General features: G+C 39.8%; 46 protein-coding genes and 1 pseudogene (2 of these 47 cut by a window edge). 28 read left to right on the top strand and 19 right to left on the bottom strand.

The features are described 5' to 3' along the window. Positions 1–530, bottom strand: partial view of a 16S rRNA (adenine(1518)-N(6)/adenine(1519)-N(6))-dimethyltransferase RsmA gene (rsmA, locus tag NFR61_RS03445; protein ID WP_251620639.1) — the 5' portion only. Its footprint begins 238 nt before the window's first position; the window shows 530 of its 768 coding nt (coding positions 1–530); the start codon lies at positions 528–530; its stop codon lies off the left edge, out of view. 99 nt (positions 531–629) lie between these two features. Here rsmA and NFR61_RS03440 point away from each other — a divergent pair, with 99 nt between their 5' ends. The 3 genes from NFR61_RS03440 (at position 630) to rho (ending at position 4,178) form a co-directional block, all read left to right on the top strand. Next, complete coding sequence (locus tag NFR61_RS03440; RefSeq protein WP_251620637.1) at positions 630–1,637, top strand: lysylphosphatidylglycerol synthase transmembrane domain-containing protein; 1,008 nt, start codon at positions 630–632, stop codon at positions 1,635–1,637. A 2-nt stretch (positions 1,638–1,639) separates the two neighbouring features. Further along, positions 1,640–2,260, top strand: coding sequence for a 16S rRNA (guanine(527)-N(7))-methyltransferase RsmG (rsmG, locus tag NFR61_RS03435; protein WP_251620663.1), 621 nt, complete (start codon positions 1,640–1,642; stop codon positions 2,258–2,260). A gap of 118 nt (positions 2,261–2,378) precedes the next feature. Further along, complete coding sequence (rho, locus tag NFR61_RS03430) at positions 2,379–4,178, top strand: transcription termination factor Rho (RefSeq protein WP_251620635.1); 1,800 nt, start codon at positions 2,379–2,381, stop codon at positions 4,176–4,178. A gap of 69 nt (positions 4,179–4,247) precedes the next feature. On the opposite strand, the gene NFR61_RS03425 is transcribed toward rho, so the two are convergent. Continuing rightward, positions 4,248–4,847, bottom strand: a complete 600-nt coding sequence (locus NFR61_RS03425; protein WP_251620633.1) for a DUF4251 domain-containing protein — start codon at positions 4,845–4,847, stop codon at positions 4,248–4,250. A 206-nt stretch (positions 4,848–5,053) separates the two neighbouring features. On the opposite strand from NFR61_RS03425, the gene mnmE reads away from it, so the two are divergent. The 3 genes from mnmE (at position 5,054) to NFR61_RS03410 (ending at position 8,792) form a co-directional block, all read left to right on the top strand. Beyond that, positions 5,054–6,448 (top strand): tRNA uridine-5-carboxymethylaminomethyl(34) synthesis GTPase MnmE, encoded by a 1,395-nt coding sequence (mnmE, locus tag NFR61_RS03420; RefSeq protein WP_251620631.1) that lies wholly within the window; start codon positions 5,054–5,056, stop codon positions 6,446–6,448. A 245-nt stretch (positions 6,449–6,693) separates the two neighbouring features. Next, complete coding sequence (locus NFR61_RS03415) at positions 6,694–7,593, top strand: helix-turn-helix domain-containing protein (RefSeq protein WP_251620629.1); 900 nt, start codon at positions 6,694–6,696, stop codon at positions 7,591–7,593. Between the two features lie 92 nt (positions 7,594–7,685). Continuing rightward, positions 7,686–8,792 (top strand): site-specific integrase, encoded by a 1,107-nt coding sequence (locus tag NFR61_RS03410; RefSeq protein ID WP_251620627.1) that lies wholly within the window; start codon positions 7,686–7,688, stop codon positions 8,790–8,792. Positions 8,793–8,968: 176 nt separating this feature from the next. On the opposite strand, the gene NFR61_RS03405 is transcribed toward NFR61_RS03410, so the two are convergent. Further along, positions 8,969–9,265: a hypothetical protein gene (locus tag NFR61_RS03405; protein WP_251620625.1), complete on the bottom strand. Its 297-nt coding sequence runs from the start codon at positions 9,263–9,265 to the stop codon at positions 8,969–8,971. Between the two features lie 524 nt (positions 9,266–9,789). Here NFR61_RS03405 and NFR61_RS03400 point away from each other — a divergent pair. The 10 genes from NFR61_RS03400 (at position 9,790) to NFR61_RS03355 (ending at position 26,717) form a co-directional block, all read left to right on the top strand. Next, positions 9,790–10,491 (top strand): mobilization protein, encoded by a 702-nt coding sequence (locus NFR61_RS03400; protein WP_251620661.1) that lies wholly within the window; start codon positions 9,790–9,792, stop codon positions 10,489–10,491. A gap of 208 nt (positions 10,492–10,699) precedes the next feature. Beyond that, positions 10,700–14,110: an SIR2 family NAD-dependent protein deacylase gene (locus NFR61_RS03395; RefSeq protein WP_251620623.1), complete on the top strand. Its 3,411-nt coding sequence runs from the start codon at positions 10,700–10,702 to the stop codon at positions 14,108–14,110. 152 nt (positions 14,111–14,262) lie between these two features. Next, entirely contained in the window at positions 14,263–19,140 is a 4,878-nt protein-coding gene (locus NFR61_RS03390) for a RecQ family ATP-dependent DNA helicase (RefSeq protein WP_251620622.1), read from the top strand. A 364-nt stretch (positions 19,141–19,504) separates the two neighbouring features. After that, positions 19,505–19,870, top strand: a complete 366-nt coding sequence (locus NFR61_RS03385; RefSeq protein ID WP_251620620.1) for a helix-turn-helix domain-containing protein — start codon at positions 19,505–19,507, stop codon at positions 19,868–19,870. Between the two features lie 174 nt (positions 19,871–20,044). Next, a complete protein-coding gene (locus NFR61_RS03380; RefSeq protein ID WP_251620618.1) occupies positions 20,045–20,353 on the top strand; it encodes a MobC family plasmid mobilization relaxosome protein in 309 nt (102 codons plus the stop codon). Beyond that, positions 20,343–21,284 (top strand): relaxase/mobilization nuclease domain-containing protein, encoded by a 942-nt coding sequence (locus NFR61_RS03375; RefSeq protein WP_251620616.1) that lies wholly within the window; start codon positions 20,343–20,345, stop codon positions 21,282–21,284. Before NFR61_RS03380 ends, NFR61_RS03375 begins: the two co-directional genes overlap by 11 nt. 30 nt (positions 21,285–21,314) lie before the next feature. Beyond that, entirely contained in the window at positions 21,315–21,713 is a 399-nt protein-coding gene (locus tag NFR61_RS03370) for a hypothetical protein (protein WP_251620614.1), read from the top strand. A gap of 314 nt (positions 21,714–22,027) precedes the next feature. After that, on the top strand, positions 22,028–24,082 hold the full coding sequence (locus tag NFR61_RS03365; RefSeq protein WP_251620612.1) for a DNA/RNA helicase domain-containing protein: 2,055 nt from the start codon (positions 22,028–22,030) through the stop codon (positions 24,080–24,082). Between the two features lie 447 nt (positions 24,083–24,529). Continuing rightward, positions 24,530–26,428, top strand: coding sequence for a DUF4435 domain-containing protein (locus NFR61_RS03360; RefSeq protein WP_251620610.1), 1,899 nt, complete (start codon positions 24,530–24,532; stop codon positions 26,426–26,428). 79 nt (positions 26,429–26,507) lie between these two features. Further along, entirely contained in the window at positions 26,508–26,717 is a 210-nt protein-coding gene (locus NFR61_RS03355) for a virulence RhuM family protein (protein WP_251620607.1), read from the top strand. An 84-nt stretch (positions 26,718–26,801) separates the two neighbouring features. Here NFR61_RS03355 and NFR61_RS03350 read toward each other — a convergent pair whose 3' ends face one another. From NFR61_RS03350 to NFR61_RS03305, 10 genes and pseudogenes are all read right to left on the bottom strand, one after another. After that, on the bottom strand, positions 26,802–27,422 hold the full coding sequence (locus NFR61_RS03350; protein WP_251620605.1) for a hypothetical protein: 621 nt from the start codon (positions 27,420–27,422) through the stop codon (positions 26,802–26,804). A gap of 21 nt (positions 27,423–27,443) precedes the next feature. Further along, positions 27,444–27,764, bottom strand: a pseudogene (locus tag NFR61_RS03345) (transcriptional regulator). A gap of 56 nt (positions 27,765–27,820) precedes the next feature. Beyond that, positions 27,821–28,777: a HipA domain-containing protein gene (locus NFR61_RS03340; protein ID WP_251620604.1), complete on the bottom strand. Its 957-nt coding sequence runs from the start codon at positions 28,775–28,777 to the stop codon at positions 27,821–27,823. Further along, positions 28,770–29,108 carry a HipA N-terminal domain-containing protein gene (locus NFR61_RS03335; protein ID WP_251620601.1) on the bottom strand — a complete coding sequence of 113 codons (339 nt, stop codon included), beginning with the start codon at positions 29,106–29,108 and terminating at the stop codon, positions 28,770–28,772. Before NFR61_RS03335 ends, NFR61_RS03340 begins: the two co-directional genes overlap by 8 nt. Then, a complete protein-coding gene (locus NFR61_RS03330; protein WP_251620599.1) occupies positions 29,105–29,311 on the bottom strand; it encodes a helix-turn-helix transcriptional regulator in 207 nt (68 codons plus the stop codon). Before NFR61_RS03330 ends, NFR61_RS03335 begins: the two co-directional genes overlap by 4 nt. 509 nt (positions 29,312–29,820) lie before the next feature. Beyond that, positions 29,821–31,686, bottom strand: a complete 1,866-nt coding sequence (locus NFR61_RS03325) for a GmrSD restriction endonuclease domain-containing protein (protein WP_251620597.1) — start codon at positions 31,684–31,686, stop codon at positions 29,821–29,823. Then, positions 31,683–33,263 (bottom strand): DUF262 domain-containing protein, encoded by a 1,581-nt coding sequence (locus NFR61_RS03320; protein ID WP_251620595.1) that lies wholly within the window; start codon positions 33,261–33,263, stop codon positions 31,683–31,685. The genes NFR61_RS03325 and NFR61_RS03320 overlap by 4 nt, the downstream gene beginning before the upstream one ends. Positions 33,264–33,564: 301 nt before the next feature. After that, entirely contained in the window at positions 33,565–36,807 is a 3,243-nt protein-coding gene (locus NFR61_RS03315; protein WP_251620593.1) for a P-loop NTPase fold protein, read from the bottom strand. A 756-nt stretch (positions 36,808–37,563) separates the two neighbouring features. Then, positions 37,564–37,914 (bottom strand): antitoxin VbhA family protein, encoded by a 351-nt coding sequence (locus NFR61_RS03310; protein WP_251620591.1) that lies wholly within the window; start codon positions 37,912–37,914, stop codon positions 37,564–37,566. Positions 37,915–37,954: 40 nt separating this feature from the next. Next, complete coding sequence (locus tag NFR61_RS03305) at positions 37,955–39,022, bottom strand: Fic family protein (protein ID WP_251620589.1); 1,068 nt, start codon at positions 39,020–39,022, stop codon at positions 37,955–37,957. 354 nt (positions 39,023–39,376) lie between these two features. Here NFR61_RS03305 and NFR61_RS03300 point away from each other — a divergent pair, with 354 nt between their 5' ends. Further along, complete coding sequence (locus NFR61_RS03300) at positions 39,377–39,526, top strand: hypothetical protein (protein ID WP_251620587.1); 150 nt, start codon at positions 39,377–39,379, stop codon at positions 39,524–39,526. A 205-nt stretch (positions 39,527–39,731) separates the two neighbouring features. Here NFR61_RS03300 and NFR61_RS03295 read toward each other — a convergent pair whose 3' ends face one another. From NFR61_RS03295 to NFR61_RS03280, 4 genes are all read right to left on the bottom strand, one after another. Continuing rightward, the gene (locus NFR61_RS03295) at positions 39,732–40,859 is read right to left on the bottom strand and encodes a type II toxin-antitoxin system HipA family toxin (protein ID WP_251620585.1); all 1,128 of its coding nucleotides are present in this window, start codon (positions 40,857–40,859) and stop codon (positions 39,732–39,734) included. After that, positions 40,856–41,215, bottom strand: coding sequence for a helix-turn-helix domain-containing protein (locus NFR61_RS03290; protein WP_251620583.1), 360 nt, complete (start codon positions 41,213–41,215; stop codon positions 40,856–40,858). The genes NFR61_RS03295 and NFR61_RS03290 overlap by 4 nt, the downstream gene beginning before the upstream one ends. A gap of 442 nt (positions 41,216–41,657) precedes the next feature. Next, the gene (locus tag NFR61_RS03285; protein ID WP_251620581.1) at positions 41,658–42,086 is read right to left on the bottom strand and encodes a hypothetical protein; all 429 of its coding nucleotides are present in this window, start codon (positions 42,084–42,086) and stop codon (positions 41,658–41,660) included. 11 nt (positions 42,087–42,097) lie between these two features. Continuing rightward, positions 42,098–43,492 carry an ATP-binding protein gene (locus NFR61_RS03280; protein ID WP_251620579.1) on the bottom strand — a complete coding sequence of 465 codons (1,395 nt, stop codon included), beginning with the start codon at positions 43,490–43,492 and terminating at the stop codon, positions 42,098–42,100. A 386-nt stretch (positions 43,493–43,878) separates the two neighbouring features. On the opposite strand from NFR61_RS03280, the gene NFR61_RS03275 reads away from it, so the two are divergent. Further along, complete coding sequence (locus NFR61_RS03275) at positions 43,879–44,226, top strand: helix-turn-helix domain-containing protein (protein WP_251620577.1); 348 nt, start codon at positions 43,879–43,881, stop codon at positions 44,224–44,226. Beyond that, positions 44,220–45,500, top strand: a complete 1,281-nt coding sequence (locus NFR61_RS03270; protein WP_251620576.1) for a type II toxin-antitoxin system HipA family toxin — start codon at positions 44,220–44,222, stop codon at positions 45,498–45,500. Before NFR61_RS03275 ends, NFR61_RS03270 begins: the two co-directional genes overlap by 7 nt. A gap of 234 nt (positions 45,501–45,734) precedes the next feature. Here the strand turns inward: NFR61_RS03270 and NFR61_RS03265 are convergent, their stop codons facing one another. Continuing rightward, the gene (locus tag NFR61_RS03265; protein WP_251620574.1) at positions 45,735–46,163 is read right to left on the bottom strand and encodes a DUF234 domain-containing protein; all 429 of its coding nucleotides are present in this window, start codon (positions 46,161–46,163) and stop codon (positions 45,735–45,737) included. Between the two features lie 334 nt (positions 46,164–46,497). Between NFR61_RS03265 and NFR61_RS03260 the strand changes: the two genes are divergently transcribed. The 6 genes from NFR61_RS03260 to NFR61_RS03235 all read left to right on the top strand — a co-directional run bounded on the left by NFR61_RS03260 (position 46,498) and on the right by NFR61_RS03235 (position 54,341). Next, positions 46,498–46,803, top strand: a complete 306-nt coding sequence (locus NFR61_RS03260; protein ID WP_251620572.1) for a helix-turn-helix domain-containing protein — start codon at positions 46,498–46,500, stop codon at positions 46,801–46,803. A gap of 73 nt (positions 46,804–46,876) precedes the next feature. Beyond that, positions 46,877–48,181 (top strand): type II toxin-antitoxin system HipA family toxin, encoded by a 1,305-nt coding sequence (locus tag NFR61_RS03255; RefSeq protein WP_251620570.1) that lies wholly within the window; start codon positions 46,877–46,879, stop codon positions 48,179–48,181. A gap of 729 nt (positions 48,182–48,910) precedes the next feature. Continuing rightward, the gene (locus NFR61_RS03250) at positions 48,911–49,723 is read left to right on the top strand and encodes a type IV toxin-antitoxin system AbiEi family antitoxin domain-containing protein (protein ID WP_251620568.1); all 813 of its coding nucleotides are present in this window, start codon (positions 48,911–48,913) and stop codon (positions 49,721–49,723) included. Beyond that, positions 49,720–50,520: a nucleotidyl transferase AbiEii/AbiGii toxin family protein gene (locus tag NFR61_RS03245; RefSeq protein WP_251620566.1), complete on the top strand. Its 801-nt coding sequence runs from the start codon at positions 49,720–49,722 to the stop codon at positions 50,518–50,520. Before NFR61_RS03250 ends, NFR61_RS03245 begins: the two co-directional genes overlap by 4 nt. Positions 50,521–51,272: 752 nt before the next feature. Further along, complete coding sequence (locus NFR61_RS03240; protein WP_251620564.1) at positions 51,273–53,756, top strand: TonB-dependent receptor; 2,484 nt, start codon at positions 51,273–51,275, stop codon at positions 53,754–53,756. After that, the gene (locus NFR61_RS03235; RefSeq protein ID WP_251620562.1) at positions 53,757–54,341 is read left to right on the top strand and encodes a uracil-DNA glycosylase family protein; all 585 of its coding nucleotides are present in this window, start codon (positions 53,757–53,759) and stop codon (positions 54,339–54,341) included. It begins immediately after the preceding gene. On the opposite strand, the gene NFR61_RS03230 is transcribed toward NFR61_RS03235, so the two are convergent. Next, positions 54,336–54,992: an HAD family hydrolase gene (locus tag NFR61_RS03230; RefSeq protein ID WP_251620560.1), complete on the bottom strand. Its 657-nt coding sequence runs from the start codon at positions 54,990–54,992 to the stop codon at positions 54,336–54,338. The two genes, NFR61_RS03235 and NFR61_RS03230, sit on opposite strands and share 6 nt — an antisense overlap. A gap of 116 nt (positions 54,993–55,108) precedes the next feature. Here NFR61_RS03230 and NFR61_RS03225 point away from each other — a divergent pair, with 116 nt between their 5' ends. The 3 genes from NFR61_RS03225 to NFR61_RS03215 form a co-directional block, all read left to right on the top strand. After that, positions 55,109–56,821, top strand: coding sequence for a tetratricopeptide repeat protein (locus tag NFR61_RS03225; RefSeq protein WP_251620558.1), 1,713 nt, complete (start codon positions 55,109–55,111; stop codon positions 56,819–56,821). Positions 56,822–57,023: 202 nt separating this feature from the next. Beyond that, positions 57,024–57,416, top strand: coding sequence for a DUF3244 domain-containing protein (locus tag NFR61_RS03220; protein WP_251620556.1), 393 nt, complete (start codon positions 57,024–57,026; stop codon positions 57,414–57,416). A 4-nt stretch (positions 57,417–57,420) separates the two neighbouring features. Then, on the top strand, positions 57,421–57,671 hold the 5' portion of the coding sequence (locus NFR61_RS03215; RefSeq protein WP_251620554.1) for a LytTR family transcriptional regulator DNA-binding domain-containing protein. Its footprint extends 73 nt past the window's final position; 251 of the gene's 324 nt are visible here — the first part of the coding sequence; its start codon is at positions 57,421–57,423; the stop codon falls past the right edge of the window.

Below are 57,671 nucleotides of genomic sequence, written 5' to 3'. Positions count from 1 at the left end.
TTTGGGGGCGGGTCGAATACTTTTTCGCTTACCGTAAAGAGATAGTCGATGTCATAAAATGCCTGCAGGAATACGCTTAGTATGCCGTAGGTTTTGTTGCCGTAGGAAGCGCTGATTCGTTCGGCTACTTCTTTCTGAATCATACATACAACCTGCGGGATATATTGACGATTTTCTATGATACGGAAAAAGATTTGCGAAGAAATGTTGTATGGTAAATTCCCTATGATGGAAAAAGGGGTATTGTAGAGTTCGGATAAATCTGTTTTTAAAAAATCACCGTAAAGAATTTGTTGCTGGTGGTCGGGAAATTTGTCATGTAAATATTCAATGGATTCCCAATCTACGTCAAGCGCTTTTACATAAAAATTTTTATTCTCGAACAGGTAGCCGGTAAGAACACCCATTCCCGGACCGATTTCCAAAATCTGTTCTGTGACAGCTAACAGACTGTCGGTAATCTTCTTGGCAATGTTTTGGTCTTTTAAAAAGTGTTGCCCGAGGTTTTTCTTCGCTCTAACAGTATTCATGGTGCAAAAGTATATAAATAGCTGGAAAGTTATATCTTGTAAATTCATTTATTTATTTACTTTTGCGCTTGTAGAAGCTAATTTGAAATTTAGGGAGGTATGTCTAATCGGTGTAAGCAGCTTTTGAAGTTTTTGTTTTTTTTGTGTATTTCCGTTTTGTTGTTTTGGCTAGTGTATCGGGATCAGGCTTGGGGGGATTTGATGAAAGTATTGCGGGAGGATGTGAATTACACGTGGGTGGCGGTTGTTTGTGTAGTGGGAATATTAAGTCATGTGATTCGGGCATTGCGTTGGCAATTGCTGACAGGGTCCATGGGGTATCCGATAACGCTGATGAATAGTTTTTTCGGTGTGATGATTGGGTATTTTGCGAATTTGGCCATGCCGAGGATGGGGGAGTTTACTCGTTGCGGGGTGGTCAGTAAATATGAACATGTTCCTTTCTCCAATTTGTTGGGTACAGTCGTGACCGAGCGGATTATCGATATGTTTTTTCTGTTGGGATACACGGTGATTGTCATTGTTTTTCAGTTTAATAAAGTGCTCTATTTTTTAGAAACGAATAGTGGTATAGGAGAGAGAATGCGGGGATTGGCAGGTTCGTGGAAGCTTTGGGTGTTGCTCGCTGGCATGTTGGTTTTGGTGGTAGGTATTTGGAGATTGCTTCGGGGTACTTGTTTTCAACAACGGATGAAAGGTTTTCTTACCGGATTGAAAGAGGGGGTGTTTGCGGTGCGTAAGGTGAAGCATAAATGGTTGTTTGTGTTGTATTCTTTTTTGATTTGGGGATGTTTTTTCCTGATGTTTTACTTGTGTTTTTTCTGTTTTGAATTTACCTCCCATTTGGGGATTATGGCGGGAATGACAGGCTTTGTATTCGGGAGTTTCGGTATGGTGGCACCCGTGCAGGGAGGTATCGGGGCCTGGCATTTTATGGTCATATCCGCATTGATGCTTTATATTCCGCATACACCGGAGTTGGAGAGTATGGCAAAAACATTTGCTTTATTGACGCATGGGACGATGACACTTGTGTATATTATAGTCGGAATGCTTTGTGTGATTGCTTTGCCTTTGTATAATACGTTGAGAAAAAAGAGCGTATGAGTGTGGAATTGATTACTTCGTATTTTCCGGATTTGAATGCGGACCAGAAGAGACGTTTTGCCTTGTTGGGAGAATTGTATAGGGATTGGAATGAGAAAATAAATGTAGTTTCCCGAAAGGATATTGATGCTTTATATGTGCATCATGTGTTGCATTCATTGGCGATAGCTAAGGTGATTGATTTCCTGCCGGGTACTCACGTTATGGATGTGGGGACAGGAGGGGGATTTCCGGGGATTCCGCTGGCTATTCTGTTTCCGGAAGTGAAGTTTTATTTAATAGATTCCATTGCCAAAAAAATAAAGGTGGTAAACGGTGTGGCTTCTTCTTTAGGCTTATCGAATGTGATTGCAGAACAAAAGCGGGTGGAGACGGTTCCGGAGAGTTTTGATTTTATTGTCAGCAGAGCCGTGACGGCGTTTCCGGATTTTTTAAAATTGATTAAAAATAAAATTCGCAGGGGAGGAGAGAATGAGTTGCCGAATGGTGTATTGTATTTGAAAGGCGGCGATTTTGAAGAAGAGATTAAACCTTATCGGAGTAGGGTGCGTATTTATTCTATCAGAGACTTTTTTGCGGAAGATTTTTTTGAGACGAAAAAAATAATTTATATGCAGGGGTAATTATTTTTAAACAATTTTGTCTTAAAGATTTTTATTTGTATTTTTGCATTAGATTCATTTCCGCCTGATTCTGTTCAGGTGATTTTTCTACAAAATAAATATCCATTAAAATCGTTATATGTACGACATTTTAGAATTAAATGACAAATTGCTGACGGAGTTACGGCAAATTGCAAAGGATTTAAATATTAAGCGGGTAGAGGCTTTTAAAAAACAGGAGTTGATTTATAAGATATTGGATCAGCAGGCGGTGGTTGCCACAGAGGTTGTTCATCCGATACTTGCGGAAAAGAAGAATGAAGAGTCTTTTGAAACGGAAGAAAAGAGGGAGCGTAAGCCTCGGGTAAGGGTTATGAGGTCAGGAGTGGAGAAAGTAGGAGACTCTAAGGGGGGAAGAATGCAGAAATTCATGAGAAAGGAAGAACCCAAGCGGGAAGAGAAACAGGTGACAGAGGTAAGAAACAATAATAATAACCGACAAGAGGAGCGTCCGGCACGGGGGGAGTTTAATCGTTATTCTTTTAAAGAGAATGCGGGTGAGGTAAGAACACATCCTATAAATCATCAGGATGTCATCGAGAAAGAGTTTGATTTTGGAGAGAATGATGATTACGATTATCAATCGGAAATTTCAGTTGAACAACCGGAACAGATAGTATTCGAGTCTGCTTCGGAGATGCCTGAAAGTCAAATGACTGTTTCTCAAGAGAGGGAGTTCGGAAATTTGATGGGTAATGGTAATGGAAATGAAGCATCCGGTAAATTGAAATTTGATAAAAGGGATAAGTATTATGAATTTGAGGGGATAATCAATAATTCGGGAGTTTTGGAGATTATGCCTGATGGTTACGGGTTTCTTCGCTCTTCTGATTATAATTATTTGAATTCTCCGGATGATATTTATGTCTCCCAAAGCCAGATTAAGTTGTTTGGTTTACAAACGGGGGATATTGTGGAGGGGACGGTACGTCCTCCGAAAGAAGGGGAGAAGTATTTTCCGTTGATAAAAGTAGAGAGAATTAATGGAAAGTCACCGGAAGCTGTACGTGACCGGATTCCTTTTGATCATTTGACACCATTGTTTCCGGATGAAAAATTCAATATTACAGGCAATGGTAAGGCAACAATTTCTACCCGAGTGGTAGATATGTTTGCTCCGATAGGAAAAGGACAACGCGGTTTGATTGTAGCACCGCCTAAAACTGGTAAGACGGTTTTATTGAAGGAGATTGCGAATGCGATTGCTGCCAATCATCCGGAGGTGTATTTGATTATTTTGTTGATTGACGAACGTCCGGAAGAGGTGACGGATATGGCGCGTAGTGTGAATGCTGAAGTGATTTCTTCGACATTTGACGAGCCGGCGGAACGGCATGTGAAAGTAGCCAATATTGTTTTGGAGAAGGCTAAACGTATGGTGGAATGCGGTCATGATGTTGTGATACTGCTGGATTCCATTACGCGGCTTGCACGTGCGTATAATACGGTATCACCGGCTTCGGGGAAAGTGCTTTCCGGTGGTGTAGATGCGAATGCTTTGCATAAGCCCAAACGCTTTTTTGGTGCTGCACGAAATATTGAGGATGGAGGTTCATTGACGATATTATCAACGGCTTTGACAGAGACTGGTTCTAAGATGGATGATGTGATTTTTGAGGAGTTTAAGGGAACGGGTAACATGGAGTTGCAGCTTGACCGTAAGTTGGCGAATAAACGTATTTATCCGGCTGTTGATATTACGGCATCCAGTACACGACGGGAAGATTTGTTGTTAGATGATAACATGTTGAATCGTATTTGGATTCTTCGAAATTATCTGACGGATATGAATTCTATTGAAGCCATGGAGTTTGTTAAGGATCGTTTGGAAAAAACACACTCAAATGAAGAGTTTTTGATTTCGATGAATGATCAATAATAATGGGTGAGATAGTAAGAAAAAAGGGAGCTTCCATTGAAAGCTCCCTTTTTCTTTTATAAGTAATAGTTAGTAGCTGATAAATCCGCTTCTGAAAATACCGGATTGGGAGGTTGGAACCAATGTACCGGAGAATGTAAGATTATTATTGTTCATCATCGGGTATACGGTTGCTTGTGCATAGTTATCTCCATTGTTCAGATTGATGATAATTTGAGCGGTTATAGCAGTTCCGTTCACATAAAACGAGTAAGTAAGGTTTCCGTATTTATCTGTTTGGGAACTGATATTGCTGGGGGTACCTTGTACCGTGATTCCTCCTAAACCATTGGGGCCTGCGATACCGTTGAATGCCAACTGTACATACACAGTATTGTCTTTAAATTGGATGAAATTGGTGTTGTCGGAAACTGGAATGGCTTGTCCTCTTGGGCCGTATAAAGTGGTGGCCATTAATACCCAATTGTTGTCTTTAAGAGCAGTCAAGGCAGCTTCGTGAGCAGCTTGATTCATGATTTGACGCGCATGTTTTCTTTGATCGCGCTTCATTTGTCTTAGTTGCTTCTTAGTTAATTGTTGTGTTTGCGTCTGAGTCTGCGTTTGTGCAAGAATTTCGGAGGCGGGAAAAGCGAATAATCCCAGCATAAGTAAAAAAAGTAGCTTTTTCATAGTAGGTCGTTTTATTTAGTTAATAAATACTCTGTTATTTTTGGGATATTAATTTTTATAATTGTGTACGCAAAAATAAAGCCGTAAGTTAGTGAGTATTATTTAAAAAAGTATAAAATTTAGACTGTTGTAAATAAGAGTTTTGAGGAGATTTATTTCTTATTTTGGGCTAAAGTCGTAATTTTGTCAAAAGGATGTTATGAGATATGGTAAAGGGAGATATTATTTGTGCGGTTTCTACGGCTCCGGGAATGGGGGCGATTGCTGTGATTAGGCTTTCCGGTGAGGGGTGTATCGCTTTGGCGAACCGAGTGTATGAATCGCCGTCGGGAAAGCAGTTGCAGGAGGCTGCTGCCAATACGGTGCATTACGGGCGGATTGTGGAGAAAGGGGAGATGGTGGATGAGGTGTTGGTGACCGTGTTTCGTGCGCCGCATTCTTTTACCGGTGAGGAGTCCGTGGAAATAGCCTGTCACGGTTCCGTTTACATCCAGCAGCAGTTGTTGAAGTTGCTGGTAGATGCCGGTGCGCGTCTGGCGATGCCGGGCGAGTTTACCCAGCGGGCTTTTCTGAACGGGAAAATGGATTTGTCGCAGGCGGAGGCTGTTGCCGATTTGATAGCCTCTTCTTCTTCTGCGGCTCACCGTATGGCAATCAATCAGATGAAAGGCGGTTTTTCTGCCGAGCTGATGAAACTGCGAACCGAGCTGTTGCGGATTACTTCGCTGTTGGAATTGGAACTGGATTTTTCGGAGGAGGATGTTGAGTTTGCTGACCGGACGGAATTGCGTAGGATTGCTGGATACATAGAAGATTTGCTGGAGCGTCTGTGCCGTTCTTTTTCCTTGGGCAATGTTATCAAAAACGGGGTACCCGTGGCGATTGTGGGAAATACCAATGTCGGGAAAAGTACCCTGTTGAACGCCTTGCTTCGTGAGGAGAAGGCGATTGTTTCGGATGTGGCGGGTACTACGCGAGATGTGATTGAAGACATGGTGCATTTGGAAGGAGTCCTGTTCCGTTTTATCGATACGGCAGGTATCCGGTATACCGAAGACCGGGTGGAAAGTATGGGGATTGAGCGTACTTTTGCCAAAATGGAACAAGCCAGCATCGTCTTGCTGCTGACGGATTTAAGTCGGGGAGAGGAGAGTTTTGAGGAATATTACCGACAGGTGAAGGAGCATATTTCACCGGAAGCCCGGTTGATTATCGTGCTGAATAAGACGGATCAGGTGGAAGATGTATTGACCCCTCAGGAAACAATACGCCTTTTTACCGCTGGAGAGAAAATTATTCCGATATCCGCGTATACTGGTACGAACCTGGATTTGCTGGTAAAGGAATTGTTGGATGCGGTGAATGGGGGAGAACTGAACTCTTCTGACGTGATTGTCAATAATATCCGGCATTATGAGGCCTTGAAGCATGCCCTTGCCGCTGTTCAGCGGGTAGGTTCCGGTCTTCAATCCGGTATCAGTGCAGAATTTATTTCCCAGGACATCCGTGAATGCTTGCATTACCTCGGTGAAATCACCGGTGAAATCACCACCGACGAGGTATTGGGGAATATCTTTAAAAACTTCTGCATCGGAAAATAAGTGGTGATTACCAACGATTAGCATAACCCATTATTGATTACTAAGGCGTTCATTTTGAACGCCTTTCTTTTTGGTCTTGTGAGCGATAATCATCGTTCGTGAGGCTTTTTCAGCTCATTTTTGTACCGTATTTGTTACTCGCTTGTTACTCGAGATTTTGGGGTGGAAAGGTGGTGGAGATTTGAGACACCGTGAGACATAGTGAGACGCATTGATGCAAAATAGGAGAAATAAACAGAGAAATAATGAGTAGTAATATCGAAATTCAAAAGCAATGTAAATGGTGTGGACGTATTTTTACAGCTCGCAAGATGAGTACAAATTATTGTTCTCATAAATGCAATAGCGCAGCTTACAAAGAGCGAATCCGGCAGGAGCGAATCGTTGCTTATCAAAAAGAGTTCGCAACAAATCCAAAAGAAAGCCCTATTGAGGACAAAGAGTTTTATACTCCGTCTGAAGTCGCAAAACTCTTAGGAATTAGTCGAGCCAGTATTTACCGCTATATGGCGGACAATATGATTAAAGTTGTCCAATTTAAAGGAAAAACATTGGTCAGAAGAAAGGACATTGACCTTATGTTTGAAAAGGCTGTGGAATATAAGAAACGCCTACCCATAAAGGACGCTTCTATTACAGATTTCTACACTACTGCGGAAATCAAAGAAAAGTATGGCGTTAAGGAATCGTGGATATTTCATATGGCGAAAGAGCAGAATATCCCCCGCACTTTTTGCCGTGGCAAAACCTACTGGAGCAAGAAACATATGGATGCTTACTTTGCTAGAAAAGCGCCGAATCCCGATATTACGGAATGGTATAGCACGCAGGAAATGCAGGAAAAGTTCGGTATGACGTTGAGTGCTATCTATACTTTTGTTTCCAAGAATGCCATTCCGAAGAAGAAGGAAGGGATTGTGGTGTACTATTCCAAGAAGCACGTGGATATTGCCAAAGGTATCGCCGTGCCGGAAGAGCCGTCCCATTACACCGTAGCCGAAGCTATGGAAAAATTCAGCCTTACCCGTGACCAGCTTTACCATTATGTAAAATATCATCATATACCGAGGGTCAAGAAGGGCAAATACACGCTTATCTCCAAGCCGGAATTGGACAAGCTGTTTGAGGCTCCGAGGATAGAATAAGCCGATGTCAGTTATTTGGCGGTGAACGTGTCCACCGTTGAATAACCATTTTTCTTTGCACCAAACCATTGTAAAACCTAAATAAAAACAGTATGCAACACACTTGTACAAAAGTAACCGTTCGTCAGAGAGCGATTCGGAATGACCGCATCTCTTTGTATCTGGATTATTATCCGGCAGTCCGTAACCCCGAAACGATGCAGATGAGCCGTCGGGAATATCTCGGGATTTACATCTATGCACACCCGAAAAACGAAATGGAACGTCAGTTTAACAACGATATGCTGAACAAGGCGGAGGCGATTCGTTGTATCCGGGTGCAGTCGCTGGTCAACGAGGAGTTCGGCTTCTTGGACAAGACCAAGATGAAAGCCGATTTTCTGGCCTATTTCAAGAAGATGTGCCGGAGCAAAGACCAGAAATGGACGTTTGTCTATCAGCATTTCTACAATTTTGTCAAAGGGCAGTGTACGTTTGGAGACGTGAATGTGGATTTGTGCAAGAGATTTCGTGAATACCTGCTGAATGCCAAACAGCTCCGGCGGAATCACCGTCCCGTATCGCTCAATTCCGCATCCGGCTATTACTCCACGTTCAGAGGACTGTTGAAGATTGCCTATCGGGACAAATGGTTTCGGGAAAACATCAATGATTACCTTGATAAGATAGAACCGCAGGATGTGAAGAAAGAGTATCTGACCTTGGATGAGGTGAAGCAGTTGGCAGCCACGCCTTGCGATATTCCTGTCTTAAAGGCGGCTTCGTTGTTTGCCTGTCTGACCGGTTTGCGGATAAGCGACATCCTGAACTTGCAATGGGAGGATTTTTCCATTGCTCCCGACCAAGGCTATTGCTTACGCATCAGGACGCAGAAAACCCAGACGGAAGCGACGCTTCCCATTAGTTACGAAGCCTACGAATTGTGCGGTACGCCCGGAACAGGCAAGGTGTTTAAGGACTTGCAACGCAGTATGATAAATTATCCGCTGAAAAACTGGCTTGAAAAGGCGGGAATCACAAAACACATAACCTTTCATTGCTTCCGTCATACCTATGCAACCCTGCAAATCGCTTCGGGCACAGATATTTACACCGTTTCAAAGATGCTGACCCACAAAAACGTAACCACCACCCAGATTTACGCCGATTTGGTAAGTGCCAAGAAGCGCGAGACAGTGAATAAAATATCATTAAGGTAAGAAGTAGGCGGTAACTCAATATATAAAGTTACCGCCTTGATTTTTATAAGCCTTATATCACTATTTTAGTATTTTATTGGGAGTGTTATTCTTTTGAAGAATGATAATCTGCTATTAATGCAGACATATTAATTTAAGATTAAAGTATGGGAGAGTCTGAGAATGACATAGGAACACTAAAAATACTCCTCTTTATCTCTAGCATTAACATAGTATTCGTAAAGTTTTTTACCTATTTTGTCTTTCTTGAATGTACGCTCGTGTTCTATAGGTGTAGTTGAAAGTTTTACTTTTGTGATGCCATTTCTCAGTTGTTCAAATTGTTCAGCGGAAACTTCAAATTGAGCTGTTGAGATGATAGATGTAACAGGAATAATAATATTGCCAGTAACAATACCTGCAGATTGAGTTCCATTGTCTAGGAATTCTCCTGAAAATTTTAGGATATCTCCTTTTGTTGTTTTTACCATCATTATTGGTTCTTTTAGAAATCTCATTCTATCAGACGATACTGTTGTGATGATATAAAATCGACCATTGTGTTTTGACACACTATATTTTACGCTGCACCCTTCCGCCGCTAATGCCTTATATGTATAACCAATTGTTTAGGCATTAGAGTTTATAACGAAGAATAATATAAATGTTATAAGAGATGATTTGATTATATGGTGTAGTTTCATATCTCTTCCTGTTTATGTTTTATAAGTAATTTATTGCAAATATAGTAAGGAATCCTGATATTCTGCGACAAGCACAAATATGATTCTTAATCATACGACGGATTATTTCTATTACTAAAAATTAGTTCATTATTTCATTATCTTGATTAATTTTTATCAGAATTGGGAAAAATGTTAAAGTATTGTTTTTTAGGTATATAGTATGATATGAGAGGAGAATAAATCTGTGGAAATCCCTTCAATAATGAAATTTGCCATTTTTTGCGTGGGATTTGTCATATATATTTGTGCAGGAATGATTAACAAATAGTATGATGAATCGGAAGAAAACGGAATACATTGCACTTTATCTTTTGGTGTTTGGAGCGATTTTGCTTTTGGGCATATTGGTGCGTTGGCTTGTGTTGCTTGGGGGAATGGACGAATTCAGTGCGACGGTTGCATTTTTTGCAACAGTCGTGGTGCTGTCTGCACTTTATATCAGTTTTCAAATGATACTCAATGAGTTTTTATTGCAGCCTTTGCAGAAGTTCTTGTTGCGTTTCCGGACATTTCAGCAAACGGAAGTTGTTGAAGAAGAAAATGTTGCCCTTGTCGAATCCACACCCCGGCCATTGGAGTACGAGGTATTACGGGCTAACGTTCTTGCCGAACAGGAACGGGCATCACAGGCGAAATTAGATAGGGTGCTCGATTATACAAGGCAGACAATGGTGGCTTATATGAGCGAAGAAGACCTCGAATGCCTGTGCGGTTACATTACCGAATATAGTCTGAGAGATACACTGTCAGAATATGCTCCCTTAAAAACGGATGCGCAATTGAAATCCATTGATATAATGCACTTCGGCTGGAATATCGGCAAGGCATTCGGCAAACCCCGCTTGCAAACCGCTGCATTTATCAAAAAAGTCTTCGCCCACACCCTGCGTGACTCAGAAATATCAACTATTGAACGCAAAATGTCCCACACCGAAACGGAGTGCCGGATTAAGTTGAATGGAAAAATTTTATAAAGTAATTGTTTATATTTTTGTTCATCATATTTTTTGATAACTTGTCGTTGTTTATTAGTGTTAATAATTTTGTATCTTCTGATAATGTGGTGAGTATGTGAATATAATATGTCGTAGTAAATCTATTGATTCTAAGTGATTTATGTGTTTTAATAAATTTTTATTTATTTTTTAATTTTATCTGAGTGTAATTTGAAGATCTTAATAAATGGAGAAAAAGGCATTTGAAGAAATATTAGAGAATGTACCATGTTCCTTTAAGTCGAAAATTGACAGGATCCGGAGGTATCTTCAGTTGGGCAAGGCTTCCGTTATGGTAGGTGCGGGGTTTAGCTGTAATGCGGATGTGCCTTCATACATTATGGTGAAGCAATGGAATGATGTAGGTAAGGATATTTATTGTCGCTTAAAGAATGTTGAAAAACCGGTGCTGAGCGATTTGGTGTTTAAAACACCGATGCGACTTGCTTCGCAGTTTACGGCATCTTTTGGGCGTAATGAGTTGGATAACCTTATTAGGGATGCTATTCCAGATGACAGAATGAATCCTGGAGAACTTCATAAAGCACTTCTTAATCTGCCTTGGCGGGATGTCTTTACCACGAACTATGATACATTGCTGGAACGTGCTCGTGAGGGTTTGGTGCGTACATACTCTGTGGTTACCTCTAAAGAAATGCTCCTCTATAAGAAAAGTCCACGTATAATCAAACTGCATGGTAGTTTTCCGGATAAGACACCTTTTTTGATGACAGAGGAAGACTACAAAAACTATCCGGTAGACCATCCAGAATTTGTTAACACTGTGCGTCAGGCATTGGTGGAAAGTGTTTTTTGTTTGGTGGGCTTTTCTGGTGATGATCCCAACTTTATTTCGTGGCAGGGGTGGTTGCGCGATGTGATGGGTGACTATGCCGGTCCCTCCTATTTGATTACTTGCGATAGAGGTTATGATGACTCTTTCAAAACGCTGATGGAGCATAGGGGTATAGAAGTGCTAAATTTTTCTATGGTGAAAGATTTGGACGATTATAAAACAGCCCTTGATTTCTTCTTTACTTACCTATCAGTAAGAGAATCCGAGTGGACTGGTTATGTGAAATATGACGAAAAAAATATTGATGCCGAGCAGTTGATAGAGCAGATGAAAAGTGTTCGGCTCTCTTATCCGGGATGGTTTATTCTTCCCAAGAAGTATTATGATAATTTGAAAGATACCGTTTACCAGTTTCCGTATTTGGAGCCAGTCTTTAAGAACATTGACAAGCAATATCGTGAGCCTTTGCTGTTTGAATTAGATTGGCGAGCAGACATTTCCCTTTCTTTCAAAGATTTTGATTGGTACAGAGAAAACTTAGAGACCATAATTCACAGTTATGGCGATGCCCCTCTTTCTAACGAAGCTATCACTTTGGCCTTATCTCTGCTGCGGCTTTATCGTCACCATCCGGATAAGAACGATAAAGCCAAGGTCCTTTATGAGCAACTGAAAAATGAAAAGTCTCGTATGACAAGTTATCAGACTAGTCGTTTTTACTATATAGCTGCATGTAATGCTTTATCAATATTGGATTATGATACCGTGACAGAAATTCTTGCTGAATGGCAACCGACACCATCCTGCTATGAAGGTATCATCTACAAAGCTCTTGTATTGGCAGAAAGTCGAGAGCTTTCTTGTGCTACGGAGCTTCTGAGCGAAGCCCTTGAGCGTATTACTCAATCGCTGACACAGACTACCACTTCGGAAGAACTCTCTCTACGTAGTGTGATGGAAGAATTACTTGACTTATATAACAAAAAGTCAATGGGTAGAGGTGGCTCCGCTTCTTCGTTTATTGAAATCCGTGATTCCATTTTGCGGAATATAAGTATGTCTGTGCATGACTCATTTGAAGTTAAACACGGCTTTGGAGTAGATGCGGAAAGCCGATATTGGCACTTAGACTCCGGAACGAATACGAGGATTTTGTATCCTTATCGTTATTTATTGCTTTGTGAAGCTTATGGCGTACCTTATTCAATTGAAGGTGATGTGGTTAATGAGAAAATACTCACTCAACTATTGCCTCAGATGACAAGTTTTGGTATTCCTTATTCTTTAGGTGTAGTCTTGCGTAGTAGCAGTCGCAAGGTGACCATCTCCTATGCAAATCGTTCAACTCTCAATACTTTAACACGAGAATGTGCGGATAAACTAGCAACGCAGTTACTAAAAACAACAACACAGACAGTTTGCGAAAAGGTAAGAAAACAAAAAGAAACTAGGGTGCTACTGCCATTTTTGTCACGTTTGTCTTCTTTGTGTTCAGAAGAGATTGTGTCGAACATTTATAAGTTTTGTTTGCAAGCTTATCGTAAAGCTCGTTTTTGTGATCAAGAAGACTTGAACATTATTTATTCCAATGTACTGCCAGCTTGTGTCCAGGAGGTTTTTACAGAAGCATTTAGCTCTGCTCTATTCGAAGATATAAGGAGGCGTGACATTCCCTTGCCTGATGATGGATATAAATATTATAAGCCGGGAAAGGTTGAGATTGCTATAGTGCGAGAAGGATTATCTTCTTCAAGAAAGAATATTCGAGACTCAGCCTATTGCAGGGCAATGTATTTATTACAAGCTCAGATAGATGAAAATAAGGAAGAGCTTGTTTCTGCGATAAGAGCATGGCGTGTGAAAGAAGCATCATCTATTTTTACGCGTCATTCCTATACACTTGTCTCACCATCGAATAAAGAATGGCCAATGTTGAAAAAACGAGTGGAAGAAGATCTGTCCTTATTTTTTAATGGAGACTATAAGTATGCTGGATCGTCTTCGCCAATATCGTCCTTAAAAGAAGCTCTTCATCATCTGGTACTGCTTGTTTCTTTTCTTGAGGAAGAACAAATAAGTGCAATTCTTGAGAAATTAGCAGATATATTGGACAACAACTATGCCCAATCTTCTATTGATGATTCGAATGAGCTGTTGGGTGGATTGCGTCACTTCATTGTTCCTGTATATAAAAAAATGGAAGAATTCGTCTGTATCATTATAAGAAAGGGATATTCTAATAAAAAGCCTTGTCAAAAGCTATTTGCAGTTCTAGAGAAAGATTTATCTTCACATTTGCCGGTAAGGACAACGCTGGAAAGATTGAATAATGTGTTGCGAAAATTAAGTCTAAATAAGATGAGAGAAATTGTTACTGCTCAACTTTTTTCTGAGAACGAAGCAGATATAATAGATTCCTGCGAGGCATTGATTGCTCATGCTGATAGCGGGGGATCAATACAAAAAGTATTACAGAATCTTATTTTCTATTGTAACTATGCAGTAACGGATAAGATGCGACTCTACCTTCAAACATTAATATTGATACCTTATGAAAAAATGTCGAAAGCTACACGAGAACAGTTGGCTAATATGATGCTGAATGTCTTGGAGCGTATACCCAAACAAAGCATCCGAGAAGAGCAAAAAGTAGACATTATGCATGCTGGTGTACGTTTAGCAGTTTCATTGAAGAGGGTGGCAACAGATGCTGCGATAGTAGATGCTGTTAAGGCATGGGCGGATTATGCGAATAGTGAGACTGTTTACAATGATATTAGAAGACCGTGGTTTATAAATTGAAAAGCGAAATGAGTTGCAGTTTAAACTTTTAGGTTTTATCACTTATCTTTGCAAGTGATAAGGAATTATTATGCCTAAGTAACAACAAGGAAAATGTTATGGATGTATAGTAATGCCAAATTGTAAAACGACTCATTGTTATGTTTGAATAGATGTCTATATGGAGCAGACTCATAAGAAACAGGGATGTTGAGGAAATAAACGATAGTGTCGGTAATGAAATGGCACCTTCGCTCTATGATGCTTCTCGCTATGCCATTGTGGATGTTGAGATTGGTTTGAAAGATCATAAAATCCACGACATCGGAGCGTTCCGTTATGATGGGGCGACATTTCATAAGGCATCGAAAAGGGAATTGCTCGAATTCCTTAATGGCGTGGATTATCTCTGTGGCCATAATATCATTCATCACGATGCCAAATATCTGTTTGCAAAAGAAACGTGTCAATGGCTTTTTGTCGATACGCTTTATATTTCGCCTTTGTTGTTTCCGGAACGCCCTTATCATAGGCTTTTGAAAGATGACAAGCTGATAAGCGAACAGATGAATAATCCGGTGAATGATTGCGAAAAAGCAAAAGATTTATTGCTGGATGAGATAGCACATTGGAATGCGTTGCCGAATGAAAAGCGCAAACTGTTCGCATCATTGTTAAAAGGCCAAAAAGAGTTTGAGGGATTTCTCGGTATGGTGAGGGCGGAGTATGTTACAAAAGGCTTGGCTGAATTAATAACAAGTCTTTATGCGGGAAAAATATGCCAACATACAGAGATTGAAATGTTAATCAGGCAGTATCCGTGTGAATTGGCATACGCATTGGCTCTAATAGACACGGCCGATTATCGTTCCGTTACTCCTGGTTGGGTGCTTCACAATTATCCTGAAGTGGAGTTTGTTGTAAAACTTCTGCGTCATACAAATTGCAAGGAAGGTTGTGCATACTGCAATACTCAACTGGATGTGTTGCATAATTTAAAGGTGTTCTTTGGATATGAGCATTTTCGGACATACGATGGTGAACCACTCCAAGAACGAGCTGCCCTGGCGGCGGTGAAAGGTGATTCGTTGCTGGCGATATTTCCTACCGGTGGAGGTAAATCGCTTACTTTTCAATTGCCTGCACTTATGGCAGGTCGTTCTGTTCACGGACTTACGGTTGTCATTTCGCCATTGCAGTCGTTGATGAAAGACCAGGTGGATAACCTTGCCGATAGAGGAATTGCCGATGCTGTGACCATTAACGGATTGCTGGACCCGATTACAAGGGCGTTGGCGATACAAAGAGTACGGGACGGGGAAGCCTCCCTGTTGTATATATCTCCCGAAATGCTTCGTTCAAAAACTATCGAGAGAATACTAATGGTGCGCCATGTTGTGAGATTTGTAATAGACGAAGCGCATTGCTTTTCTTCTTGGGGACAGGATTTTCGGGTGGATTATCTCTACATTGGCAAATTTATTCAGGAATACCAGCAAAAAAAGGGATGCAAAACTCCGATACCGGTTTCCTGTTTTACTGCTACGGCGAAACAGAAAGTCGTACAGGATATCTGTGACTATTTCCGGCAGACATTGAATCTGGATTTAAGATTGTTTGCCTCGACGGCTTCAAGGACTAATCTGCGTTATTCTGTCATTCATTCAGAAACGGATGATGATAAATATTTAAAGTTGAGAGATCTGGTGGCTGAATCTGATTGTCCTACAATTGTTTATGTATCACATACCAGACGTACAAAAGAATTGGCAATCAAATTAACTCGTGACGGTTATGAGGCACTGCCTTTCAATGGCAAAATGGATGCCGATGAAAAAATTGCCAACCAGGAGGCTTTTATGAATGACCAGGTTCGCATCATTGTGGCTACATCGGCTTTTGGTATGGGAGTCGACAAGAAGGATGTCGGACTGGTCGTGCATTATGATATTTCCGACTCATTAGAGAATTATGTACAGGAAGCTGGCAGAGCCGGTCGTGATCCTGTTCTCAGTGCACGTTGCTATGTACTTTATGGCGACAATGATTTGGACAAGCATTTTATTTTGCTAAACCAGACAAAGCTGAGCATCAGTGAAATTCAGCAGGTATGGAAGGCTGTCAAAGACCTTACCAGACAGCGTATGAGGGTTTGTTGTTCCGCATTGGAAATTGCTCGGCAAGCAGGTTGGGACGATTCGGTATTCGATATTGAAACTCGTGTGCGGACAGCTTTGGCAGCTTTGGAACAAAGTGGGTATTTGGTGAGAGGAAACAATGTGCCTCATATATATGCCACAGGTATTACGGTAAAAAATATGGATGAAGCAAGAGAGCGCATATCAAAATCGTTACTCTTTGGCAGTGATGAAACAGAAAAGGCTGTCCGAATCATCAAGTCCCTGATTTCGCAAAAGTATATTGCAAAAGCTCAAGATTCTGAAGCAGAGTCGCGAGTCGATTATCTGGCAGATATTCTGGGATTACACAAGCAGGAAGTTGTATCTGTTGTGGAGCGAATGCGTCAGGAGGGCATATTGGCAGACAGTAAAGATATCTCTGCCTATCTGCTGGATGCCGGTGATTCGGAAAAAAAGTCACAGGCGCTTCTCGAACGTTTTGCAAAACTGGAGCAATACATACTCAACCGTATTCCCGATGAATCTTTGCGGATATCCTGCAAGCAACTGAATGACGATGCCGTGAACGACGGAGTAGAAACATCCAAGGAAAAGGATATCCGAACATTGCTCTATTTCCTTGCAATCAAAGGATATACCCATAAGCAAGAAGATGCGGCACACAATATGAAAATCAGCCGTCAGGCAGATTTGACAACAACCATTAGTCGTTTTGAAAAGCGTTTGGAAATTTGTCGGTTTGCTGTGGAATGGTTGTACAATTTAGTCTCCAATGCAGGAAAAGGAGATTCAGAAAAGCAGGCTGTTCAATTCTCTGTAGTAGAACTTCTCAATCAAATAAAGGCTGCTCCTCGCTCCCTTTTTAGTAAACTTGACAATTTGCAGTTGGAGGAGGTGGAGGAAGCGCTTCTATATTTATCGAAAATCGGAGCGCTCAAACTTGAAGGCGGATTCCTTGTTCTTTATAATGCTATGGACATTCAAAGAATAAGGGACAATAAGTCGAGATACAAGCAGGATGATTATCGGATGCTGAATGAATTTTATAAGCAGAAGATACAGCAAGTTCACATCGTTGGCGAATATGCTAATTTAATGGTGAGAGATTATGATGCGGCCTTGCGATATGTCCAAGATTATTTCCGAATGGATTACAAAAAGTTTGTCGCAAAATATTTCAAAGGCGATAGGGTAAGTGAAATTCAACGCAATGTGACGCCTAAGAAATACGAACAATTGTTTGGGCAGTTGTCCGAACGTCAGTTGGAAATTATTTCTGACAAGGAATCGCGGTGTATCGTTGTTGCGGCAGGTCCTGGTAGCGGAAAGACACGTGTGCTGGTTCATAAATTAGCCTCTCTTCTGTTGCTTGAGGATGTGAAACACGAACAACTTCTGATGCTGACATTTTCAAGGGCTGCTGCTACTGAATTCAAGCAGAGGCTCTTGAAACTGATAGGCAATGCTGCTCATTTTGTCGAGATAAAGACTTTTCACTCTTATTGCTTTGACCTTTTGGGACGGATAGGAAATCTGGCAGATGCCAAAGATGTTGTTGCCAAGGCTGCCGAGATGATAAATCAAGGCGAAGTGGAGCCAAATAGAATCGGGAAAACGGTGTTGGTCATTGATGAAGCCCAGGATATGGGCACTGCGGAATATGCACTTGTGAAGGCGCTTATGACAAATAATGAGGAAATGCGTGTGATAGCCGTGGGGGATGATGACCAAAATATTTATGGCTTCCGGGGCTCGAATTCCGGCTATATGTATCAGTTGACACAGGAGACAGGAAGCAGGTTTGTTGAAATGACCGAGAATTATCGCAGTGCGCATCATCCTGTGAAGTTTGCCAACGAATTCGTGAAAGTCATTGGTAAGAGGATGAAAAGTACGCCAATTGTTTCGATGAGAAAAGAGAATGGCTGGGTAGGGGTGACACGTCATCAATCCAAGTATATGTATCAACCACTTGTTGAAGAATTAATTCACCGTCGAGGGGAGGGCAATTCGTGTATTCTTGCCCAGACAAACGAAGAAACGGTCATTTTGATGGCTCTTTTGCGAAGACAAGGCATAAATGGCAAGTTGATACAGTCAATGGGAGGCATTCGTTTCTGTAATATGGTTGAAGTGAGGTATTTCCTGAGGTACATTGACAAACGGGTGAAGACACCTCTGATTCCGGAAGAAGTATGGAAAAATGCAAAACGTGCCACTTTTTCTACTTATGCAACAAGTCAAAGTTTGGTGTACATAAAGCGTTGCGTGGAATTGTTTGAGCAAACGAACAAAGCGAAGTACATTAGCGACTTCAAAGAATTTGTTTTTGAATCACAGGTGGAAGATTTCTGCGACGTTTCGGGGGCGGATGTTGTGATATCGACTATTCATAAGGCCAAGGGCAGGGAGTTTGATGACGTGTATATGCTCATATCTGACGATTATAAAAAAGATGCTGATTTAATGCGACGGTTCTATGTGGGAATGACCCGTGCTAAGAATCGGTTGTTTATACATACGAATGGTGATTGCTTTAGTCGTTTAAGTGCAGACCGGCATTCTCGCAATCTCCAAGAATACGCTATGCCCGAAGAAATTGTCCTGCAACTTTCCCATAGTGATGTTTATCTGGATTTTTTCAAAGAACTCAAGCGAGAGGTTTTAGCGTTAAGGAGTGGGGATGCCTTGAATTATAAGAATTTTATTTTGTATGATTTAACTAATAAACCGGTTGCGAAGTTATCGCAGGATATGCAGAAAAAATTATCGGAGTGGCAAGAAAGAGGCTATGAAGTAAAATCTGCATCTGTTCGGTTTGTGGTGGCGTGGAAGTCCAAAGATGCTCCGAAGGACGAACCAGAAACTGCTGTTCTCTTGGCTGATTTGGTTCTGACCTTGAAGGAATAGCGATTTGTCAATCCCAATTCATATTAATGATACTCATCCGTAGGGATTTTTCGCTTGGAGGATTTGTGGCTATACCTTGAAATTTGGGGAGCTTTTTAATGAATTCCCAAAAGCAATTGCCTGAATGACAGGCAAGGTCTGGGCAATGTGTATAATGTTGTTGTGGGCATAATTTAACTTGCCTGCAACTTGCCAACAATAGCAATACAAGTTAAAAATCATTGACAGGGAATTGTAAGAATTATTTATTGATGATCAATTGTTGGCTTGTAAAGTGAGGATTGGTAGGTTATATCTCGGTGATTGATTCCACCATTGAATCACCTGTTTCCTTTGCTGTCGAAATATTAAAAACAATCGACGTATGTACAAAGAAACAGTAACATTTGATAAGTTGCCAGAAGCGGTAAGTTATCTGACCGAACAGGTCATCGAGTTGAAAAGAATGGTGTCGGAACTCCGACCGCAATCATCGGATAAACACGTATTGGTTGAAATTGGGGAGGCTTGTCGTATCGTCAAGAAAGCCAAACCCACTATATACACGTTGGTGCGTAAAGGACTGCTCCCGGCTTACAAGAAAGGCAAGAAACTCTATTTCTATGAAGATGAATTGCTTGCTTGGATTGAGAACGGACGAAAAAAGGGTGTTGAACAGACCTATGAAGAAATGCTTGCCAATATGCAAAGGGATGTCCGCCATAAGCCTAAATCGTTAGCAGGTTTCTAATAGTTGAAGATTTTTCTTTTAAAAGACGAAGTTTCAGGGAGTGTCTGAAACAGAGACTTTTTTTCGGTAGCAAGTTTATGTCGGCGTATTACATTCTCCGACCACTTGCTCCTCAAAAAATCTGAGGAGGTCGCTCCCGGTGGTCACAATTTATTCACCAAAAAACAATTCCCAATGGAAAAGAAACATACGATTACCCTCCGCCTATCGGACAGTCAATACGGTTGGCTCGGTGCCCTGTGTCGACGGAGCAAGCGGAATCAAAGTGCGGTTATTCGTTCACTCATTGAAAATGGGGCGGTGCGTGAACGAATTTCAAAAGAGCATATTCACGTTATCCGGCAGTTGATAGGTGAAAGCACCAATCTCAACCAATTGGCGAAGCAGGCAAACACGTACGGCTTTCTGGCCGTTTCCGACAAGTGTCAGGAGCTGGCTCAATATATAAGCCAACTCATAAAACAGTTGAAAGATGATAGGTAAGCAAACGAAAGGGACATCGTTTGACGGCTGTGTTCGCTATGTGCTGAAAGAGGAGAAATCCAGGTTGTTGGAAGCGGTGGGAGTGGAGGGATTGCCCGAACAAATGGCCGTGCAATTCGGGTTACAGGCATTGCTCAATGACAGGGTAAAAAATGTCGTCGGACATACTTCGCTTAACTTTTCACCCGAGGATAGCGAAAGGCTGAAGTCCGACGATGAGTTAATGCTGAGGATAGCCCACGATTATATGGAATTAATGGGTATCCGGAATACGCAATACATCATTGCCCGACATCTTGACCGGGAGCATCCGCATTGCCACATTGTTTTCAATCGGGTGGATAATGACGGGCGTGCGATTAGCGACAAGAATGACCGCTATCGCAATGAAAAGGTATGTAAAATGTTGACGGCAAAATACCGTTTGCATTTTGCCAATGGAAAAGACCAGGTCAAGGAGGAATGTTTGCGCCCATACGACAGGGCAAAGCACGAGATATACAAGGCGTTGAAAGAGGAATTGCCCAAAGCTCGGGATTGGCAGGAACTGAAAGATGCTCTTGTCGTCCGGGATATTGATATGAAATTCAAAGTCAGCCGGACCACGCAGGAGGTACAGGGAGTCAAATTTGAGCATAACGGTTTTTCTTTCTCCGGCTCAAAAATCAGCCGGGAGTTCAGTTACTTGAATATCAACAAACGATTGGAACGAAATGCTTTCAGTCCTTCGTTGGAATGCCCTCGACAAGAAACCGGACATAAAGATGACGACTTGGAACGGAGCGTGTCTCAATTCGATAGGGGAGTAAGCTTTGGGCTCGGTCTGTTCAGCAGTGATTCGTCATACGATGCCACTGTTGCGGAAGAAGCCGAGTTCAGGCGTTTGATGAAAAAGAAAAAGGCCAAGCGCAGGCGAGGCTTTCATTTATAATTTACGATTAACTTATAAATCTTAATGATTATGGTGAACAAAGAACTGGTTTTTGATTTCGACCTCTATTTATGTGAGAGGTTTGGTTACAGGAATGCTTGCAGTGCGATTGCAACTGCCAATGGCTTTTGCGTAAATGTGCGTGAGCGGGATTTGGATTTGTATATCCGTTTTTGGGAGTATAGCAGGGGAAGGGGGAATTTCCCTGATTGGAGCATCATCATTGTGCATAGCAATTTTAAAAAGAATCAAGAAGAAAACTTAAAAGATTTGGCTCGCTTCTTCAAGGAGTATATGCCTCGCTACGGTTACAAATATCTCTGTTCAGAAGGTGATGATTACAAGTATTACCAGACACTCGGACTGAAGTGTATACAAAATGAACCTTGTGCCAATTATGCGTTGGGGTTGGAGGAACTGAGGGTGTGAGTTGGCGTAGATGTCGTATATAGTGGACTAAGTCATATAGATTGGTATGATGACATTCTCATTATACCAATCGTTACTCTAATAAGATATTTATTGTCATTTATACTGATCGTATAGTCTTTATCTGTACTCATTCTTCATGAAATCTAAAGTTGGACATTCGGTTTATACTCTTTAAATATTATTTGAAGATCAATAAATAACAAACAAAGATTTTGCAAGAATTAAAATATCTAACATTGATATAGTGTAGACTGCATCTGATAATTAATATATTCTTACCTTTGCATCAGCAACGAGGATAAGCAGAAAAAATGAACTGTTACTACAAAGATCATATCAAAGATTTTCTCATCAAGGATGCAAATACAATTCTTGGAACATTGGCTTGTAAAGGAGGCAATGATCCAAGACAAATGGAGGCTTGGAGTGGGGAAATCTCGATTATGCGAGATGTTCTATATCCATATCGTGATGAAAATGTAGAGGTCCTTTTCGAATATACGATTCCTCGTCTTGCCAAACGTGTGGACGTTGTGTTGCTGCTCAAAGGTCTTGTCTTCGTATTAGAGTTCAAAGTTGGCGAAAAAGAATTTCATCAAGCCGATATTGAACAGGTGATGGATTATGCGCTTGACTTAAAAAATTTTCACAAAGAGAGTCATAAGCGCACAATTGTTCCGATACTTATTGCCACCGAAGCAAAGTATAAGTCAACCAGCCTCCGAACGTCTGTATACCACGATTCCATTTATAATCCGCTTCTGGTCGATGCAGATGGTCTTGGGCCGCTAATAGCACATATTGTTGAACGTGAACAGGCAGCCATATTCTCTATTGAAGATATCGACCGTTGGCATAAGAGTCGGTATGAGCCGACGCCAACTATCATTGAAGCGGCAAGCGCACTTTACCTCAACCATACTGTCGAGGAGATAACCCGCAGCGATGCATCGGGAGAGTCGCTGCGCAATACCACTAATTTTTTGCTCGATGTGATAGAGCGTAGCCGACAAAATAATCAGAAAAGTATTTGCTTCGTTACAGGTGTTCCCGGTGCAGGCAAAACGTTAGTCGGGCTGAACGTTGCTATCGAACAATCAAAGCGTTGTAGAGAAGATATGGCTATATATCTTTCCGGCAACGGTCCACTGGTAAAAGTGCTGACTGCTGCACTTGCAAAGGATAAAGCCGAACGAGAGAATTGCAAGCGAAGTGATGCAAAACGAGAAGTAAGCCAATTTATCCAGGAAATATATAATTACCGCGAGCAGATGCTCGGGAAGATTAAATTGCCGATTCAAAATGGCAAGTTGGAGATTGACGAAAATTTGTCGTTGGCTGAAAAACGAGCCGGACATGCCGAAATTGAGCATATTGCCATTTTTGACGAGGCTCAGCGTTCGTGGAATCATAAAAAGTTAGCCGATTGGCTGGCTCGTGGTGGTAGTTATGGCAATAAAAGGAAAGTGCCGGACTTTCCCGTTTCGGAAGCAGAATTTTTGATATGGTCGTTGAATCTTCGCAAAGACTGGGCGGTCATCATCTGTCTTGTCGGTGGAGGTCAGGAGATTCATACCGGTGAGGCAGGTATCGGAGAATGGCTGCGTGCCGTCAACGAAGCTTTCCCTGACTGGCATATCTATGTATCCGACCGTCTCGAAGATAAAGAATATGCAGAAGGTAATGTACATGGACTGTTAGCTGCAAATCCGTACGTAGTAAATGATTCATGTTTGCATCTGTCGGCATCTATGCGCTCATTCAGAGCTGAGAAACTTTCGTTGTTCGTACATAAACTGCTAAATCTGGACGCAGACGGTGCTCGGACTATTTATCGCGAAATCAAAGACAATTATCCAATAGCCCTTACACGCGATCATCAAAAGGCAAAACAATGGCTTAAAACTAAAGCTCGTGGATCAGAGCGATACGGTATGATTGTATCCTCACGCGCTGAAAGACTTCGCCCATTGGCAATTGATGTCAAACGAAAGATAGATGTAGAACACTGGTTTCTCGAGGATAAAAAGGATTTGCAATCGTCGTTTTTCCTTGAAGATGTGGCCACAGAATTTGATATCCAGGGGCTTGAGCTGGATTGGACTTGTGTTGCTTGGGATGGCGATTTACGTTATGTTGATAGGGTTTGGGATTATTATAAATTCTCCCGCAACAGATGGATGCATAACAATCAAGAAGTGAATCGAGCTTACCAACTCAATGCATATCGCGTATTACTGACACGAGCTCGTCAGGGAATGGTTCTGTTGGTCCCTTACGGAGATATAGAAGATGAGACACGTAAGCCAAGTATTTACGACGGCACTTTCGAGTATCTGAAATCCATCGGAATAGAGGTGATATAATTATACAACACTATTCTTCACTTCTTTTATACTGATACAACTCGAAACTTTTATTGCAGGTGATGGATAGGTATGTCAGGTTCTACAACGAACAGCGTCCTTGTTTTGCCATCGGCTATGACAGCCTTCGAACAACAGAAGACTCTACAACCAAGGAGAAATAATATGTAAAAAGACGTTTGAAAAAAGAAAGCTTTCCACAGAACCAAAGTTCGTATAGAAAAGACGCGCCGAGGCGCTTTCTGACAAGAACTTGGAAAAATAAGTCCACTTTTGAAAACGAAAATGACGTAAAATTGTAGAAAATGTCTACTTTCGGAGAACAAAATCAGACAAAAATATCGCGATTGCCTACTTTGGGAAAAAATGTTTAACTAAAAAATTTTCCGTCTCCACTTTTTCAATCCGGTACAAAGTAATAGATTGATCATTAAAAACTATAATTTCATGAATCAGGCAGAATTACAAGCTAATTTGGCGCAATATCGTGACACAACACATTATTTTTATACGGAGTGTGAAAAAGACTCTATCGTGGCAGCTGATATTGATATGGAGGCATTAAAACAATCCATATCATATGCTGACAGATTAATAGAAGAAATTACGGATGACGTCATGAATGATCTTGTGCCGGTAAGTTTCTATGAACATCTTCAACATGATATAGAAAAATATCTCCCCGCAAAAGTCCCGACATCATTTAGACCAGGTGTGTCAAAAACATTGGCATATAAAACTATTGCTGATCAAATTATTGATATAAACAGGTTAAGTAAAACATATTCCTTTTATGAAAAATTGGGGTTTGCGCAGAAAAACACTGTCTTAGTTGGTGCTAATGGTTGTGGAAAAACATCATTGGCAAATCTGCTTAAAAAGACATTAGATGTCCGAGATGGCATCGTAATACCAGCACAAAAACTTCTAATTATACCTAAATTCTCCAATACTCCTAATCTTGCTAGCGCAAAAACTGCGTTTGAACAATATCAAATGGATATTTTAACAGATAAAGTTACATTCGATGCAAAAGAGATGGACGCCTTCGAGTATAATTTGACAAGAAAATATGGCTCGGAAATGGTGAAAGTTATAGGAATCTTACTTGGAGAGCGACAAGTCCTAATTAATCGAGGTGCTACAAGGATTAAAGATGGTCAAACTGTTGTATTCGATGATATTAAAAGCACGCTTGATGAAATAATGGTAATATGGAATGAGCTAATTGAGCATAGGCAATTGGAGTGTGATGAAAATAACTGCCTGCGAATCAATTATGGGGAATCATCATATGATGCACATGAAATGAGTGACGGTGAACGAGTGATTATTTACCACACGGGTAGAGTCTTGCTTGCGCCTGAGAAATCACTTATAATAGTAGATGAGCCGGAAGTGCATTTGCATAAATCAATAGCAAATAAATTATGGGATAAACTTGAGTCAAGACGAAAAGATTGTACTTTTATTTATTTTACCCACGATTTAGATTTTGCATCTTCTCGCATAGCGCAAAAAGGATGGATTAAAGAGTTTCAATATCCTAATAGTTGGGATATAGAATTATTGAAAGAAAGCGTTATCCCTGAAGAATTACAACTTAAACTATTAGGCAGTCGCAAAAAAATACTATTTTGTGAAGGGAATGTACAAAATAGTATCGATAGAAGTGTGTTTGAGATTCTTTTTCCAAATTATACTATACAACCGGTTGAGTCATGCAAATCTGTTATTACATATACAAAGGCCTTCAATACTTTAATACATGCACCTGTTAAAGCATGCGGATTAATAGATCGAGATTTCCGCAATGATGAGCAATTGAAGAAATTAGAAAAGGAATCGATTTATTCCTATTCCGTATCTGAAATAGAGAACTTGTTCCTTGTAGAAGATTTCATAGTTAAATTTGCAGAGTATAAAAACGAGGTGATAAACATTGACGATATTAAGTCAAATGTTTATATGTCAATTGCAAGAGATTTAGAAAATCAATTGGCGGCATATATTACAAGCGCTATCAATTATACTTTCACGGAAAGCCATGTGCAGCGTGCTGACACAAAAGAGAAGGTTGCAGAGAATTTCATGTCTTTTATAGATAATATAAAGATTGACGATTTATATACAGTACAAAAAGGTAAAATAGAAAGACTAATAGATGAGAAAAACTACAATGAACTTATCAAGATTGTTAATAATAAGGGATTAACAAGTTGTGTGTCTCAGTACTTGAAATATAAGACCAAGAAAGACTATATAGAAAAGGCTTTACATTATCTAAAAGATAGTGAAGAGGGTAGAAACATTCTAAGAAACCTCTTCCCTGCGGAGTTGTTTTGATTCGTGCTGCAATGGTTTAAATCTGTAAAAGCTATGAAGAATAAAGAGATAACGCTTTTCAACTCAGCGGCCGAATTACTTGACATTTATCACAGCCACGGAATTTTCTCCCGTGGCTGTGGAGTTACGCTACGAGGATGAGAATGTATGGCTTACCCAGCGTATGATGGCTGAGTTGTATGGCGTTGACGTGCGTACAATTAATGAGCATATACAAAAGATATATAGCGACAACGAATTGACGGAGTCGGCAACTATCCGGAATATAGTATGTAAATCAATGCTTTAGTTGCTCTCTATTACATTCTGAGCTTTTTTTCGAAGATAGTCATTAGCATGGAGTTTGATGTATTGTATTTTTAGCTATGATTATTTATTGTTTTGTTGATTCTTGTTTCGCCTTTTCCATCATTGTGATAATGTCAAAATGCAATTTCATGATTTCATAGTAATATTCTTTATTTTGAGGAATATGAATATATTTAAGATTTTCTATCATGGGATGCATTGCATCTATATAATCGTTGGTTTTTAAGAAAAAAGAAGTTTCTTCGTATAATTGTTTGTATCTGCTTAATAGAATTGTGCCAGGAGTAGTTTGAAGATCATCGCATACAATAGAACTTACACGTGCTGAAAATCCTAACAGAGATCTTTTTTCTACAACAGATAATATTCCAAATGCATTTGATATGCCAGTTTTAGATAAATGTATTTCGTTGGCAATTGTGGCTTTATATGAATCTAAATCTTTACGCTGTCTTTTAACTTGATCAACTTGTCGCTTTAAGTCTCGTAGTTCAAAAAAACTTACAATTTGAAATCCTACGATTATGGTGGCACATACTCCAATCAATGAAGCTATGATTCCTATATACGAATCAGTTGTTATGGTTCCATTGTTTTTTATTTGTCCCCAGAATGTCAATGCAACACAAGTGATGCTTGTTATTATACAGGTTGAGGTGAGGGTGATAGTAGTTTTATGATTCATATTAACGTATTATGTTTTTTATCAATTATTCTTTTTTGATGCGCGTTGACGATGTTTGAGATTAAGGTCTTGCAAGGTGTGTCCGAGGGTGTCTTCCTTTGCTATCAGCAGTAGGTCGATCCAATTGCAAGGCGTAGAGAACACGGGCATAGATACCGATAGAACCGGTCGGATAACCTTTTCGATACGATTAATCGTAAGAGGGAAACAGGTAGTACGTTCAGCAACCTGTGCTATTGATCGGTTACGACGTAGACGAGCAAGTCTGATTTGTTCGCCCATTAGAGTCATTTTCTGTTCCAATTTACGGGACAATTTAGTCCCTATGGTGTTCTTTGCTATTCTCAATATATCTGTTGATAATGCAAAGATAATAGATTTGTTTATTATATGATATGTTAAGGTGTTTGTTTATTGGCTTCTTGGGAAAGCCTGCCGAGTCGTTCTCTTAATAAATGATTGTATTTTTCTTTTAGTTCGGTGTTTAGAAAAGAGTTTTGAATGACAGCATCAAACTTAGGCAATAGCTTCATATACTTATTTATCAGTCGTTCTACAATCACAGTCTCTATCCCTAGAATAGTTGCCGATTTGATAAAATCCTCTTTTTGCAGGTTCTTCTTCCGGCCGTTCAAGGTTAAGGCCAGTTCTTCGTCATCTTTCGGATTGATGATAGCTGCATTCAGCAAGTCATAGGCGGGTGTCAGACGTATCCGCTCTGCTGTTTCATACAAAGAGAAATTTTTCAAGTGCATATCGTTGTTCCCTGTCAGCCAAGAGAAAAGCACTAACTCGAAAAAATTGGTGACATCCATTTTGGGCAAAGACGAGTATTTTAAAACCGCCTTGCCGATTCGCTCATAACTACTTTTGTATTTATGTTCCGTTGGTCTTTCCGTCAATTGACACATATCTTCCATTGCGATTTTCTCTCCGGTAGGACTTCTGTCGATTCGACGGGTAAGATAGCAAAGCGTATCGTCTGCCATCCGCATCAATGTGTGAGGAACTACATCAATACGTGCCACTTCTGCAAGGTGCATAGTCAAATCCTCCACCTCTGGCATCAATTCATATAGTGAGGTCTGTGGCTTACAAATGTAATTGCCCCAAAGTCCGACAATAGTTAACCGTTTGCTACCCTCACATTCATTCAAATGCAAGGATAATTTCGGCTGAACACCTGTCAAGGAGGTTTGGTCTTGAATGATTTGCAGGGCAAGTTGGTCAAGTTGCTCCGTTGTATAATCAAGAATAGGCAATGCCATTGTACCGAAGAACTTTTTGATACAAGTCGGGTGCATGTCCTTTTCTCCCTCTAGGAGCGGACGATAGCAATATAAGCAGTTACACATGGCTTTCCTCCTTTTCTTCAATAGGAACAATACTTATTGCGCCGATACAATCCTTGCAACAGAGCAATAGCAACGACATGCGGTCGAGTGTGCTGATGTCTGTGTTCCGCAATGCAACATCCAGTAACCATCCTTCAGGAATCAAGCCGTCGAAAAAGGGGAACAGCACAGGACTTGTATAGACTTCTTCTTGCAAAGGCAATGTCAAACTAACCGCCTTTGCTGTTTCCAAAGATAGATACTCAGGCAAATAACGGAACTCATACCCTGAATCGCTCTCCGTCAGAATTCCTGCTAGTAGGTCTTTGTAAAATATGTTGGCTTGTTTCATTGATTATTCGTTTTTAAAGTGGCAATCATTTCATAATTGAAGAAATCAAGGAGCTGATTCACTTTATCAAGGCGTAACGTTTCCTTTCCTTGTTCAAGGTCACGAACAAAGCGCAGCCCTACACCAGACTTCAACGAAAGTTCTTCTTGGGTCAGATGATATTGCTTTCGCAACATTTTGACTGTCGTAGAGAGAGTATTCATAATCGATCAATCTTATACCTTTTCGGGTACAAAGTTAATGCAAATATTTGACATTATACCACAAGGGGTATAATTAATTGCTTTTTCGGCATAATTATACCATATGGGGTATAATTTATGAGCTTTTGAAGCATAAATGCTAAGCCAAATAGGTCTTGTTCTACACTTTTTCAAACGAATAAATCAGCTTCGTTACACTTTTTGGAATGAATACTTCCCATTGTCCATAGTCGTCACTTTTCCTTGCGAATCAAATGTTTTTGGCTACGATATATAACTTCACACTGAATTATCACATTTTCGTCATCGCGAAGCACCGTATCCAATTTATAGTCTAATACCCGAATTAAACAGCCGGTAGATTCCAATGCCGCTATGCTCTTCGGAATGACATATATAACCATTTGTGTGTCGGCTCTGGATAATGTTTGATGTAAATATAACCATATAAAATAGCACCGAAACTTTTTTTGTTCCGGTGCTATTTTCGCCCTTATGGCGTTAAGATTCTAAGAATTGAAACTTCTAAGAAGAACCTCTTGTATGTATTGGGCTTGCTCTTCAACCTCTTCTGTCCACCATGGTTGTTCTTTATTCTTATTCTTGTTTACTACATCCATCATAATTTTCTGTTTGACGCTGTCTATCTTCTTGCTGTTTTTATAGTGCTCTGTTTTGGACAAAGGCTGATAATTGCTCAATTTTGAGTTCTTGCTTGCACTTATTAGGCAGAGGTTTCCTATGTTGTGTAGATGCTCCTCATCCATTGTAGGAAAGTTGTCCATTGGATGTTGTGGATAGAAGTGTTCTATTGAACTTCTTGAGGTGAACTCAAAATCTGGGCAACGACCTTCTTTCCAAAGACAATAGTCAATATAATTGAATATGAAGAAGTCTATATGCTTCGTAAATGTAGGGAGAGAGAGTTTACTGGGAATGTTTCCTGTGTATCTTCCTCCTTTATTGAATATAAGATCATAATAGAACGAATCTGCAGTAATATCTTCAGTCAAAAACCGACCAAGCATATACGCTTTTCCGAGTTTCTCCAAATATTCAACGAGTCCTTTGCCATCGCGATTATCATATAGATAGTTTAGCGTAGCACATAACCAATGCTTGTAGTTCTGGCTAGGCAATGATGCATGGAACATTGATTCTACCATCATGATACGTTTGCTTGTTGAATCATCGATGGTGAGATTGTAACTATATTCAGTATCTTTTTCATGTTTCAGGTATTTCACTGATAGTTTGCCATTTTCACGATCCTCATAAAAATCTCTCTTGATGATGAATCTGTCAAAAAGGAAACGTAAACGTAGCATCTCAGATATAAAGATATCCGCAAAGTCTTCTGTGATTCTTTCCTCTGTAAATATGTCGATGAGGCGTTTGTCATCAAGAGGTATGTCTTGCTTCTTGATGACACGAAGAACTTGTAGCAAGAAGTTCGCAAAGTTCACCACAGATGAGAACCTATCCTCGTTTTCATTCTCAGTTTTTTTCCCAGACTGGTTTTGAGTTTTTTTCAGAACGTCTAGGATTGAATAGTCATCAAAAGTCTGGGATATTTGGATATGCTGTGTCCTGCAGATTAGGTCGTTCAGATCCGTCCAATTGCATTCGTTCCATTTCTTTCCGAATATTGCATCGCGCAGATCAGATGAGAAATTCATTTGAACGTGACTGTCCATGTCCGAGCAGGCGTCCCAGATAAGCCCAATAAGCCAGCATTTGCGTTTATCTCGTTTGGATAGACGCATTATTCTAGCTTTAAGAATCTCCGGCTTTTCAAGTTGTTCACCGCGACTATTCATAATCTCGAAGTAATGATTCAAATCGGTATCTTCAGGTAAGACGACTCTGGTTATCATTACTTGGTTGAAAAAGAAATCTAGGAATTTGTCGAGAGAATCCTCTGGAACAATGCTGTCGATAGTTCTCTTTACGACATCATACATAGCCTCAATAGAGGAGTCGTTTAACTCTGCTGTACTGTCATGAAGATAGAGTGCTGTAAGAGTTTTTGAAGATCTTTCTCGAAACTCATATTCTATATTCACACTCCCAAACCAATCAAAAAGTGAAGAATTATTGTAGATTTCATTCTTTAGGGCGCACATCATGATGTTCAATGTGGTAAGACGTTGCTGACCATCAATAGTCTCAAACATTCCGTCTTTCCTGATATGAACCACCAAAGTGCCAATATAGTAATGGCGCTCTGAATCAACGCAGTCCCATACGTCCTGTACCAGTTGTTTCAAATGACTTTCTTCCCATGCATAGTTGCGCTGGTACATTGGTATGATATATTTATCCTTGCCGAGCAGTTCCTTGATGCTCAACATGTCTGGCTTAGGAGTATTCATTGTTCTGATTCAATTTGATGGAGGTTATGGAAGATTTCCTTAATAGATGCCATGCCTTTTTGCTTGATAGAAGTTTCTTTGATTATAGGTAATTCCCAATTCAGCAAATCAAAAGGTTTTGTAGCACTGTGTATTGTCCTGAAAGCACTGTTCTCTTCTCGAGCATAATTATCCATTGTTGTCCTTTTTACAGAATCATGAGTAAGTCTCATCGCGTATGACCACAAGAAAATCTTTGTGATGGCTTTGTCAATACCTTCAGTACCGAACTTGTCGTAATAGAACAGAAGAGCTGCATCGAATAGTATTCTGGTGAACTTGTCACCATCTCTGTGATGTTCCGGATAGGAATTTAATGTGCTCCATATCTTATTTGAGTATCTTTTACCTAAATCTGGCAATTCCTTATGCTTTTCTGAGTAATATCTGATCATATCAAAGAATAAGGAACCATTGATAATAGCTTGATCTATCTGATGGGGATACTCCAGGTGTTGCTTGTCTAGTCGACGAGATATATCGTTGTTATAAATCTGTGCATAACAATCGGCCATAAGGAAAATCCTCTGATATGGAAGCTGAGATTGATGGGTACTATACCCCTTGAACGTATCTATTGAGTTTGAGGTAAAGAATCTTCCATTTTGGGCTTCTATCCATCGCTTTATACGGAAGAGCAACAAAAAGAGAGATGATAGATATGGAGACTCCATCTTCTCCCATCCAGTGATATTCTGGAAATCTGTATATGATAATTGAGGAATCTCTCTCAGATGATAGGCTTTGAGTAGGTCGTGTGGCTCTAGCTCCTTCCCTCTGGCATTCTGAGAATCAAAGAATTGGAAGGCTTCAGAAATATCATAAAGTGCAATAACCACGAAGCTACAATTGGACAGCAAGAAACGCACATGTTTTTTCTTAAGTTCTACAATACGGAACCGTATGGCGTTAATGTTTTCTTGAATATGTTGCTTTGAAATTGAATCATGAAACTGTTTCTTAGCAAGAAACAGTTTTATGCTGTCACGGAACTCTGGCAAGAAAAGATCCGTAAACTCTTCTTTTTGATGAAGTTCATTCAATAAGAGCAACAATGTGATAGAACGTTGCTGTCCATCAACAATCTCCATTTCAGAAGATGGCTCTTTTGACAATTTATGTAGCACTAATGTGCCCAAACGATATTCCTGCGTACCTCGTTCACAAAAAGTTACAACATCATCAATGAGCTGATTGACGTTCTTTACGCCCCATTTATATGGTCTCTGATATGAAGGAATGGTAAGGCGGTCATACTCCAGGTTTTCCACCTTGACTATGCGTGGTTCATCTGGCTCATGATACTCATGGGTAGGAGCAAGGGTTTCCGACAGGGCAACAGCTTCCTCCTTTGGAGCATAACGCTTGCTTGAAGTGTAGTTGTTTTGAAGGATGGATATGGTGGCTTCCCATAATTTATCGAAAAGAGACTCGAATGTTCCATCATACACTTCCTCCTCCAGTCGAAGAAGCCCTCGTTGCCTATGAGACCAATTGTGCCAACCTATGTTGTTTGATGTTGCAATCGAACTAATCATGACTTGTCTGAGTTTTTCAGCCTCAAGATTCGAATCTGTTTTTTCAAAATGCAGTTCCCAATGGTGGTTTATGTATTCGTAATGGACGCAACAATCCAAGCCTTTGGGGAGAACTTGAACATATCTATACTGATGCCAGGTTCTGCCAATGTAGGAATTGACATTAGCATCAATATGTTTTTTCTTTAGGTGACGTCTGATTCTGTCAACCAATGGATCGTATATGTAAAGCATATTATGTACAGTTCAATTAAGAAAACTTCTTTACTTGCTGTTTGAACACATCTCTCATCTTAGAATTTTAAGCTTTATTTGTACTATCAAAAATGATTAGTCTATCAATATCTGTAATAATGTTGGAATAAATGTCTTTAATATCAGTATTGGATTTCATATTTATTAGAATATCTTGAGACATCTCTTTATCATGTTCCATTATCCCCATATAAAAGTCCTTATTGGCAACAATAATTCTTGCGCAATCAGTATCGTTCATAATTGGACTGATTAGATTCTTTATGAGTGATCTTGCAGTGTTATCGTCCATATCGTGGCCTAGATGAGGCAATAAGTTGCCAAATATCTTAAAAACAGTAGGCTGGCATATCTCTTTTACAAAATAATCATTTAATTTATCATGCAAGTAAGAAATTAATGATGATATTTTTTTACAAGCGGACAATAATTTATTTAACAAATCTGGATGCTCGATATGCTTTGTGGCTATTATTCTATCTAAAAGATTTTTCAGCTCTTCATAAAGGTTATTGGTAAATTCAGGCAAAAACTCAGTACCTAAAAAAGATTGCACAAACTGGCTCCAATAGATGTTAGGAGTGCTGTTTGGATTATATAAAAAGCCTTGAGGCTGATTCTTTAATGCCTTTACCCCTAAATTTATTATACCATTTGTGAACAGTCCTGGATATTCTTTATAAATTTCAAATAAATCTTGTAAACAATATGAGGCATATGCTGTTTCATCTTCATCACTCCACTCTGGTTCCCACTCATTAAAGCAAGAAAATATTTCGGAATAATCCAATTCAAGAGTTTGTTTGATTGTCTTGATGTGTTGAGCAATATATTTTATAGCCAATTTGTTCCCCAATTTGTTCCTAATGATATGAATATTCAGGAGTCTGTATGCAGATCCTTGACTGCCAAGTTGCTTAAGAAGGTCACGATAATCCATATATTTCCCAAAACAATTTGCCAGCCGAGGAATTATTGTTTCGTTAATATTGTCAATATCATGACCATCTGCCAATGACATATTAAATATGTCTTCAATTCCCCGCTCCTTAATATTGGTAGTGGATGCTGCATCTATTTTTGAGATGGTTTGAGAAATAAAACTACTCGTGAAGCGAGATGTAATTATACCATCGCCTGCATCAAGAAGCCTATTTGCATACGATGCAATTCTTGGCTCTTTTACATCTTTATCATTATTTACAAAATTGGAAATATGAGACTTTAAACTTGTAAAATCGAAAGCAGAATCTTGATATACAAGTTCTATAAATAAATCTATACCTTCTGTTCCTTTCTCTATTTCTGAGTATATATATGTATTGAGTTCCTCATTATCAGTACGAACTTTATATGTATTATAGGTTTCTCTTGCAGCGACAACAAATTCAACAAAATGTTCAGGACTAAGTGCTATAGGTTTTATAACCTCATCAAACATAGTATCCTTCCCGGATTTTTCCAAGCATTTTTCCAGTTTGTTTACTACAGAGAAATATTCAGCGCCATTGCCAATCTCACACTTTTGAATGGTCTCAATGTATGACTTACACATATTCTTCACTCTCAGACTAGTCGCATGGAGTATGATTGTTGCAAGGGCATCATCAAATTGTAAATTATTATATGAAGTCCCTGATTTCATATTTGCAAACATATCCCACTTCTTCTGAATAGATTCTTTTTCGTTGTCTGGTAAATTATTCATTTCCAATGTGGACAAACTCATCACTGCACTGTCTAGTGTTTGTGTAGTCACTTCTTTTGCAAGAATATTTTCCAAGACTGATACAAAATGAGGTTTATCCACAAAGCCAACCAAAGAACCACCTGATTTTATGGCAGTACTCAATAATCTTCTTAGAGGCAACTCCCCGGCTAGAGATTCATCTTGTAATCCATAGGCAAACTGACAGAGCTGGGTCCTGACATCCTCTTGCTCCGGATAAAAGGAAGATATATCCTCAAATAATGTATCGCTAAGTAAATTATTATCCAAAGAATCCCCATCATATAAGAGATAATCTTTTTTTAGAATGAATAAAGCTATGTTTTGTAATCTATATTTTTTATCAGGCCACTGCAAACGAATGGCTACAAGTTCGTTGATAAAGGCTATGACAGTTCGTGGATTGGGATTAATATGAATTCGCATAAATACCTGACATATATGCTTCTGGTCATGTTCTCCTTTACCAAAAGCATCTTCAAAGTATTTATTAAATAATCTGTTATAATCTGTTATTACAGGCTGTGGGACAATATATACAATAGGAAATGTCTTATTGATAAAACGTTTGAATTTATCTTTAATTTCTTCATCTTTCTTACATTCATAAATTGCTTCACACAAGTGTTTATTATCATACGGAATAATCGTCCATATATTTTCAAAATCACTGCCTGCGAAAAATGTGTATATTGCTGACCAAAGTTGCATTACTTTTTCAGAAGGTAGCCTATCCATATTATCAAATACAATTATGACTTTCTTTACTTCATCATTCTTTTTTTCGTCGAGATGAGATGAAATTGCATGCATCCAGTTTTTAAATTCCATAATTGAGGGCTCTTCACTGGATGTATATTGTTCATCAATTGTGTGGTCATCTTTTTGTGTCAGTAACGTAAACACATTTTTCCAATTTCCATCTTTAAATCGATAAATAATAGCCAATAAAACTCCTAAAATAATTGGTGAACATTCAAATAGTATCCATCTCCAAGATAGCGATATGCAGCCACTGTCAAGTAATTGACCAATAATTATGTTTAGTGTTGTAAATGTAGCTATTAATATAATCCCCCAAATAGCCGAGCCAGAAAGTTTTGGTTGAGATTTAGTGATTGTAGTTGTTTTGTTAGATAATAGTAATGAAAGTTGGTCTCTCCACTCTGCACAATGCTCCTCTCCATTGCGCATTTTTATTTTAACCTTCCCTTTCAGAACTTTTTCTTCTATAAGAGCATTAGTAAGTGTTTCTAGGATAGACCGACGTTGAAGATCTTCTTGATGTCCCCAGGCATCATATGTAAATGTGTGATATCCGTCCCTTTTAAGAATATTGCTTATTTTTGTTACCACATTAGACTTTCCGGAACCCCAGCTTCCTTCCACGCCGATGATTCTATGCATCTTCACTTTCTTATTAGGGCTAATAGAGTCATTTGATTTTATATATTCACAAATATTTTTTGCAAGATGTGCTTGAGATTGACCTTCAAAAACGTCATCCCCTTTTGGGGTGTCAGGAATAAACCGAGGGAATTGTTCATTGTATGTCATCATATCTTTATTTGGAAGCTATTGTAATTAATTGAATTTTGAGGGCTTTGAGCCAATTAAAAAATACATAAGGTTGTCTCATTGCTTCTTTTTTGAGAATACCTTCTCCCATTTTTTCAACTAAAAGCCTGCCATTGCATTTTGCTAGCAGTAGAATATACCGATATAGCTGAAACGTATAAAGTTCAATCGCTACTACTAATGCACTTTTTAATAGTAAGCAGGCAACAAATTACACGTTCTACAACCTGAGGAACGCTGAAATTTTTGCGAAGACAGGTTTGTTTAATTTAATTCGTTCTCACACCATGTATTTTCTGTTCCATTTGTCAAAGACAACTGGAATCCATTGTATTTTTATTATATTCCAATACACAATACAATATGCAAATATATGGTATTTACTTTTATTTTACATATATTATGGCTATAAATTCTAAATATAGAAGTGTTCTTTAATCATTCTAAAATAAATCTCTCCTACAGTTGGTTCTGCAAATCAATCAAGTGGGGGGATACAACGTAAAAAATGGTTGTATCTGGATTATAAGAAGAATGAAAATTTAGGGCAACTATATATAACTTTACACTGAATTATCACATTGCCGTCATTGCGAAGCACTGCATCTAATTTACAGGCTAATACCCGAATTAAATAGCAGAGAATTCTAATATCGCTACACTCCTCAGAATGACATATATAATCATTCGTGTGTCGGTTCTGAATAATGTTTGATGTAAAATTAGGATGTAGTTGCCTTATTTTTTATCAAGTTGAGCATATAGTTCTGGCCGAAGTTTTCGATTGAATTCTTCAATCTCTTTTATCTTTGGTGAATCGGCAGGAACGATCTCATAACCATCACCGGAACCGAAGTTCCGTTCTTTACTATCTGCATATCGTTTGTCAATTAATAGATTCACCTCATTATGCGTTAGTTCGCCCTTGATATTTTTTATTGCCAAATCAAGTAAAAATGGAGAAACCTTGAATCCATTGGCTTCCTGAAGTCCGATACTGATAAGCCAATTATCGGCCAATCGCTTAATCTCTATGTTCTCGCTATGCGATAATGCCATGAGCTCTTGATATTTCTCGTTGTAATTCATTGGGGTATTTTTTCAAAAATCAGGTTCATTCAATGAGTATTTACTGTGTTACAAAAACCCGCCAGCTCCCATCTTTCTCTCCGCGCTCCACATACTTTTTGGAAATCAATTGATCCAACAGTTTCTGTATGGCGGTTATACTAATGCCGGTTTCCTCTTTCATGTCCGCAAGCGTCAATACTGGCTGCGTTTGCATCGCATTCAGTATCTTCGTGTAATTGGGCGTTCGGAACGCAATTCGCTCTCCGTCATACCACCATACATTTTCATTCTTCTCGCTCACAAATAGTACATCGTTATAGATTTCAGTGGTCACCAAATCATTGAAATACTTCAAGAAAGGACGAATATCCTTGATGTCTGCCTGGGCGCCATCGCTTGGTACCGGGCCTACTGTGATGTCTGCCTGATGTAAAGCCTCCAGATAGGCACTTTTTTTGCGACTGCGGACAACAATCATTGGATATCCGTGGCGGGTTAAGATGTAATTCACCATCAATCGGGCAATGCGACCGTTGCCGTCCTCGAAAGGATGAATGCGTATATATCGATAGTGAAATAGCGCAGCTAACTCTACCGGAGAGAGTTTTCCCGCTTGTTCGGCGGCATTATACCAGTTCACCAAATCTCCCATCAATCCTGGTGTCTCCTCCGGTGAGGCATACTCGAATCGGTCTCCATATCGTGTAATAACACTATTGGGGCGCGTCTTATATTGTCCGGTGTGTATCACGTAACTTGTCTGCATGCCACCCGGTAAATCACGATACACAGTGTAATCCTCTCGCAATATGGTTTTGTGCAATGTCCGGATAAAGTTTTGCGTTAAGGGCACCCCTTTTACTATTGCCTCCTCGGTCATCATTCGTAAGCCGACATTGCTAGCAGTCATCTCCTGTACGTCACGCACGTCAGCTTCACCAATCACTTTCCCGAAAAGCAGCAAAATTTCTGTCTGTCCATAGGTCAATGTGTTACCCTCAATGTGGTTGCTGTTATAATTGAAGTCCACAGTAAATCGGCGGCTAAGCCTTTCCCGATCCTTCTCCGACAGAGGCTGCAACTCCTGCCATGCTGTCAACGCCTTCTTTATATTCAGATACTTCATCTGGATTCATTTTTTTTCAACCGATATGCAAATATACAAAAATACCCCAAAAGGTTATATGGATACAACCTTTTTCGAATAATTCTGCAATGAAAATAAATTCTCAATGTCGCAGATTTCACAAAATGCTTTTTTCTCATTGCAATATTATTGTCATATAAATACCATAATTATTGCTATTTTCGAGAAATTCTATTGGCTATGATATGACTATCTCGTGGATTCAGATTTACTGTATTAATAATTTTTTTGTCAATTAGAAAGATTTACATAGTTATTATTTATAAGACGGAAGTTATAGCTGAGGAGATGCGTGCCAATGGTAAGTATTGGATTGAAAAGCCACCAATGCATATGATATGGAGATTAGAAGCTGTAGAAGAATACACCGGAGATTCACTTGATGAAGCGACTCTAAAATTATATGGTTTGAAAAGTCTCCAACGTCCAATGTGGAACAAACCTGAATTGTTTGCTTATATCGAATCTCAGTTTGAGAAATAATGAACCGCATCGAAACAGACCGATTGATTCTTCGCTCATGGGAGCTGGAGGATTTGCCGTCGTTTGTTGCGATGAACAAGGACGTGCATGTTATATCAAATTGATTTATAAAAAAGCGGATAACTCCGATATGATAAAAAGTTTGCAATGTTAACGAAGTGAAAGTAATTCACTTTACGGCAAAAATTAATCTTTGGGGAATGGATTATTCTTTTATATCATATCGGGTCAGTTCCGAACTGCCTGAGCGTACTTCCTCAATGATTTCCCGGCATCTATCTTCTGAAAGTTTGATTTTATTGCCGACGGCAATGAAATCAGACAGTCGAGGCTGGCCTGTGCCGTTGACGGAGGTAGCGTGTTCTCCGTTATAGCCTTCTGTGCAAAGGGTAAGGTCGTAGGCCGGAGCAAGCCGCCATCTCCAGGTCTTCAAATCATTATCCCTGACAACATAGAAACTGAAATTTTTGCAATGATCATCCTTATTATCTGTGAGATAATTAAACAGCATTCTACGATACATCTGCTCGACATCCTCGCGACTTTGGGTGATGTACCCTGTCAGTGCGAGCAAATTTGAGTAATCCATAAACGGCTCGCGGAGAGAAATACACATCAATCCTCCGGCGGTAGACGTGTGGATTCGGTTACCATTATTGTCGATATCGAACCGTCGGGACGCGAAATATCGTCCGTTGACAAGCCGGAAATCGGGTACGATAATACCGCATTTTCTTGCAACCTCATTATAACGTGCTTCTTGAAGTCCAATATCTTTCGGATCGTATGTGTGACGGAATTTTACTATCCAGTGTCCTTCCGCATCCGAAAATACTGCTTTAGGTCTTGCCCCTCCGCTGTTACCGCTATTATACAGAAGTAGTCCGGCATCCTTGTCCTGCTGTTCCTTAAGGACTTCAAGTGCGATCTCCTGAAGTCGGTCAAAATCTGTTACGGTTTCCTTATGTTCAAGGTTTACGGAAGGGGAATAGGTTAAGGCGCCCATGCCATTGTCACCAACTAATGCAAGTCTATCCAGAGATGACAGATCCGAATCGTTTATCCCATTATGGAGTAATGTTTTATGGAGAAGATAACGACCGTATCCATCGGGAAGGCTGTCTTCAAAGACGCCAAAATTTCCATAAAACGGTTGCGGTTTGGCAACGAAGATGCCAGGTTTCAACGGTAGTTCAAGCGGTGAAATGCTGAATCCGTCGGCAATCCACGACTTATCGTACTCAAAGACGTTTAGGCGATTATCAGGCGTGAGAGACAGCAAGCCAACAGGTCGCCCCTGAAACATTACTTTAAGTTTCTCGGTCTTTTTCATCTTTTCTTACTTTTAGCGTACGCCCTTTTATCATTGCTTTTCTGGCGAATCAGGTCTAGCTCTTCCATTGTGTCAAACTTAGGAGCGCAAAACAGATCCTTTAATTCCGAAGTATATCCCAGTGCCATAGCAAGCTTAATCAACGATTCAAATGCAATGAGTCCTTTCTGTTCAAAGCGTGCCAATGTAGATAAAGGCACTCCTGACAGTTCTGCGATGCGCTGCCGGGTGATATTTTTCTCAACTCTACGCTTGCGAAAATTTTTGGCAACCAGCCTTGCAATGTCATCAGGATTATCAAGTGTGAAGTTGTCTAATACGGATAATATATTGCTACTATTGCTTTCTATTTGCATAATACTGCTAATATCTTAGCACAAAAATAGCAATTAATTCCAACATTGCAAAGTGTCAGAGCGATATCAATAAGGTGACCATATACAATTTTACAGTATAAAACAAAGAACTAGTTTAGATTCGGGCAAGAGGCTGAGAAGACGTAAGCGAGCGTAGAGATTTGTTTTTCGCACGGCAAAGCTCCGGCCCGCGCGCTCCTTTGGAGTGCATTACTGTAGAATTGTATATAATTCCTTTATTAAATATTAAAGCGCGATTATTCTTCTTTCTCAAATCCTTCCGACGCATTCGCTATCAATGCCGTTCCTATCTCCATCTGTAGGTGTTTCGGAAGACGAATCAGTTTTGCCATAAGATGGTTATAAGTGAATTCTACTTTAGTGTCTAGTATTGGTTCTTCTTTAATGCCCGTATCAATTTTCTCAACGGCTTCAGAATCTTCTATAAAATCGGAAAAGTTGGTTCTTCGGACCAATTTTCTATCACACCGTTATGTTTGATTTTTAAACGGATATAGTCCTTACAATCATCCGCCTCGGGAATTAAACAATTGGGCACATAATCAGCAATTTTACATATCACCTTTTTGTCTTTGTCAAGCAAGAAATAGGTTCCGCTATCACATACCTTGGCTTGAAGATATAAATTTCCATATTCCGGCTTCCAATTCAGAAGCTTATGAGTTTTCAAGTCAATTATGCCAGACCACATCCCTTTAGAAACCAAAGGATACTTGTTTTCATATAGTTCTCCAAGCCAATCATCTATATAGCTACACATCTCCTCTTTATATGGGAAGTATATCATAAGATAATTGGCCATCTCATTCAAATATTGCTTTTTGATTCCAATTAATATCTGTTTTGCCATAATTTATCAAATTAAATAGTAGCCAATAGACTCACATCAACATCAGGAATGATAACGTCTGCAATCTTGTCTTCGACAAGGAACCCCATATAAAGCGGAATGGTGAGTACCTCTCCGTTGCGTCCGACATTATATTGACCTAATTTGATTGCGTTGCTGACATGGTACATATCCTTGTTCTTAAGAACCGTAGCCATACTTTTGGTCTTGCCAGTCTTTGCTTTGACTTCAAGTATAACACATTCTCCATTGAACCTCACTAAGAAGTCCAACTCAAGACCACTATCCTTATGGAAATAGTATAGTTTTTGCCCCGATTTACATAAGAAATCAGCCATGAGGTTTTCAAAGATAGCTCCCTTATATCCAAGGAGATTGCCCTTCAATATATCCAGTTGTGTACCATAATCAAGCATTGCCATAAGGATGCCTATGTCTGTGGTGTATACCTTGAAACAGTCTTTGAGGGAATTACCTTCTAACGGCAATTCCGTAATCTGTGTGTTATAGCATCTACGGACTATCCCTGCATCTTCCAACCATTGGATGCTGCCGATGTATTGTGAAGCTCTTCCGCCTTTCTTGACGACGGCATACTGAAATTTCTTGTTCTCTTTGGACAATTGTTTGGGAATAGATTCAAAACATTCTCGAATATGAGGTTTATCGGCATCATCCGCATATTTGACCATATCCTCTTCGTATTCGGCTATAAGGTTGCGCTGTACCTTGTATGTTAGCTCAATATTCTTCGTTTCAAGGAAACAATTCACCACTTCCGGTAAACCTCCGACAATGACATATCTGTACAACAATTCCGTCATTGCCTTGTGAATGCCGTCAGGAACAGCTTTTTCGTCCTCAAAGCATGATTTAACAGAATCAATGACTGCATCACTGATTCCGTTAGCCCATAGAAATTCCTCAAAATCCAATGGGCACATATCAATCACGTTTTCATATCCAACAGGGACAGAATCTTGTCCTTCTTCCTCTTCGTTTTTCTTTCTGCTTTTGCCGTAGCCTTGCACTCCTAATAGAGAACCTGTGGCAATGACATCAAAACGGCCGTCTATATGAAATGACTTTAAAGCTGTTCTTGCTTTCTTGCACTCTTGAATTTCGTCAAGGATAATACAGGTTTTCCTATTAATGAAACGACTGCCCGGAATCAAAGCCGAGAGGTTGAGAATGATAGTGTCGACATCAATATTGCCAGCAAAGGCGGATTTCCTATTAGGCTCTAAAATGAAGTTCATATAAACCACGCTCTCGTAATTCTCTTTTGCGAATTTTTGGACAATATATGTCTTTCCGCACTGGCGGATGCCTTTTATTACAAGAGGCTTTTTATCTTTAGACTTTTTCCAGTTGGCTAAATATGTTTCGATTTTTCTTTTGAGCATGGCTTTTTCGACTTACTATTGCAAATTTACACTTTTCCGGGTGAATGAACAAGAATTGTTACACTTTTTCAAGCGAATAAATTTGCTTTGCTACACTTTTTGGAATGAATACAACACATAGCTACATACTTTTCTAAGCGAATTGAATATTTTTCAGCGGCACTTATATACAACTTTGCACCTCGTTGGTTTTGGATTACGATTTTGCTTGGGACGATTAGTGCCTTATGAGTTGCGATTACATTTATAAATCAGTCTGCAAAAACTAAAAAAAGAAACATGCTTCATAAAAGCATGTTTTTTATGCATAATTTTTGAGTCGCAATAGCTGCAGATTAAACTATTATAACTATATTCGCATTACAATAGTTTAGAATACGACTTTTATGGATGATATATATGTATTGGCGGATGCGATGATCCAGCAGCGCATCGGCGAAAAGTTGAAGGCAGTCCGCCTCAAACAGAACATAACCCAGCAGAGGCTGGCCGAGTCGGCGGAAGTTTCGCTGTCCACCGTCAAGAAAATCGAACGCGGCGAAATAAGTTCATTCGCTTCCCTGCTGCGAATCCTGCGGACGCTCGGCAAACTGGATTCGCTCCAATCTCTGGTCGAGGAGGAACAGCTGAGCCCCAACGAATATTACAACCTGGTTCATGCTGCACAGAAGAAAACGCGCAAACGCGCCGTTGGTCGCATCAAGAATAAAACGAAGGAGGAATCGGAATGGTAGATGTTGCAAAAGTCAATATGTTCGGAATGCCGGTCGGCACATTCCGCTGGGACAGCAAGCGCGATGTCGCCTTGTTTGAATACGTGCCGGAGTTTATCGGCAAATGCATAGAACCTGCTCCGCTGATGATGCCGGTACGGCAGGGACGGGTCTATTCGTTCGGAAACAGCGGCAGTGAAACATTCAAAGGCTTGCCCGGAATGTTGGCAGACGCACTGCCGGACACCTACGGGCGCGCCCTGTTTGACCGATGGCTGTCGCTCATAGGCCGGACAAGCGGCAATCCGATTGAGACCCTGTGCTTTCTTGGCAAGCGGTGTATGGGGGCGTTGGAGTTCGAGCCGGCAATGGAAATCACGTACAACTCCGATTTACGGTTTGAGATAGAATCACTTGTCGATGTAGTCAAGGAGGCTTTGTCCGAGAAAGAGGATTTCGGGGTTAACCTTGACAATGACCGCAAAGCCGCTATCGCAGAAATCGTAAGGCTTGGAACATCTGCCGGCGGACAGCGTGCCAAAGCGATTGTCGCATACAACAAAGCGACGGGAGAGGTCCGCTCGGGGCAGATGGATGCTCCGGAAGGATTCGACTATTATATCATCAAACTGGACGGCGTATCGGTCACTGCAGGATTCAGGGAGACGGACAATTTCGGACGTATCGAATACTCATTCTCCAAACTGGTCAGGAAGTGCGGCATTGAAATGACGGACTGCGAACTGAAAGAAGAGAACGGACGGGCGCATTTCATGACGAAGCGTTTCGACAGGATTGGCGGCAAGAAACTGCACATGCAGACCCTGTGCGGAATCGCGCACTACGACTACAGAATCCATCGGGCATATTCTTACGAACAGGCGTTCGATGTGATGAGGGCACTCCGGTTGCCATATACCCAGGCAAAGGAGATGTTCCGCAGAATGGTGTTCAATGTCGTTGTCCGCAATCAGGATGACCACACGAAGAACATTTCATTTCTGATGAATGAAAACGGAGCATGGAGACTCTCCCCTGCGTATGACATGGGCTATGCCTACAATCCGGACGGCGGCTGGACTGCAACGCACCAGATGTCAATCAACGGCAAGTTCGACGGCATTACCCGCAAAGACCTGCTGGAATGCGCCAATCGCAACAATATCAAAGAAGCTGCATTGATTATCGACGAGATCTGCGAAATATCTGCCGGCTGGCCGACAATCGCCGCCGAATGCGGAGTTCCGCAGGATATGATACGACCGATTGAGAAGAATATGATAATATCAATATAACTGGATTGAATTTGTCAAGACATGAGCAATTCTAGAGACGAATTTTACTGATATATATAATAATATTATTTGTAAAGATACTGCCTTTTCTGAAACCCAAAGCGACAGATGCAACATTTTTTGGAGGCTTGACAATCCTTGCTTTCTATATTGAAAGGATTATGCTGTATGTGCATAATGTTCTACCAGTATAATAAAAAAGTATATAGCTACCTAAAATAATTCATTCTCTCATTACATATCTTCCAACGTGAATAGCCGGGTCTCTGTTTTATACTTCGATAAGATACTTGTTTTGATGCAGTCTACTTTTTCCATAAACGCTTTATGGTTGTAATTGCGTTGCAGACGCTTTACTTCGGCTACTACCGCTTTATTCCCTTCGGCTGAAAGAGCAACAATATCAATCTCGTTTGCCTCTTTACCTTTCTTGCGTTCCCACCATGAGCCGATATCAGAATACTGATGGCTTTCCATCATCTTCAGCCGGAACCATTTTTCAAGCGCGATGCCTGAGAATGTCGGGTAATCAGAAAAGACGATCTGACGAAGATGCTCAAAATTATTCAGTTCAACCAATGTCTGGTTCCGATCAAAATAGTTGAACCAGAACCGCAGGAAGTTATCGGTAATTTCGTATTGGACATTCTGAGAGCGAGTCAAAGGCTCGTCCTTGTATTCGCCTTAATTCTTCTATTTCCTTAGTACGATTAATAGAATTTCATACTTTATTACCGTTGTAATTATTACCGCGGTGATAAAGTTATTGAATTCCTTCTAAATTCCCAAATATGATTTGATTGTTTGTCCGACAATCGTAAGCAACAAATGACTATTTCTGAAAAAAGTTGACACTTTTTAGGGATAGTCATCTCTGGTGTGCACATCGGAATTTAATCATTCTGTTTGCAACGATATTGCAAAATAGTAGCGTTTTATCTTTGTATTTGCAATTTCTATTTATATCTTTATTGGCAGAATCAGATACGTATATATTATGTGGACAGAACTCAGTGATACTGCCATTCTGGAGAAACTCGGGGCCCGGATGAAAGCCTGCCGTATTTCCAGAGGGCTGAAACAACAGGAACTGGCTGGCGAGTCGGGCGTAGGCGTAAGCACCATCGCCAAGATTGAAAGTGGGCAATCTGTCGCATTCTCATTGCTTGTCAGCGTAATGAGGACGCTCGGACTGCTTGAAAACCTTGATCTGTTGGTTCCTGAGCAGAAACCTTCCCCTATGGAACTCCTGAAGACGCAGGGGAAAAAAGTAAAACGTGTAAGAACTAAAAAGGACAACTGACGGAGCAGCGAGAGCAAAGTCGCTTGCATGAGCTTTACCGAGTCACGATGGAAGAAAACAAAGTCAAAAAATAATGGAAGAGATACCTGTTATACAGATTTACCTATGGGGCAACCTTGTGGGAGCTATGTCGTGGGACGAGGAAAGAGGCTATGCTGATTTCCAGCTTGACGACCGGTTCCGCAGGTCGGGACTTGACGTTGCGCCGTTGATGATGCCGCTGGCAAGAACACGTGGTGTTGTCTCGTTTCCAGCCAATGCAAGGACGAAGTGCTTCAACGGACTTCCTGGTATGATTGCTGATGCCCTGCCCGATAAGTTCGGTAGCCAGCTCATCACGGAGTGGTTTGCCCAGCAAGGCAAGACGGAGAATATGATTACGCCTCTCGACCGTTTGTGCTATGTAGGCAAACGTGCTATGGGAGCTTTGGAGTTCGTTCCTGCTGCCCATGTGGAGGGAGTGAATGAATCAACGGAAATCTACATCCGCGAGCTGATGGCACTCTCGGAGTCCGTCTTCAAGGAGCGGAACAAATTTCAGGAACTAATACGTCAGAATGACAAATCGATTCTTGACATCTTGAAAGTCGGGACATCTGCAGGTGGTGCAAAGCCCAAAGCTATCATTGCCTACAAAGAAGAGACAGGAGAGGTTCGCTCTGGACAGGTTCCGGCACCAGAAGGTTTTACCTACTGGCTCTTGAAGTTCGATGGCGGCACATACAGCGAGCATCATGAGATAACCGACAATCCGCAGGGTATCGGCAACATAGAATATGCTTACTACAAAATGGCTACTGCTTGCGGTATCGCGATGTCGGAATGTCGGTTGTTACCCGAAGGTGACTGTCACCACTTTATGACTCGCCGCTTCGACCGCACGGCATCTGGCGAGAAGATTCACATGCAGACGGCAGCCGGCATAGCCCATCTTGACAGAGACGTGCGACATTCCTACGAGGAACTGTTTGGTGTGTTGCGTCGGCTGGGACTGCACTACAAGGACTTCGAGCAGCTTTACCGCAGGATGGTGTTCAACGTCATAGCCCGCAACCACGACGACCATACCAAGAACTTCTCCTTTCTGATGGATAAGGCTGGCCGCTGGTCGTTTGCCCCTGCCTATGACTTATGCTTCTCCTATAATCCTGCCGGTCGGTGGACGAGCCGCCACCAGCTTTCACTGAACAGCAAAACCGACAACTTCACCCGCGAGGATTTACTGGCCGTAGCACAGAGTGTTGGCTTGCGCGATGCCACTCACATCATTGAGGAGATTCGTGCATCCGTTGCTGCCTGGTCTAATGTAGCGAGGGATTGTGGTGTGCGGCAAGAGCATATAGAGGTTATCGGCAAGACGCTACTTCTGGAGATATAATTCAAAGGCTGCCTTCAAAAAAGAAATGAAACTCCGATTGTTTAATGGTCATAAACATTGCAGAATAGTATTTGATAAGGCTTGGGGGCGTAAAATAGTGACTTTTTTAAAATCGATTTTTATAGACGTAATTCCAAGAAAAATACTACATATTGCAAAAGAATTGCAAATACAAGGAATAAATGATGCCCGAAATTCGTTTGAGTAACTTCTTTTCAATTAAAGATGAGGTAGTGCTGGATTGCTGGAAAAACTGACCCCTTAAAAACGGAGGAAAGTGACCACCTAAAGTTCCTCCTTCAAAAAATGTAAAGTTGTTTATCGGGAATGGGTTCTAAAATAGAAGATTAAAGCCCGAGTTAAACTTTTATTCTATCTGTTTTTCTATAAAAAATTGCTAGTTTGTTCCATAGATTTTTACAGGAGTGGCACACTTTGCCCTACAACCACCCAACTATGCAAATTGGCGACACCTAAAAGTTTGGCTACATTCTACGGCCTTGAAATGGTCATTGCCCTTGCATTTAGGTTGAACACCTATGAGGCGAGTAGGATAAGGCAAAGAGTGTTGGTGAGTTTGTATCAGAGAAAAAAGCGTGGAATCAACCTATTTATAGTATTGAAAAGTAAGAGAAACAACAAATATTACCATACAGAACGAAATAATTAGCAATGGAGTTGCAATAATCATCATAAATTGATTATATTCGCAATCGTATTGCAGAATCTATGAAACGGCAAGATTATAGTTTATCAGATTGGATTGATGAAAAGGTAATGAGAGGCTATTACACTTTCACAATTGAGAATGTTAAAAGCAACTTTCCTCAATTTAGTGATGCTTATATTAGAACCTCGTTATATCGCCTAACTATAAAGAAGAAAATTATTTCTCCTTGGAAAGGTTTTTATGTTATCATGCCGATTGAATTTGCCCTAAAAGCGATTATTCCACCGGTGTTTTACATAGATGCGTTAATGTCATTTTTGAACAAGAAGTATTATGTCAGTTTACTAAATGCTGCATCTTTCTATGGAGCATCCCATCAGAGGGCACAAACCTTTTCTGTAATGACAGTGGCTCCCAAATTGAGAAATACAACCAAAACTGGCACTTCTATTCTTTTCTTCTCTAAGAAAGATATTCCTGAAAAGTATATACGAAAACATAAGGCTCAATCCGGTTATGTGAATGTAGCATCTCCAGAATTGACAGCCATAGATTTAATAGAAAATGAAAAACACATAGGAGGTTTAAATAGGGTGTGTACTGTCCTAAATGAATTAGTCGATAGTATTGATTTTGACAAATTAGATAAAGACTTTTTCGACCTTGCACCGACCCCAATCTATCAAAGATTGGGATATATATTAGAATCCATTTTGGAAAGAGAAGATCTTGCAGATAGATTTAAATCCAAGATTTCTGCTTCCCTAACAATGAGAAATATTCCATTCAAAATTGGTAAATCAACAGAAGATTGTGAGATTGATAAGAAATGGAAAGTAATTATTAACCAAGAAATAGAAATAGACGAATGATACCCGAATTTGCGATTAGAGAATGGAATGAAGTTGTTCCCTGGACTGAATCAGAACAGGTAGAACAAGATCTGCTTATTTGTAGAGCCCTAACTGAAATTTATAAAAATGAGTATTTGGCTTCTCATCTTGCATTTCGTGGTGGTACGGCTCTGCACAAACTATATCTTTCGTCTCAACCTCGTTATAGTGAGGATATTGACTTGGTTCAGATTAAAGCAGAACCGATTAAAGAGACATACGACCATATTAGAGATGCATTGTCTTTTCTTGGGGAACCGAAGGTTAAACAAAAAAAGAACAATAACACTTTGATATTTAGGATGGAATCTGAAATACCTCCTGTTGTACCTATTCATTTGAAGGTGGAAATAAACTGCAAGGAACACTTCAATGTATTGCCAATGCAAAAAATACCATTTTCTGTTTCAAATAAGTGGTATCAAGGAGAATGCAATGTTCTCACATACCAGCTTGATGAACTTGTAGGTACTAAACTTAGAGCATTATATCAGAGACGAAAAGGAAGAGATTTGTATGATTTATATAAAGCTTTGACAACCAAAGAACTTAATATTGATAATGTACTGAAATGCTATCATCAATATATGGGTTTCGTGGTTGATCATATTCCTACATACAAGGAGTTTATTATTAATATGGAAGATAAAATGCAGGATGAAGAATTTTTAGGAGATACTCAACAATTACTTCGTCCTGATGAAAACTTTAATCCTCAAGAGGGTTATGAAGTTGTTCGCTCACTGTTAATTGATAGGTTGCAAAATAGACAATAGATAAATTAAAATAGTTTTCTTAATCATTAAGATCTACTGACTTGAACTGAAAAAGTTGACAATTTTCAAAGGTGTAATCTTGTCCGTGACTAAGTATGTAAACAATTGTGTTCTTTGGGTATTGTGAAAATGTAGATATTTTTTGAATACTAAAGTATGTCTGATATGTTTTCTGTTCAAAATATGACCGATTAAAAAATCGTTTTTTGTAAATGCAATTCCAAGAAAAATACTACATTTGTCATACCAAGCGTTCTGTAACATTAATGCGGGAATCTTCTGTCAATTAGCGGTTTGTGTTTGATGACGGGATTTTCCAAAATGGCTGAAAAAGTGCAGTACAACACGTATGTGGAATGTGCTGATGAATAACGATTTGCATTTGTCTCCACATTCTGTGAAGTTGTAAAAATAAGGGTTGTACCGATTAAAATGAACGGGCACTGGTAGTTAGTGATGTCAATATGCTGCGTCGAAAAGTAATTTCTTCTCTTTTTTCTTCGTTCCATAAGTGTGATTTGAGGGTTCATTGCCGTTATTTCTCCGTTTCAAGTCCGAATCATCTCCGTTCTGGAACAGCTCAGAACGGAAAAAGATTCGTTCTGGCTGTATTTCTTTCTTATAGAGAGTGTGTATGGATTGTTTTGTATTGTAGGTGGGGAGATTGTCTAAAAAAATAAAAAATATAATAAACCTTGCGTATTGGAATTTGTCAATAGTAATGTTGAATCAGAAAATATATACAAAAGAGTATGAAAAAATCAGTTATTGCTATTTTGTGGGTAGTTGTGTGGTTACCAATGGAGTTATGGGCAGCAGGAATCGGGAGTGTAAAAGGAAAGGTAACGGATGGAAAAACGGGAGAGGCGATGGAGTTTGTAAATGTTGGTGTACGGAAAGTGGATTCTCCGACACCTTTGACGGGTACAATTACGGACCAGATGGGAATGTTTCATATAGCGAATCTGGAGCCGGGTTCCTATGTTTTGGTCGTTTCATTTATCGGGTATAATACATTGGAAAAGAATTTTACTATTACGCCGCAAAAGAAAGATGTGAATTTTGCGGCTCTTTCTTTAAAAAATGATAGCCAGATGCTGGAGGAAGTGAAGATTACCGGACAGCGTTCACAGATGAAGTTTGAAATAGATAAAAAGGTATTTAATGTAGATCAAAACATCTCCTCTACAGGCGGTTCGGCAAGTGACGTGTTGAGTAATATTCCTTCTGTCGAAGTGGATAATGACGGAGAAGTGTCTTTGCGAGGGAGCTCTAGTGTGACAATTTGGATTAATGGGAAAGCGTCCGGACTTTCGGCAGATAACCGGGCACAGATTTTGGAGCAATTACCTGCGGAAAGTATTGAAAAAATAGAAGTGCTTACCAATCCTTCGGCAAAATATAGTCCGGAGGGAACTTCCGGAATTATCAATATTGTACTGAAACAGGATAGAAAGGCGGGTTATTACGGAAGTTTGCAAGCCGGGGTGGATACGCGGGGCGGATGGAATGCCAGCGGTAATATCAATTTTAATACCGGGAAATGGGATGCTTATGCTAGCCTGGGATATCGGAGGAGAATGTTTGAAGGGGGAGGCGTGTCTAAGCGTAATAATTTAAATGAGGCAGGGGAGGCTGTTTCTTATTTAAACCAACATTCAAAAAATGACGGACACGGTGGACCGTTGTTTGCCCGTGCAGGTTTGACTTATCATTTGACAAAGAAGGATCATTTTAATTGGGGGGCATTCGGTATGTTCGGAGGACGTTATCAGAAAAATAGGATTTTTTATGAAAGTTCCGTACCGGGGTCATTTATCAACAGTACCCGTATTTCAACTTCAGATAATGATATGACCGGTGGAAATATAGAGTTGGGATATAAACATGATTTCAGTGAGAAGAGTAATTTGGATTTGTCTGTTTCCTGGAATAAATGGAATATGGACGGAGCCAGTGTCTACAATCAATATTCGCTATTTACGGATGGGGCTGAATTTTATTCTTACCAGCGACAGAAAAATGATGTGCGTTCTCATTCCTGGGAGGTGCAGGGTGATTATTTGAATGAATTTAGTAAAAATAGTAAAATTGAAGCGGGATACAAAGGAACATTTTCGCGTCAAAATAGCCCGGTAGAGACTTTTTCGGGACTGACGGAGGCGGAGGCTACTCCTGATCCGGCGTTGTATAACCGTTTTCTCTATGATCAGGATATTCATGCGGCTTATTTTACTTATTCCGGACGGATTGAAAAGTTCGGCTTTCAGCTTGGTTTGCGGGAAGAGTATTCGCAGGTTACAACAAAATCATTGGGATATGGTGAGACGAAAGGAGATAAACCGTGGCATAAAAATGATTATTTCAGTTTATTCCCCAGTGTATTTCTTTCTTATGAATTGCCTGCCGGACATGAGATTCAATTGAATTATACGCGCCGTATTTCCCGGCCGTGGGGAGGACAGCTTAATCCGTTCTTGAATATTACCGACTCTACGAATATCTCTTTCGGTAATCCTTATTTGTCTCCGCAATATTCCAATTCCTATGAATTGAATTATATTAAGAATTGGGATAATCATACGTTATCCGTTTCATTGTATTATCGGAATACGGAGGATGTTATTCAGCGAATTAGTTATATTGAGGACCAGATAATGAAGAGTACATTTGAGAATGTGGCACAGACACAGTCTGCCGGAGCTGAGTTCGTTGCAAAAAATAACTTCGGACGGGTATTGGATTTGACGACCACATTAAATTTATATTATAGCAAGCTGGATGGATTTTCTTATTTGCCGGAAGGTGCGGAAAAACCGGTTGTAGGGGAAGGGAATGAGGATTTTTCGTGGACGGCGAGGATGATTGCCAATGTGGCATTACCGGCTTCTTTTTCTTTGCAATTAACAGGAAATTACAACTCCCGCCAACTGATAGCCCAGGGACATCGGGATGCAAATTATTCCTTGGATGCCGGTTTGAGAAAATCGTTTTTGGATAAGAAACTCAGTATGAGTATTAATGGTCGGGATTTGTTGAATTCACGGAAATGGAAGACGGAAACTTCCGGAGCTGGATTTGCCCAAAAGAGTGAAAACTGGCGAATGGGGCGTACGGTGCGTTTCACTCTTACATATAGTTTCGGAAATATGCAGATGGGACGTAAATCGCAACGTGCCCGTTCTTCTCAACAAGAGAACAGCAATCAGATGAATCAAATGGAAGACGAGTTTTAAATGGAAAACAGTCTGTCGGAAATACATCCTTTGGAGCCTTTTTTCCCGAAAGGGGCTGGCATATTGATGTTGGGTAGCTTTCCTCCGCAAAAAGCAAGGTGGTCGATGGATTTTTATTATCCCAATTTGCAGAATGATATGTGGAGGATTATGGGAATTGTTTTTTACGGGAATAAAGAGTATTTTCTTTCAGAAACAAAGAAGGCTTTTGACAAAGAACGTATATGTGCTTTTTTGACAGAGAAGGGAATTGCTCTGTCGGATACGGCGGTGGAGATTGTGAGGCGTAAAGGGAATGCCTCCGATCAGTATCTGGAAGTGATAAAACCGTTGGATATAGAAAAGGCGTTGCAGTTTCTTTCTTCGTGCCGGGCTATTGTGACTACCGGCCAGAAAGCCACCGATACTTTGTTGGAGTTGCTTCCCGTGGTGGCACCCAAAGTGGGAGAGTATGCCGAATTTGATTATCTTGCTCGTCGTTTAAGATTATATCGCATGCCTTCTTCTTCGAGGGCTTATCCGAAACCTTTGGAGGAAAAAGCCGCTGTTTACGGGCAGATGTTCAAGGAGTTGGGATTATTATGATTCTTTTAACCAGTTTATGATGTCCGCAGGTTGGTCTGCGATATGATTTGCTCCGCTGCTTTCCAATTCTTTACGGGGACGGAATCCCCACGTAACTCCGACAGATTCAATGCCGCAGTTTGTGGCTGTGTGCATATCTACTTCCGAGTCTCCCACATATAGGGCCTCTTCTTTTTTTACTCCTGTTACCTTCAATATATGTTCCAGCATATCCGGATGTGGTTTGGCGGGAATACCCTCTTTTTGTCCCGAGACCACATCAAAAGTATTGTCTCCGAAATAAAAATGAATCAGGTCGCAGGTCGCTTCATGGAACTTATTGGAAGCAACCGCCAGGATAATTCCCCGTTGGCGTAACAGATACAGCAACTCGCATATTCCCGGATAAGGGCGGGTCAGCATCGTTTTATGCGCTTGATAATAGTCAATAAACACCTTTCTTACCTGCATGATATTTTCTGTTGCTCTTGCGTTGGTGGGGAGGGCTCGTTCAATTAGTTTGGTAATACCGTTACCGACAAAATACCGATAGGCTTCCAAATCGTGTCCCGGGTATCCGAAACATTTTAATGCATAATTGGCGGCAGCTCTCAAATCTTCCAGCGAATTAAGCAGTGTTCCGTCCAAATCGAATATGACGAGTCGTTTCATTTTTATTGTATTTTATTTTCAAAAATAGGATTAATATTTGATAATTAATAATAGTTTGTTTATTTATAATTTATAACTATTTTTATAACCGCTACTTTCTCTTAATCGCGTGGTTTATGTATAAAATAGTTTTTTTTATTCTTCTTTTGACTGTTTTGGCTGGATGTCATGAGAAGCATAGGGTGGAGGAGTATTTATCCGATATAGAACGGATATTGCCTCAGAATCCGGATAGTGCTTACCTTCTTTTAAATAAGTTAAATATAGGAGAGATGAGGACGAAGAAAAATAGAGCTGACTATGCTCTATTAATTACGGAAGCCTCTTTTAAAACCATGCGCGCTGTGAACTCTGATTCTATGATTAGAATTGCACTGAACTATTATGTACATACCGATGATTTCCTTAAAATAGCTAAGATTAATTATTATCAAGGTAAAATCACCGGACTTTCGGATAGTATACAAAAAGCCACTCATTATCTTGTTACGGCAGAACAATATGCACAGCAAGCGAATGCTACGAAATTATTGGGATTGATTTATCATGAATTGGGAAGTTTTTATTATGAACAATATGTAACGTCTAAAGCATTGTATTATTTTCAAAAAGCAGAGCACGAGTTTATTTCTGTTCAAGATACACAAAATTCTAATTATCAATTGGCAAGTATTGCCAAATGTTTTTTGAGGATGGGGCAACCGGATAGTAGTCTTTATTATTATTTAACAGCCCAGGAAAAAGCGAGGCAACGAGGGGATATGATGTTTTATACCTATGTGAATCAATGTTTGATTCCTATATATTTTGATTCTCATAAATATCGGGAGGCAAAAGATTTGATAGGTCAGGTTTATAGGGAAAAGCAGAATAAGTTCCTTTATTATTACGGATTAACCGATTATTATTTGCATGAAAATCGCGATGATTCAGCCCGGTTTTATCTGAATCGGATACTGGCGGATACCTCTTTCACTCTTTCTCTGAAGCAACGGTTGGCAGTTCATTATCAATTGAGGAAGATAGCGGCGAATAATAAAAACTATAAAGAGGCCTATGAATATGCTTTGATTGTTCAAAAGTTGTCTGATTCGTTAAACAACAAAGTGAGACAGGATAATATCACACAAGTCGAAGAAAAATACCGCAATGAACAGTTACTGAATCAAAATTACCGTCTGCAAATCGATAGCAACCGAAAAACGATATGGGTATTGGTATTATTATTTATGGTGGTATTGAGTATCGTGTTTTTTGTTTTTATTACGATTCGGCGTAAAAAAATATTAAGACAAAGGCAGGAACAGATAGACCATTATGTAGCTTTTATAGAAGAACTTAATCAGAAATACGAAGAGAATAGGAATGATTTTATCGGGAGGCTGAATGAATCCGTTGAAAAGGAAAAAGAATTGAAAAAAGCTTTGGTGCGGAGGTTGCAAATTATCAAACAGATATCCGACCTATTATATCAATACGGAGATAACGAAAAACCGGATGCTTTGTTTTCACGTAAGGTGAAGGAATTGGTAAATATCAATACCTTGACCCGGCATACGCTTGTCGATTTGGTGAGCATTGTAAATGAAAATTATTTCGGAATTATGGATTATCTTAAGGAGAACCACGATTTAACCAAAGACGAACTTGAATTGTGTGCTTTCGTAAGTTCCGGGTTTTCTCCACAGGAGATAAGTATATTGTATAACATCAGAGTGGATAATGTATATGTCCGTTGCAACAGATTGGGTAAAAGAATGGGTCTTCAAAAATCCCTTACCGTTTATATCAAAGAAGTATTGGAATATTTGAAATCAGAATCACGTTAAAATTTTACTTCTGAATTAAATAAAGGCGAAAATCGATGTCGGTTTTCGCCTTTTGTTATCTTATTAGAACGTGTTAGATTTTATTATTGTAATAATCTTATAATCAAATTGTTTTATGGGGACTTGATAGATGCTGATAGGGCGATGTTTAGAAATATTCGTCTATTTTTGAACACAAATAAATCATAAAACTTAAATCGTTATGAGAAAAATAAAGTTAGTTATAGAAGTATTGTTTTTCACATGTATTTGTTTTTATTATTGTGAAGCAAAAGAAAATCTTGTATCGGATGAAGAAATAATACTACGAGATATTTATACGGAAGATGATAAACTTTTAACTCGTAGTGTACCATTGATTCAGCTATTATTCAATGTTGATATGCAACAAATGATTATGGTATTTAATAACCCAACAATGGGCCGCATTTCTGTTCAAATAATAGATGGTGCCAATATGGTTCAATATAGCAAAGAAATTAATGCGGATATAGGAACATTTAAATTTAGTGTTTCCGATTTGCCAATAGGAAACTATACGATAGATATTAAAAATGAGAATATTCGTCATTGGGTAGGTTACTTTAGTTTATAATAATATGGCGGAATCAACGGAATATTCTAAGTTGATAAGTAATATTATTTATATCATATTTAGGGAAGATCTAGCAGTAGCATATTCTATTTGCGATAAAATAGAAATGGAAGCCTCAGATAGAGTGCAGCAGAGTGTGGAAGAAAGCGGCTTTATTAGAATAAATAGGACTACTTGGGTTAATCCTCATTTTGTTGAAACTGTTACTCACAAACCTCGGCATGTTGTTTTGGTGAATAATGTCAGTTTAAAAGT

Source organism: Odoribacter lunatus (genome assembly GCF_943193135.1).
Lineage (GTDB): Bacteria > Bacteroidota > Bacteroidia > Bacteroidales > Marinifilaceae > Culturomica > Culturomica lunata.
This window is presented reverse-complemented; position numbering and strand designations above follow the sequence as displayed.

What these genes read in the sequence shown, in the direction of transcription:
- NFR61_RS03440 (WP_251620637.1), top strand. Translation starts at nt 630, where the DNA reads ATGTCTAATCGGTGTAAGCAGCTTTTGAAGTTTTTGTTTTTTTTGTGT.
- rho (WP_251620635.1), top strand. Translation starts at nt 2,379, where the DNA reads ATGTACGACATTTTAGAATTAAATGACAAATTGCTGACGGAGTTACGG.
- NFR61_RS03425 (WP_251620633.1), bottom strand. Translation starts at nt 4,847, where the DNA reads ATGAAAAAGCTACTTTTTTTACTTATGCTGGGATTATTCGCTTTTCCC.
- mnmE (WP_251620631.1), top strand. Translation starts at nt 5,054, where the DNA reads ATGGTAAAGGGAGATATTATTTGTGCGGTTTCTACGGCTCCGGGAATG.
- NFR61_RS03415 (WP_251620629.1), top strand. Translation starts at nt 6,694, where the DNA reads ATGAGTAGTAATATCGAAATTCAAAAGCAATGTAAATGGTGTGGACGT.
- NFR61_RS03410 (WP_251620627.1), top strand. Translation starts at nt 7,686, where the DNA reads ATGCAACACACTTGTACAAAAGTAACCGTTCGTCAGAGAGCGATTCGG.
- NFR61_RS03405 (WP_251620625.1), bottom strand. Translation starts at nt 9,265, where the DNA reads ATGATGGTAAAAACAACAAAAGGAGATATCCTAAAATTTTCAGGAGAA.
- NFR61_RS03400 (WP_251620661.1), top strand. Translation starts at nt 9,790, where the DNA reads ATGAATCGGAAGAAAACGGAATACATTGCACTTTATCTTTTGGTGTTT.
- NFR61_RS03395 (WP_251620623.1), top strand. Translation starts at nt 10,700, where the DNA reads ATGGAGAAAAAGGCATTTGAAGAAATATTAGAGAATGTACCATGTTCC.
- NFR61_RS03390 (WP_251620622.1), top strand. Translation starts at nt 14,263, where the DNA reads ATGTCTATATGGAGCAGACTCATAAGAAACAGGGATGTTGAGGAAATA.
- NFR61_RS03385 (WP_251620620.1), top strand. Translation starts at nt 19,505, where the DNA reads ATGTACAAAGAAACAGTAACATTTGATAAGTTGCCAGAAGCGGTAAGT.
- NFR61_RS03380 (WP_251620618.1), top strand. Translation starts at nt 20,045, where the DNA reads ATGGAAAAGAAACATACGATTACCCTCCGCCTATCGGACAGTCAATAC.
- NFR61_RS03375 (WP_251620616.1), top strand. Translation starts at nt 20,343, where the DNA reads ATGATAGGTAAGCAAACGAAAGGGACATCGTTTGACGGCTGTGTTCGC.
- NFR61_RS03370 (WP_251620614.1), top strand. Translation starts at nt 21,315, where the DNA reads ATGGTGAACAAAGAACTGGTTTTTGATTTCGACCTCTATTTATGTGAG.
- NFR61_RS03365 (WP_251620612.1), top strand. Translation starts at nt 22,028, where the DNA reads ATGAACTGTTACTACAAAGATCATATCAAAGATTTTCTCATCAAGGAT.
- NFR61_RS03360 (WP_251620610.1), top strand. Translation starts at nt 24,530, where the DNA reads ATGAATCAGGCAGAATTACAAGCTAATTTGGCGCAATATCGTGACACA.
- NFR61_RS03350 (WP_251620605.1), bottom strand. Translation starts at nt 27,422, where the DNA reads ATGAATCATAAAACTACTATCACCCTCACCTCAACCTGTATAATAACA.
- NFR61_RS03340 (WP_251620604.1), bottom strand. Translation starts at nt 28,777, where the DNA reads ATGTGTAACTGCTTATATTGCTATCGTCCGCTCCTAGAGGGAGAAAAG.
- NFR61_RS03335 (WP_251620601.1), bottom strand. Translation starts at nt 29,108, where the DNA reads ATGAAACAAGCCAACATATTTTACAAAGACCTACTAGCAGGAATTCTG.
- NFR61_RS03330 (WP_251620599.1), bottom strand. Translation starts at nt 29,311, where the DNA reads ATGAATACTCTCTCTACGACAGTCAAAATGTTGCGAAAGCAATATCAT.
- NFR61_RS03325 (WP_251620597.1), bottom strand. Translation starts at nt 31,686, where the DNA reads ATGAATACTCCTAAGCCAGACATGTTGAGCATCAAGGAACTGCTCGGC.
- NFR61_RS03320 (WP_251620595.1), bottom strand. Translation starts at nt 33,263, where the DNA reads ATGATTAGTTCGATTGCAACATCAAACAACATAGGTTGGCACAATTGG.
- NFR61_RS03315 (WP_251620593.1), bottom strand. Translation starts at nt 36,807, where the DNA reads ATGATGACATACAATGAACAATTCCCTCGGTTTATTCCTGACACCCCA.
- NFR61_RS03310 (WP_251620591.1), bottom strand. Translation starts at nt 37,914, where the DNA reads ATGAATTACAACGAGAAATATCAAGAGCTCATGGCATTATCGCATAGC.
- NFR61_RS03305 (WP_251620589.1), bottom strand. Translation starts at nt 39,022, where the DNA reads ATGAAGTATCTGAATATAAAGAAGGCGTTGACAGCATGGCAGGAGTTG.
- NFR61_RS03300 (WP_251620587.1), top strand. Translation starts at nt 39,377, where the DNA reads ATGATATGGAGATTAGAAGCTGTAGAAGAATACACCGGAGATTCACTT.
- NFR61_RS03295 (WP_251620585.1), bottom strand. Translation starts at nt 40,859, where the DNA reads ATGAAAAAGACCGAGAAACTTAAAGTAATGTTTCAGGGGCGACCTGTT.
- NFR61_RS03290 (WP_251620583.1), bottom strand. Translation starts at nt 41,215, where the DNA reads ATGCAAATAGAAAGCAATAGTAGCAATATATTATCCGTATTAGACAAC.
- NFR61_RS03285 (WP_251620581.1), bottom strand. Translation starts at nt 42,086, where the DNA reads ATGGCAAAACAGATATTAATTGGAATCAAAAAGCAATATTTGAATGAG.
- NFR61_RS03280 (WP_251620579.1), bottom strand. Translation starts at nt 43,492, where the DNA reads ATGCTCAAAAGAAAAATCGAAACATATTTAGCCAACTGGAAAAAGTCT.
- NFR61_RS03275 (WP_251620577.1), top strand. Translation starts at nt 43,879, where the DNA reads ATGGATGATATATATGTATTGGCGGATGCGATGATCCAGCAGCGCATC.
- NFR61_RS03270 (WP_251620576.1), top strand. Translation starts at nt 44,220, where the DNA reads ATGGTAGATGTTGCAAAAGTCAATATGTTCGGAATGCCGGTCGGCACA.
- NFR61_RS03260 (WP_251620572.1), top strand. Translation starts at nt 46,498, where the DNA reads ATGTGGACAGAACTCAGTGATACTGCCATTCTGGAGAAACTCGGGGCC.
- NFR61_RS03255 (WP_251620570.1), top strand. Translation starts at nt 46,877, where the DNA reads ATGGAAGAGATACCTGTTATACAGATTTACCTATGGGGCAACCTTGTG.
- NFR61_RS03250 (WP_251620568.1), top strand. Translation starts at nt 48,911, where the DNA reads ATGAAACGGCAAGATTATAGTTTATCAGATTGGATTGATGAAAAGGTA.
- NFR61_RS03245 (WP_251620566.1), top strand. Translation starts at nt 49,720, where the DNA reads ATGATACCCGAATTTGCGATTAGAGAATGGAATGAAGTTGTTCCCTGG.
- NFR61_RS03240 (WP_251620564.1), top strand. Translation starts at nt 51,273, where the DNA reads ATGAAAAAATCAGTTATTGCTATTTTGTGGGTAGTTGTGTGGTTACCA.
- NFR61_RS03235 (WP_251620562.1), top strand. Translation starts at nt 53,757, where the DNA reads ATGGAAAACAGTCTGTCGGAAATACATCCTTTGGAGCCTTTTTTCCCG.
- NFR61_RS03230 (WP_251620560.1), bottom strand. Translation starts at nt 54,992, where the DNA reads ATGAAACGACTCGTCATATTCGATTTGGACGGAACACTGCTTAATTCG.
- NFR61_RS03225 (WP_251620558.1), top strand. Translation starts at nt 55,109, where the DNA reads ATGTATAAAATAGTTTTTTTTATTCTTCTTTTGACTGTTTTGGCTGGA.
- NFR61_RS03220 (WP_251620556.1), top strand. Translation starts at nt 57,024, where the DNA reads ATGAGAAAAATAAAGTTAGTTATAGAAGTATTGTTTTTCACATGTATT.